Source organism: Streptomyces sp. NPDC057616, from assembly GCF_042800575.1.
Taxonomy (GTDB): domain Bacteria; phylum Actinomycetota; class Actinomycetes; order Streptomycetales; family Streptomycetaceae; genus Streptomyces.
In genome coordinates, this window is the sequence record NZ_JBHVGU010000036.1 from 1 (window position 1) to 57,671 (window position 57,671).

The window sequence follows — 57,671 nt, forward strand, 5'->3', positions numbered from 1 at the left end:
GTGCACCCGGCTCTCTCGGGTCTCCCTCTTGTACGTGTCGGTCCACGGGTGGTCGCTGACGCCGGCCCCGGCCAGCCCGACCACCGCGTCCGCCCCGTCGAGCAGGGCCGGGTCCGCCGTGCCCGCGCGCGGGTCCCACCGCGCCTCGACACTGCCGTCGGCCCGCGCCCGCGGCTCGCGCCGCACCAGCCGGGTCACCCGGTGACCGTCGGCGAGCAGCGAGGCGGCGAGCGCGCCGCCGATCAACCCTGAGGAACCACTGATGACGACGTGCATGGGAACCGGCCTCGATCCGGACGCAGGAAGCGGTCAATGCGTTTGACTGTTCAAACAACAGCCCACTCTAACGCGACGGCGGGGCCAGGACTCCCCGGCGGTCCTGGCCCCGCACGGTCCGCTCCTACTTCCCCGCGTGGAGATCCCAAGGATGCACCGCAGGTCACCTTCGTGTCGTTGGCGTACGGTCCACAGCCGCTTGGCGACGAGTCCACCGCGGAGGAAGGGGGCCACCGGTCGGGAACTACTCGGGAAGGACTCCGCACCGTTCGCGGTACTCGCTCGGCGGGACGCCCTGCGCTGTGCGGAAGGCGCGCGTGAACTCGGCGGCGCGCGGGAAGCCCCACCGGGCGCCGACGGCATGGATCGGCAGCGCGCGCAGGGCCGGGTCGGCGAGGTCGCGGCAGGCGTTCTTCATCCGCTGCTCGCGGATGTAGCAGCCGACGGTGGTGCCCTCGGCCTGGAAGAGGCGGTACAGGTAGCTGCGGGAGATGTGATGCGCGGCGGCGATCCGGGCGGGGGTCAGCTCCGGGTCGCCGAGGTGGCGGCGGATGAACGCCTTGATGCGCAGGGTCAGCGTGCGGGTGCGTGTCTCGGGCGGCAACTGCCGCTCCGCGTCCAGGGCGTGGGCGAAGACGGCGGTCACCAGATCGGCGACGACGGTGCCCAGCCGGGGCCCGTCCGAGGGCCGGTAGGGCGCGGTGTCCGAGACCAGCTGGATCAGGAACTGCGCGAGCAGCGCGCCGACGCCCGCACGGCTGGACAACCGGCTCCCGATCACCCGGTCCGCGCGCTGCGCGGGCAGCGCCACCAGCGAGCGCGGTATCTCGATCCCGATCATGGTGACCGGGTCGGGGCCGGTGGAGATCTCGTACGAGCGTGAGGAGCTGTTGGTGTGGAAGTCGTCGATGCCGTACGCGATGTGCTGCCGGCCCCAGCTGGCCGCCCCCTCCCCCTGGCGCAGCAGGGAGAGGTGGTAGGCCTCGGGGTCGGACTGCCGGACGAGTGCGGGGGTGCGCCGGAAGACCAGGTGGTCGAAGGTCGCCGGCCACACGATCACGTCCCCGAGGCCGAGGATGCGCTGTTCGCCGTGGTAGTCCGCCGCGCGGTCGCTGGCCAGGTGCATGGGCGCGTGGGTGCGGCCCATGCGCTCGGTCCAGGCCTCGAACCGGTCGCCCACCGGCAGGTCCACGGTCCGCAGGAACGATTCGTCCAGCACGGCGGTAGTCAATCACACGGGTGTAGAGGGCTGGTGCGGCCCGTGCTCAGCCGGTGAGGAACTCCGTCAGTCCGGCCAGCAGCCGGTCGACGTCCTCCGCGTTGTTGTAGGGGGCGAGCCCGATGCGCAGCCCGCCGGTGTCGCCGAGGCCGAGGTGGCGGGAGGCCTCCAGGGCGTAGAAGGAGCCCGACGGGGCGTGGACGCCGCGTTCCGCGAGGAAGGCGTACGCGTCCGTCGTGGACCGGTCCTCGAACGTGAGCAGCAGGGTGGGGGTGCGGTCGGCCGCCCTGGAGTGGATCGTGATGCCGTCGAGCGCGGACAGGCCCTTGTCGATCTGGGTGCGCAGGGTGTCCTCGTGCCCTTCGAGCGCCGTGAACGCCGCGGCCAGACGCTCGCGCCGCGTGCCCGCGGCGCTGGGGTCGAGGCCGGCGAGGAAGTCGACCGCCGCCGTGGTGCCCGCGAGGAACTCGTAGGGCAGCGTGCCCAGTTCGAAGCGCTCGGGGACGGCGTCGGTGGACGGCAGGAGCTTGTCCGGCCGCAGGGTCTCCAGCAACTCCGGCCGCGCGGCGAGGACTCCGTGGTGAGGGCCGAGGAACTTGTAGGCGGAGCAGACGAAGAAGTCGGCGCCGAGGCCGTCGAGGTCGACGAGCGTGTGGGCCGCATGGTGGACGCCGTCGACGTGGCAGAGCGCTCCCGCCTCGTGTGCCAGGCGGGCGATCTCCGCCACGGCGGGGCGCGTGCCGATCAGGTTGGAGGCGGCGGTGACGGCGACCAGGCGGGTGCGCTCGGACAGCACGGCGCGGATGTCGTCGGCCGTCAGCTCCCCGGTCGCGGGGTCGAAGTCGGCCCGGCGCACGGTCGCACCGGCCTGTTCGGCGGCCTGCACCCAGGGGCGGATGTTGGCGTCGTGGTCCAGGCGCGTGACGACCACCTCGTCGCCGGGCCGCCATGTCTTGGCGAGGGTGCGGGAGAAGTCGTAGGTGAGCTGGGTGGCGCTGCGCCCGAAGACGATCCCGGCCGGGTCCGCGCCCAGCAGGTCGGCCATGGCCCGGCGGGCGCCGGTGACGATGGCATCAGCGTGGCGCTCCCCCGGCGCGATCTGTCCGCGGTTCGACAGCGGGCGGGACATCGCGTCCGCGACGGCGCGGATGACGGGCTGCGGGGTCTGGGTGCCGCCCGGGCCGTCGAAGTGCGCCGTTCCGGCGGCGAGGGCGGGGAACTGGGAGCGGATGGCGGTGATGTCGTACGTCACGAGAGAGCTCCTGTGGGTGCCGGGCCGGAGCAATGATCGTGCGCGATCGGCGGCGGGCGTGGCAACCATGCGTGCCGGGCGGGTGACCTCGGCCCGGCGCCGGGGAAGGCTTCCGCGCCGGGAATCCGACCTGCGCGAAAACGTGTGGCGGTGCGGGCACGGCGGACGTACGCTCCCCGCGATGACTACTCACTCTGCTGTCAGATTGGGGGTCCCGTCCGCGCAAGGTGAGTGCTGATGCACACGCCCTCCGCGAACGGCGATTCCCGCCTCTCCTTCTGGCTGCGCGTGCGCGAGTTCGCCGTGCCGCCCTCCATGATCGACACCGCGACCGCCCGCCGCAGCGTGGGCGACTGGGCGGGTGCGTGCGCCGCCGCGGGCGTCGACGTCGACCTGAACCTGCGTTCCGTGGCCCGCGACCACGGCCAGGCACTCGTGACTCACCTGCGTTCGGATCTACGGCAGTTGGCGCCCGACCTGCTGCGCTGGCACCTGCCGAGGATCGCCCCCGACGGACTGCTGCGCCCGGGGCTGACCATCGTTCTGGCCCGGTACGGCGCCGAGGGGCATGACGCTCCGGGGCCGGTGCACCTCGTCGTCCGGACGCCGCCGGCCTGGGCGGACGGCGGGCAGCGGATCAGCCTCGCACTGTGGGACGGGACCGGCTTCGAGGACGGTGCCCGCCGTCACCCGCATCCGCGTCCCAGCCCGCGGTTCCGAATGGACCTGCACCGCCATCTGTGGGACGCGAGCAGAGCCGGTGAGCTGCGGGCCCGCTCCGGCGCCGACCGACCGGACGACGCCAACACCCCAGTGCTGGCAGAGGAGTTGCTGGCTCGGGTGCCGCACGGGCACCGCTGCGCGCTCGACCGGTGGGCCGCCGAGGCGGGGATTCTGCTGCACGCCGAAGAGCGGCAGCGCGGCTCTGACGGTTCCGTGCTCGTACGGCTCGGGGGCCGGCATCGGCTGGTTCTGGAGATGCCGGCGGCGGGGCGAGCCTCCGTCGTACGGCTCGCGGGCGGTGCCAGGTCCCCGCACGGGCACGGTTCCGCACTGCCGGTTCTCCCCGATGCGGCGACGTGGGTTGCGCCCGATCTGGAGCTGCTGCGCTCCGGCGCGATCGACGCCGGCCGGCTGCATCCGCTGGTCGCGGCGGCTCTCACAGAAGGAGACGGGGAGCCGTACTCCGAGGCGCCCCGTTCCACGGAACGGCCAGGTCAGCCGTGTCTGGTGGAGTGCCGTGGCGCACGGCACCGGATCGGGCTGGTCGACGGCGTGCTGGCGGCGCTGGACCACGACCCGGCCGAGATCCGGCGGGAAGAGCTGCTGGTCGAACTCACCGGCACCCCCCTGCCCTGCCTTCAGGCGATCGACGAGGCGCACCGCCGGCCGGACTGCCTCACCGGGGTGCGCGAACGCCTGGACCACGGTGACATCGCCGGGGCGCTGGCCGTCGTCGAGGGTCTGCTCGGTCCCGGCGCGCATCTGCGCGACGGCCCGCTGCGCGACGAGCTGGAGGCGGCCGCGCAACGGCGCATCGCCTACGGCCTGTTCCGGGCGGGCCTGATCGGCGCCGCCCGCGGGCCCGCCCGCCTTCGACCCGGCGACCTGCGGCGCAGCCAGGACCATCTGGCACACCCGCGCCACGCTTCGCTGCGCTGACCTGGCGCCATCCCTACGCTGCCCATCCCCTACGTACTCAAGGTGATCATCCATGCCTACACGCACCCATGTCCCCACGACCCAACTCGACGTCGCAGCACAGCTGTTGAGCCTGCTGGGCGACACCGCCACCGAACCCCGCCCCGACAACCAGCTGGAGGCCCTGACGCTGGCCGTGGCCGCCGATCTGCCCGTGCTGTTGTGGGGTGAGCCGGGGATCGGCAAGACCGCGGCCCTCACACAGCTCGCGGAGTCCCTGGATCTTCCGCTGACGACGGTGATCGCCAGCGTGCACGAGCCGTCCGACTTCTCGGGCCTGCCCGTCGTCGGGGACGATCCGGCGGAACAGGGGGTGCCGATGGCTCCGCCGGACTGGGCGGTGCGGCTGGTGCGGGCCGGGCGGGGCCTGCTGTTCCTGGACGAGTTGTCTACCGCGCCGCCCGCGGTGCAGGCCGCGCTGCTGCGTCTCGTGCTGGAACGGCGGATCGGCGCTCTGCGGCTGCCGCCCGAGGTGCGGATCGTGGCCGCCGCCAATCCGCGGTCCTCGGCGGCCGACGGCTGGGAGCTGAGCCCGCCGCTGGCCAACCGGTTCGTCCATCTGCAGTGGACCCATGACCACGAGGTCGTCGTCCGCGGTCTCGGCGGGACCTGGCCCCGGGCCGCGATGCCCCGCCTCTCCCCCGACACGCTTCCGGAGGCGGTGGAGTTCGCCCGCCGCGCGGTGTGCGCGCTGCTGACCGCGCGCCCCAAGCTCGTACACCAGCTGCCCACCAACGAGACCCGCCGGGGCGGGCCTTGGCCGTCCCCGCGCAGCTGGGAGATGACGCTGCGCCTGATCGCGTTCGCGACCGCGGCCGGGGCGTCCCGGGATGTACTGTCGCTGCTCGTACGGGGCACCGTGGGCGACGGCCCCGGCCTCGAACTGCTCACCAGCATCGACCGGTTGGACCTGCCCGACCCCGAGACGCTGCTCGCCGACCCGGCCCAGGCCGAGCTGCCCGAACGCGGTGATCTGCGCCAGGCCGTGCTCGACGGGGTGGTGGCCGCCGTCCGCAACCGCCCGGAGCGGTCCCGCTGGGACGCGGCGTGGGCCCTTCTGGTCCGTGCGCTGGAGACCGGGGCGCCGGACCTGGTGGTCGTCCCCGCGACCACGCTCGCCACGCTGCGCCGCGAGGACTGGGACGTACCGGCGTCGATCGAACGGCTGACCGGTGTGGTCTCGGTGTCCCGCCGCGCGGACCGGGCACGGGCCGCCCTCACCGGGAAGGCGGGCCGCCGATGAGCGGGGAACTGCCGGGAGCATCCCGGGGGCCACAGACACCGGCCGCGAGCAGCCCGCCGTGGCGGGCGCGGGCGTCGACGAAGACCTCGAGGTGCACCGCGCCTGACACGCCGACGGGGCCCAAGACACCAGCCGCGCCTGACACGCCGACCGGAACCAAGACACCAGCCGTGCCTGACACGCCGACCGGAACCAAGACACCAGCCGCGCCTTACACGCCGACGGGGCCCAAGGCACCAGCCGCGCCTGCCACGCCGACCGGAACCAGGACACCGGCCGCACCCAAGACTTCGAGCGGACCGGAGACACCGGCCAAGACTTCGACCACGCCCAAGTCCCCGCCAGGAGAGAAGACTTCGGCCGCGCCCGAGCCCCCGGCCGCACCCGGGGCTTCAACCACGCCCAGGACCCCTGCCGCACCGCAGACTTCAGCCGCACCCAAGCCCCCGGCGGGGCCTGCGACTTCGACCGCGCCCAAGACACCAGCCGGCCCCGAGACACCGGCCGCACCCGGACCCCCTCCACCAGACACACCCGGCACCCTCGACCTCGACAAACTCTTCGCCGCCCGGCTCTACGCCGCCCAGGCCCGCCCCTACCTGGCGACCGCGCTCTTCGCCCTGCACGTCGTCGAGTCGCGGCAGGTGCCGACGATGGCCGTGGACCGGCACTGGCGGTGCTACGTCTCGCCGGGGTTCGTGGACCGGATGCCGGTGGAGGAGCTGGCGGGCGTGTGGGTGCACGAGGTCTCGCACCTGCTGCGGGACCATCACGGGCGCAGCGACCGGGTGGCCCGGGAGCGCGGGCTGACCGGCCACGGCGAGCGGCTGCGGATGAACATCGCCGCGGACTGCGAGATCAACGACGACATCTACGGCGACGGTCTGGTGCGACCCGAAGGCGCGGTCGGGCCGACGGCGTTGGGGCTGCCCGCGGGTGAGCTGATGGAGGACTACCTACGCCAGTTCACGCTCGGCGCGCGGACGCAGGACATGGCCTGGCTGGACTGCGGCAGCGGCGCCGACGGCCGGCAACGGGGCTGGGATCTCGGCCCGGACGGTGCGCACGGTCTGACCCGGCGGGAGCAGGACGCGGTGCGGTTCCGGGTGGCGCAAGGACTCAGGGGCCGCCCGGGGGACGCGCCGCAGGGCTGGCGCCGGTGGGCGGAGGAGGCGTTCCATCCGCCGCAGCCGTGGCGGGAGTTGCTCGGGGCGGCGGTCCGTTCGGCGGCCTCCGCTCCCGGCGCGGGGGAGGACTACAGCTATGGCCGGCCCTCGCGCCGTGCGGCCGGGCTGCCCGGTGTCGTCCTGCCGAGCCTGCGGCGCAGGCCGCCGCGGGTGTCGGTGATCATCGACACGTCCGGGTCGGTCAGCGACGCCGAACTGGGCAGCGCGCTGCTGGAGGTCGCCGCGATCTCCCGTGCCGTGGGCGGCCGCCGCGACCTGGTCACGGTGGTGCCGTGCGACGCGGCGGCCCGCATCGCGCACCCGTTGTGCCGTGCCGAGGGGATCCCGCTGATGGGCGGTGGCGGCACGGATCTGCGGACGGGGTTCGCGAAGGCGTTGCGCACGCGCCCCGACGTCGTCGTGGTGCTCACGGACGGCCAGACCCCGTGGCCGGCCGCGCGGCCGGCGTGCCGGACGGTGGTGGGCCTGTTCCCCCGGCAGCCGAGCTGGAACGAGGACGACCCGGACTACGTCCCGGACACCCCGCCCGCCTGGGCACGGGTGGTCGAGATCGGCTAGACGAGCGAAAGAGGCACGGGCCGCCCGGATTCCGATGTTGGGCAAGTCATTGACCGCCGCCGAAATACTGCCCTACATTCACAGCGATTCCCGGCGCCGCCACACCCCCGTAAAACCGCTCAAAGGGGAACCCACGTGTCCACAGAAGCGCGCACCCAACCGGATTCCACCGCCGTCACCCCGCCGCCCGGCGGCCTGCCCGTCGGCACGCTGGTGGCCGGCTGCTTCGCGGTCTGTCTCGCGCAGATCGCACTGGCCATGCCGGCCACCCTCAACGGGCTCTTCCAGGAGGACCTGCACCCCGTCGGCTCGCAACTGACCTGGATCTCGGACGCGTTCCTGCTGCCGGTGTCCGTGCTGGAGCTGACCTTCGGTGTGCTCGGCGACCTCTTCGGCCGCAAACGCCTGCTGGTCGGCGGCGGCGGGCTGCTCGTGGTCGGCGAGGCGCTCGCGGCCGCCGCGACCGGCATCCACATGCTCTGGGTGGGTCAGGCCATCGCGGGCCTGGGCGCGGCGGCGCTGTTCCCGACCTCGCTCGCGATGATCGCCGCGGGCACGCACTCGGCCAGGGACCGCGCCCGCACCATCACCATCTGGGCCGCGGCTCTGTCCAGCGGCGGCTTCGTGGCCCCGGTGCTGGGCGGTGTCACCGGCACCTACGGCTCCTGGCGCTGGGCCTTCGTCGTGGTGACGGGCCTGGCCCTGCTCAGTACGGTGCTCAGCCAGCTGCTGGCCCACAACTCCAGTGCCCCGCAGGGGCGTTCACTCGACCTGGCGGGCCAGATCACCATCGGCGTCGGCATGTTCGCCCTGCTCTACGCGGTCATCCAGGGCCCGGCGGACGGCTGGACCGCGACACCGGTGGTGATCGCCTATGTCGTCGCCGCCGTCTTCATCGGCCTGTTCGTCGTGGCCGAACACCGGGCCGCCGCACCGCTGCTGCGGCTGGACCTGTTCAGGAACCGGGCGTTCGCGGTGGCGTCGTTCGTGGCGGTGGTCGGCATGTTCAGCTACCTCGGTACCGCGTACGCGACCAGCATCCGGCTGGGTCCGATCCAGCACCAGAGCCCACTGCGCGGATCGTTCGCCTTCGTCCTGCTCAACGCCTGGGCGCTGCTGCTGATGCCGGTGATCTCCCGGCTGCTCGAGAGGGTGAGCCCGCGGTGGGTTCTCGGCACCGGCCTGGGCCTGATGGCGGCGGGCGACTTCCTCGCCGCCACCCTCTCCGTCCACGACCGCGCCCTGACCTCGCTCATCGTCCCGATCGGCCTGGTCGGCCTCGGCTTCGCGCTGACGGTCTCCTCGATCACGGCCACCGCCGTGAACACCGTGGAGGTCCACTACGCGGGCATGGCCAGCGCCTCCACCAGCCTGCTGCGCGACTTCGGCTTCACGCTCGGCCCGGCGGTCATCGGCGCGATCGCGCTGAGCCGCGCGGCGGACGAGTTCACGTCGAAGCTGTCCGCGTCCGGGCTCTCGGCCGAGGCCAAGGCGGCCGCGGGACAGGTGGCGGCGGAGGGCGGTCCCCTCGCCTCCAACTCGGTCCCACCGTCGTCCCCGCCGGGCGGCGCGGTGCCCTTCGCCCTGGAGGCGCTCGGCAACGGCTACGCGATCGGCTACGTCGTCTGCGGCGTCGCCGCCCTGGCCTGCTGCCTGCTGAGCGTGGTCGCATTGCGCGGCAAGGGCGGCGAGGACGCCACCGTGGGCATCGAGGAGGAGGCGTCAGAACGGCCCGCGGCCGTCTGAACAACAGCCGACGAATACGGCTCCGGTATTTGAGCAATTTGCAGAACGAGTGACCATTTCGGGGATGCCCGGGGGAACGTGTAACACGGCGGAGGGGCGCGCGCGCTGACATACAGGCACAGTGACGCGTCAGATTGGAAATCCCGTGAGCAATTACGAACCCGGGCCCGGGTACCAGGCCTACGACCGCCCGCCCGAGCCCGTCCCCCACCCGGAACCGGCCCGCCGCTACGAACACCGCCAGTCCGCCGGACGCAGAACCGGCCTGCTCATCCAGACGGTCGCCGACATCGCGGCCGCCTTCCTGGGCCTGTGGATCGTCCTCTACCTGCTCGACGCGAACCGGGACAACGTTTTCGTCGAATTTGTGCACTCCATGGCGAACGCACTGGCATGGTGGTCACAGGACATTTTCACCATGGACACAGAAGGCTTTCGCATTCTCCTCAATTTCGGCCTGCCGGCAGTGATTTATCTCGCGGTCGGTCACGGCATCTCGGCGCGACTCAGCCGCGTCTGACAGAATTTTCCGGATTGGCCCGCGCAACATGCCCGCGCAACATGATTGAGGACCTGAGACAGTGACACCCGAGACACCCGGAAACGATCACCTGCCGGTGTACGAGAGCCTGCTGCGTGAGCGCGGTGACGTCGTGGCGGAGGCCCGCGTGGCGGCGCTGCAGATGCAGCACCAGGCGCCGCAGCCGCCGCTCCCCCACGACCAGGTTCCGCCGGGGCCTCACCCCGCTCAGCATCAGGCGGGACCCCAGCAGCCTCAGCACCAGTGAGGCTCCCGTAGGGGCAGCCGGCCGTACGCGGACGGTCTGCCCCTACGGGACGAGCCGGGCCGGCGCGCCACGCGCGCGGCCGGATCCTTCGGTTCCCCGAACCCCCTCCCCGTAGGCTCAACCACGTTGGCCTGCAGAGAGATTGACGACCGCCGTCTCGCGGCAGGCGTCATAGGGGGCGGGATGATGACGCACGACGAGCTGATCCGGCCGCTGCCGGAGCTGCTGAAGGCACACGCGCAGACGTCACCGTCCCGTGTCGCGTTCGCGGACGACGTACGTGCCGTCACCTACCAGGAGTTGGAGCGCCGAACCGGGCGGCTGGCCGCGTACCTGGCCCGCACGGGCCTGCGGCGCGGCGACCGGGTCGCGATCTGCCTGGGCAACTGTGTGGAGACGGTGGAGAGCCTGCTGGCCGCCGTCCGGGCAGGCGCGATCGGCGTACCGCTCAACCCGCGCTCCTCCGACGCCGAACTCGCCCACTTCCTCCAGGACAGCGGTGCCGCGGTCCTCGTCACCGATCCCGCGCACCTGGCACGCCTGCAAGGCCTCGGCCCCGACGGCCCACGCGTCCTGCTCACGGGTACGGGCCCGGTCGCCGCGGACGCCCCGGCCGGCACGGTCCTCTTCCACACGGCCGCCACCGGGACAGCCGAGGCCACCGAACCCACTGACACCGCCGAGACCACTCCGACCATCGGGACGCCGCCGGACGACCTCGGGCTCGACGAGCCCGCCTGGATGCTCTACACGTCGGGCACCACGCACCGCCCCAAGGGCGTGCTGTCCACGCAGCGCGCCGCGCTCTGGTCGACGGCCGCGTGCTACGTCCCGCTCTTCGGCCTCTCGCCCCACGACCGTCTGCTGTGGCCCCTCCCCCTGTTCCACAGCTTCGCGCACTCCCTCGCCGTCCTGGGCGTCACCGCCGTCGGCGCGAGCGCCCGGATCACCGCCCAACTCCTGTCGCCGGACGGCCTGTTGCGGGAGCTGCACTCCCCTCACCCGGCCCTGGACGGCCCCTACACGCTGCTGGCCGGCGTCCCCGCCACCTATCACCAGCTGACGGCCTCGGCCCACGGGTCCGCTCCCCCGCCGGGCCTGCGGACCTGCATCGTGGCGGGCGCGCCCGGCGGACCGGCCCTGCGCGCCTCGGTGGAGACGCTGCTGGGGGCTCCGCTCCTCGATGCCTACGGCAGCACCGAGACCTGCGGCCTGATCGCGGCGAACCGTCCTGAGGGACCACGCCTGGACGGCTCTTGCGGGCCGCCCATCCCGGGCATGGAGGTACGCATCGTCGATCCGGCGTCCGCCGGCGACATCACGGACGGCGGGCACGAGGCGCCGGACGGCGGCCACGACGTGCCGGACGGCGGCGAGGGCGAGATCTGGGTCCGCGGCCCGAGCCTCATGACCGGCTACCACAACCGGCCCGCGGACACGGAGGCCGCGCTGCGAGGTGGCTGGTACCGCACCGGCGACCTCGGTCGGCGCGCCGAGCACGGTCATCTCGTCCTGACCGGCCGGGTCAGCGAGTTGATCATCCGCGGTGGGGAGAACATCCACCCCACGGAGATCGAACAGGTCCTGCTGGGCGCTCCCGGGGTGCGGGACGCGGTGGTGGTGGGCGTACCGCACGAAATCCTGGGCGAGGTGCCGGTCGCCTACGTCGTTCCGGGCCCGGCGGGGGTCGATCCGCGCCGGGTCCTGGAAGTGTGCCGCGCCCAACTGGCCGAGTACAAAGTGCCCGTAGCGATCCGTGAGATCGCGGCCGTGCCGCGCACGGGGTCCGGGAAGATCGCCCGGCATGCGGTGGTGACCCGGGCGGACGGGGAGCCACGTCCAGCGGCGGACGGCGGAGACTCCCTGCGGCGGCGGCTGCTGTCCCTGCCCCCGGACAGGCGGGAGCGGGCGCTGCGCGAGGCGGTGCTCGCCGAGGCGGCCGCCGTCTCCGGCGGCGAACCGTACGAACGACTCGACGGCGACAGCCCGTTCACCGATCTGGGGCTCACCTCCGTCGGCGCCGTCACGCTGACCGACCGGCTCGGCGAGACCACCGGCCTGCGGCTGCCCTCGACGCTGATCTTCGACCACCCGACCCCGGCCGCACTCGCACGGCACCTGCACCACACCCTGTTCCTCCCCGGTGCCGAGGCCGTGCAGCACCCCACGACGGAAACGGGTTCTGACGCGGACGCGGGTGCCGACGCGGACGCGGACGATCCAGTGGTGATCGTCTCGATGGCCTGCCGCTACCCCGGCGACGTCAACTCCCCCGACGATCTGTGGCAGTTGGTGTCGGAGGGCCGGGACGCGATCTCGGAGTTCCCTGCCGACCGCGGTTGGGACCTGGCCGCCCTCTACGATCCGGATCCGGACCGCGTCGGTACGTCGTACACCCGCAGCGGCGGATTCCTGCACCAGGCCGGGCAGTTCGACGCGGGCCTGTTCGGGATCTCGCCGCGCGAGGCACTGGCCATGGACCCGCAGCAGCGGCTGCTGCTGGAGACCTCGTGGGAGCTGTGGGAGCGGGCCGGCCTCGCGCCGAGCGCGCTGCGCGACAGCGACACGGGCGTCTTCGTGGGCCTGATGCACGGCGACTACTCCTTCCGCCTCACCGAGCCGCACGACCTGGAGGCCCACCTGGCCCTCGGGGCGACCGGCAGCGTGGCCTCCGGGCGCATCGCCTACGTCTACGGCCTGCGCGGACCCGCCATCACGCTCGATACCGCCTGCTCCTCCTCCCTGGTGGCGCTGCACTGGGCGGCGCGGGCGCTGCGCGCGGGCGAGTGCTCGCTGGCCGTGGCCGGCGGGGTCACCGTGATGGCGACGCCCAAGGCGTTCACGGCGTTCAGCCGCCAGCGCAACCTCGCGCCCGACGGCCGCTGCAAGTCGTTCTCGGCCGCCGCGGACGGCACCGCCTGGGCCGAGGGCGTCGGCCTCGTCCTGCTGGAGCGCCTGTCCGACGCCCGCCGCCACGGCCACCCGGTCCTGGCCGTGCTGCGCGGTTCCGCCGTCAACTCCGACGGCGCCTCCAACGGCCTCACGGCCCCGAACGGCCAGGCCCAACAGCGCTTGATCGAGCAGGCGTTGAGCGACGCGGGCCTCCGGGCGGGCGATGTGGACGTGGTCGAGGCGCACGGCACGGGCACCACGCTCGGCGACCCCATCGAGGCAACCGCCTTGCTGGCCACGTACGGCCAAGGACGCCCGGAGACCGGGCCGCCGCTGTGGCTGGGCTCGGTCAAGTCCAACCTCGGTCACACCCAGGCGGCCGCCGGGGTCGCCGGGGTGATCAAGATGGTGCAGGCCATGCGGCACGGGGAGCTGCCCCGCACCCTGCACGCACCGACGCCCACACCTCATGTCGACTGGTCCTCGGGCAAGGTGGAGCTGCTGACCGAGTCCCGCCCCTGGCCGGCGACCGACGCCGGACCACGCCGGGCCGGGGTGTCCGCCTTCGGCATCGGCGGGACGAACGCACACGTGATCCTGGAGGAGCCACCAGACCCACCGGTGCTGCCGGAACTCCCGGACCTGCCGGAGCAGCCGGAGCCGCGCGCGGTCGCACGACCGTGCTCCGGTTCCCTGGTGCCTCCCTGGCTGCTGCACGGCGCCGACGAGCGCGCCCTACGCGCCCAGGCCCGCCGCCTCGCCGGCCATCTGAGTGCCCATCCCGGCCTCCCGGCGGCCGGCATCGCACTCTCCCTGGCCGTGTCGAGATCACCTCTCCCCCATCGGGCGATGGTGCCGCCCGGGGACCGGACACGGATGACGGCAGCGCTGCACGCCTTGGCGGAGGCGGCCGACGGGACCGGCGTGGTGCGGGCCGTCGCGGACCCCGGCCTGCGCACGGCCTTCCTGTTCACTGGCCAGGGCGCTCAACGCCTGCGCATGGGAACGGAGTTGCGTGCGGCGTTCCCCGCCTTCGCCGCCGCCTTCGACGAGGTGTGCCGGGAGCTCGACGCACACCTCGACCGTCCGCTGGAGGAGGTGCTGTGCGCGGAGCCGGGTTCGCCCGAGGCGGCTCTGCTCGACCGTACGGACTTCACCCAGGCGGGCCTGTTCGCCTTCGAGGTGGCACTGTTCCGGCTGCTGGAGTCCTGGGGCGTACACCCCGCCTTCCTGGCCGGCCACTCGGTCGGAGAACTGACCGCGGCCCACGCCGCCGGCGTACTGGACCTGCCCGACGCCGCTCAACTCGTCGCCGGTCGCGGCCGGTTGATGCAGGCACTGCCCGTCGGCGGCGCGATGGTGGCCCTGCACGCGACGGAGGACGCGGTACGCGCGGTGCTCGAGAACGCCGGCGAGCGAGTGGCGATCGCCTCCGTCAACGGGCCGCGCTCGGTGGTGATCTCCGGCGTACGGGAGACGGTGCTCGCCATCGCGGCCGGGTTCGAGGCGCGCGGCCGCAGGACCGTACGACTACGCGTCGGCCACGCGTTCCACTCGCCGCTGGTGGAGCCGATGCTGGACGACTTCCGACGGGTCGCGCAGGGGGTGACCTTCCGGGCGCCGCGCATCCCGGTGGTCTCCACCGTGACGGGCCGTCCGGCACAGGAGCACGAGCTCTGCTCCCCCGAGTACTGGGTACGCCACGCCCGCCGCCCGGTGCGCTTCGCCGACGCGGTGCGCTCCCTCGCGGAGCAGGGAGTGTCGGCGTTCCTGGAGGTGGGCCCGGGCGCCGGTCTCACGGCCGCCGCCGGAGAGTGCCTGAACGGCGACGCCGTCGTCGTCGCCTCCTCCCGCGGCGGCGAACCCGAGCCGGAGGCGCTCCTGTCCGCGGTCGCCCGGCTCCATGTGCACGGGGCGCACGTCGACTGGCCCGCCGTGTTCGGGGGCATCGGCGCGCGACGGGTGGACCTGCCGACGTACGCCTTCCAGCGGCAGCGCTACTGGCTCAAGGCTCCGCGCCCGACGGACCGGACGGCGTCCACCCACGGCCATCCGCTGCTGGGCCCGGCGTTCGCGGTGCCGGAGACCGACCGCACCGTGTTCGCCGGGCGGCTCGCCACCGCGGCGCACCCCTGGCTGGCCGATCACGTGGTCGCCGGGAGGGTCGTCGTACCCTCGACGGTCTTCGCCGAACTGGCCGTTCGGGCGGGCCGGGACGTCGGCTGCGACGGGCTGGAAGAGTTGGTGGTCCTGGCCCCGCTGGCCCTGCCCCCGGCAGCGGACGTACGCCTCCAGGTCGTCATCGGCGCGCCGGACGACTCGGGTAGGCGCCCGGTGGACATCCACGCCCGCCCGGACGGGGAGGACGACAGCGCATGGACCCGTCACGCCACAGGTCTGCTCGACCCGGCCCCCGCGCCGCCTCCACCCCCACCTCCGTCGCCCGACACGGCCTGGCCGCCGCACGACGCGACCGTGATCGACCTCGCCCACGCCTACGACGATCTCGCGGACACGGGACTCGCCTACGGGCCGGCCTTCCGCTGCGTACGGGCACTGTGGCGGCGCGGTGACGATCTGTTCGCGGAAGTCCGCCTGCCGGAGGCGGAGTTGACGAACGCCGATCGTTTCGGCATCCATCCGGCCTTGCTCGACGCGGCCCTGCACGCCGCCCTCCTGGCGGCCCCCGCGCCCGAGCCCGGAACGGTCCGGGTGCCGTTCACGTGGAACGGATTCCGCCTCTACGGAGACCGAGACGGAGACGTGCACCGAGCGGGGCTCACGGAGGCGCGGGTGCGGATCACCGTGGGCGGACCGGACAAGTCGACGGTGACGCTCGTAGACGCGTCGGGCTCCACGGTGGCCAGGGTGGATTCCCTGATCACCCGCGAACTCCCGCCCGAAAAGGATGACTTGGCGTCACGGGCCTTGTTCCGCCCCGAGTGGATCGCCGTGGCGGACGAGCCCGCCGCGGACGCCGCGCGCTGGATCCTCCTGGACGACGATCTGAACCTGCGCGACGCGCTCGCCGGCCTGCTCGAGACCGCCGTGCCAGAGCCGGACACGGTCGTCATCACGGCCGCCGGTAGCGCCGACTCGACGGACTCCGACCCGTTCACCACCCTGCACCGGCTGACCGACAGAGTGCTCCGCGCGCTGCAGGACTGGCAGGACGATCCGGAGATGGCGGGCTCGCGCCTGGTGGTCGTGACACGGAACGCAACCGCCTCGGAGCCGGACCTGGCCGGGGCGGCGGTGGGGGGCCTGGTGCGTGCCGCCCAGTCGGAGCTGCCGGGACGTATCGTCCTGGTCGACGTGGACGGACATCCCGAGTCCCTGCGACGAATCCCCGCGGCGGCGGCCACCCACGAGCCCCACATCGCCATCGTGCGCGGCAGGTTGAAGGTACCCCGGCTGACGGCTTTGGCGAGCGCAGATCATCAGGGCGACACGTTCCGCCCCGACGGCACCGTCCTGATCACCGGCGGTACCGGTGCCCTGGGTGCGGAGCTCGCCCGCCACCTGGTCACGTCGCACGGCGTACGGCACCTGCTGCTGACCGGACGCCGCGGCATCCAGGCGCCGGGAGCGGAGGAGCTGCGGCATGCGCTGCAGGAGTTGGGCGCCGAGGTGCACATCGTGGCCTGCGACGCGGCCAACCGGGCCGCGCTGGCCGAGGTCATCGATGGATGTGACCCCGCACTGACGGCGGTCGTGCATGCCGCCGGGGTGCTGGACGACGGCGTGCTCCCGGCACTGTCTCCCGAGCGGATGGCGAAGGTGTTGCGGCCGAAGGCGGACGCGGCCTGGCATCTGCACGAGCTGACAAAGGAGTTGGATCTGTCGGCGTTCGTGCTGTTCTCCTCGGTGTCCGGACTGCTGGGCCGCGCGGGCCAGGGCAACTACGCGGCTGCGAACTCCTTCCTGGACGCCCTCGCCCACCACCGCACCCAACTGGGTCTGCCCGCACTTTCGTTGGCGTGGGGACCGTGGGAGTCCGAACGGGGTATGGCCGGCACGCTGCAGGCCAAGGGGGATGGATTTCGGTCGCTCACCGCGCGCCAGGGCCTGACCCTGTTCGACGCGGCGCTCCACGCGGGCGATCCCGTGGTGGCACCGGTCCTGCTTGACCGGGCTGCCCTGCGTGCCGCCGGAGCACATCTGCCGCCTCTCCTGCACGACTTGGTACGTCCCACGACGCCCTCGGTTGAGAGCGGCACACGCCCCAGCCCGGAGCAGCCTGGGCAACCGGGAGCATGGCGCACGCTGCTGGCCGAGGCCCCACCCACTCGACGCGCGGACATCCTGGCCGAGTTGACGAAGACCGACGTGGCGGCCGTACTCGGCTTCCAGGACGCCGCCGCTCTCCCTGCCGGTCGGTCCTTCGTCGAGCTGGGCTTCGACTCCCTGATGGCGGTGCAGATCCGCAACCGCCTGAGCACGGCCCTGCGCCTCAGACTCCCCGCGGGCGTGGTGTTCGAGCATCCGACGGCCAAGGCCCTGGCCGACCACGTGCTGGATCTGCTCCACGACGAACTACCCGCGAACGCACCGGAGTTCGGCCCGTCCCCGACGCACCGCCCCGCCCAGACCCTCGCCTCCCTCTACCGACGCGTGTGCGAGGCGGGCCGGGTGGTGGAGGCGATGCACATGCTGGTCACCGCGTCCTGGGCGACTCCGACCTTCGACGCGGCCGAGAGCAGACGGCACGCGCTTCCTCCGCTGCGGCGGGCAACGGGTCCCGGTGACGGCCCGGTCCTCGTCTTCTTCCCCGGCACCAATCCGCCGTTCGCGGCCCCTGGCGGGGAGTTCGCCCGCTTCCACGCCTGTTTCGAGGGCGAGTTGGACGTCCTGGAGTTCCCGCACCCCGGCATCGGCGCGGGCATCGCCGTACCGGCCGACCTGGAAACCCTCGCCCTCACGCACGCCGAGACGGTGCTGGAGCAGGTGGGCGGCCGCCCCTTCGTGCTCATCGGAGCGAGCACCGGGGGTGCCGTGGCGCACGCCGTGACCGAACGGCTGGAGACCATGGGTGCCGCGCCCGCCGGGCAGGTCCTGCTGGACACGTACGTCATCGACGACGGCAACAGCGACAAGGAGTGGCTGCTGTCCCTCCCGGCCGCCATCGCCCCGCACCTGGGCGGCCACGACTTCACCGGCGACGAGGACGCGGGCGTCGCGGCCCTGGGCGCGTACACCCGCATGCTCCTCGGCTGGACCCCGCGGCCGGTCGCCACGCCCACCCTCCTGATCCGCGCCACCGACCCGACTCCCGGCATGGCCGCGATCGCCGCCCCGGACGAATGGCGCACCACGTGGCCCCTGCCCCACACCCCGCTCGACGTCCCGGGCGACCACTTCTCCCTCGCCCAGGACCACGCCCGGACCACGGCGGAGGCCATCCGCACATGGCTCGACCGGACCGCCTGGAACAGCCCTGGACCGGCCGACCTCCACCGATGAGTTCCGCCGGCTGGGCCGGTCCACCAGGACGCACGCATCGCGCACGAGGCGTATGCCATCGCGCCATCGACGGGAGACCCACCGTGACCAGTCCCGCACACCCCGGCCGCATGCTGTTCGTGAACATGCCCGTGACAGACCTCGAGCGCAGCAAGGCGTTCTTCGCCAAGCTCGGGTTCGGGTTCAACCCGCTGTTCACCGACGAGACCGCCGCCTGCATGCCGGTCGGCGAGCACGCCTTCGTCATGCTGCTCACCCGTGAGAAGTTCGCGGAGTTCTCGAAGCTGCCGCTGGCCGACCCCACCACACACGCGCCCACGCTGTACTCCTTCAGCGTGGGCTCCCGCGACGAGGTGGACGCGGTCGGCGCCGCCGCGCTGGCGGCGGGCGGCACCGAGGCGGACGGCGCCGAGGACTACGGCTTCATGTACTCACGCAGCTTCTTCGACCTCGACGGCCACGGCTGGCAGGTCATGTGGATGGACCCGGCGGCGGAGCAGGGCCCCGAGGCGTTCGCGGCCTCCGCGCAGGACGCCGAGGACCCGGCCTGACCCACCGCCGGCGCTCCATCGACGGCGCTCCACCGCCGGGACGTCCGAGCCGCACGTGCCGGATGCCCCGGCGCTGGGTGCCGCGACCGTCTGGAACGCCAGCCTGATCTTGGCCGCTCGGCTCTGCGGGCTTGCGTGATCCTCATCGGCGGCCAGCCGCATGGTCCGGGGACCTGGCTCAGCCGCCACCGCACGGCGACCGTGAACTACGTACCCATGGCCACGTACGTCTGACTGACCCGACGCACCACGAAACTCTCCGTCGACTTCGAGTGTCTCGTCAGAATGCACGAGTTCGCGTCGTCGGGATCCCCCACGGTCAGTCCTACGACCAAATGCCCCTTGTCTCGGTAGAGTTCAAACGGGGTTTCCTCGTCCCTCAGGGTCACATCGAGGTGCTGCTCAGCGCCGGACTCGCTGATCTCCCACGTGCCGTCCGCACTCACCCTCTTCGTGACCTTGCCGTTGAGGTCCATCTCCGTGGGGATGCCGGTGGCGGACGCCGATCCGTTCGGCTGCAGGGTCAACGTGGCACCGCAGCCCCTGGTGTGCCACGTGCCTATGAGCTGCGAGTCGTGGACGTTCTTGGCAGGCGAGTAGCCGCCCCATCCCATGCAGGCGGAGACCGACAGCACCACCGGGGCGGAAACCAGCGCCCACTTCCACGCTCGGCTGTTCATCGCCCGCTCTCTTCCTCATGTGCTCGTTGGCGACCTGATCCTAGGTCTCAGGCGAACCGCCGCTCCCACCGCTCCCGCTGCTCCCACCGCTTTCGCCTCCACCGGCACGCCCCGCGCTCTCAGAACGCCCCGGCCACTCCCGCCAGTCCACCAATGAGCGCGCTGAGCAGCATCACAGCGCCCAGCGAACCGAGCAGTACCCGCGGCGCACGGGGTACCCGACGGACACCGGCCCTGCCGTAGAGGGCGAGAATTCCGGTGAGCAGGCCCATCAGGCCGAGCAGGGACAGTGCCAGCCACCCGCACGAGGCCGCGACGCCTGTCCCCACGTAGCCGCCGGAGGCCGTGCGCTGCAGCGCGACCGTGCTGCCGATCGACCGGCGGCTGTCGAGCGTGACGCCGGGATCGACGACGGTCCCGTCGGAGGAACGGAAGATGCCACTGCACTGCGGATACCGGTGACCCCCGCTGTGTTCCCATGCGCATGCATCGACCCGGAGATGACCGGGCGTACCCGCCAGCCCCGTGGCGTAGCCGACATGCACTCCGGCGAACCAGGTCAGCAGCGCGCCGGCAATCAGGAGGCCGACGGCCACCAGCATCGCACGGCCTGTCCGGGCTCCTGTCCGGGGCCGACCCCAGCGATGCATCCGTTCCCCTCCGAAGTCAGTCCGACTGGGAGGCCAGTTCGGGTGGGCGGCAACATCACTCATGGTGCGGCAAAGGGGATGCCGGAGGGGATGCGTTCACGGCGCGGCGGAACTTACGGTTTGTGGGTTACCCAGAGGAGTTCCGCCGGCCAGCGGTGTGCCCAGTCGGGTGGGTCCGTTTCGTTGTAACCGTTGGGTGTTCCGAGTTCGGGCCGCGGCTCGATGAGGTCGTCGATGATGAGACCCGCGCCGCGCAGGACCTTGACCCAGTCGCCGTACGTGAGCTGATAGCTGGTCGCGCCCTCGCCTTCGGCGATGGTGTTCAGCCCGAAGTAGTCCTGCTGCAGCGTCGTAGTAACACGGCTTGCGGCTTCGTCGTAGCAGGCTTCGAACCATGGGCTGGCGACGTTGAACACCAGGCGCCCACCGCGGCGCAGGATGCGTGCGGCCTGCGGGACGGCCAGGTGCGGGGGCGCCCAGCTGAGCCCGCCGTAGTCGCAGAACACCAGGTCGAAGCTGTCGGCGGCGAAGGGGAGTTGTTCGGCGGCGCCTTGCACGAGCGGGTATCGCACCTCCCCCATCGCGCAGGCCGCTGCGGCGAGTTGGGCTTCGGACAGGTCGAAGCCGACCACGCTGGCTCCTTCGGCGGCGAGCGCCCTGGACCACTGGCCCGCGCCGCAGCCGAGTTCGAGGACGCGCTTGCCGGTGACGTCACCCAGGGCGCGCAGGTGCGCGTCGGGGATGGAGTACATGCCCCAAAGCCGGGGTGCGGCGCCGATGTGCGGGTCGCGCTCGTGCTGGTAGGCGCTGCTGATCCGGTTCCAGAGCCGCCGGTTGGCGGGGATGCTGTCCATATGCCGACCCCAGCACTGCCTGCCGCGAGCGGTCAACACGATGAGGGCACTGGCCGGCTCTCGGCCCGGCCCTGGCTCGGCCAATGATCCGCCGAACGCCCCCATGGCGCCGCCCCGACCGGTCACCGCAATCGAACCGAACAAGACCTTTCTAGCGCAGGTATCGGGCGAAGTACCCGGCCGCGTCCTCTCCTGCGAACTGAGGACGCCCGTGTGCCCGCCCGTATGGGCGTGCGGGGACATCTCGTTGGAGCCGAAGGCGTCAAGCGTGTCAAAGGCGCTTGCCGGTGGTTCCCTTCGTCGTCCCACTGCAGCAGGACGTGCAGCGGAAGGGCGACCGGGCGGGCCAGAAGTGCGCGGTCTGGGAGCGGGGCTCGGGCCGCAGGTTATTGGTCTTTGGTGGCCTGATCTTAGGTCTCCGGCGAACCACCGCTCCCGCCACTCCCACCGCAAACCGGGTAGAACGCCTTCAGATCCGCCTGCGGCATCGACTTGGGGTACCGCACATCCGTCTCAGCGGCCTCCTCCTCGTACCGCCGGTTCGCCTCGTCGGACTTCCGGTCGAGGCCCTTCCCGCCTCCGAGTCGGGCCGTGGTGGAGTAGACGCCGTCGCCCGCGTGGCCGTAGGCCGCGAGGTCCGGGTGGTCGTCGTGGTTGTAGTCGGCGACGGCGACGGCGCGGGTCTCCGTCAGGTCGACATGATGATCGCTCTGCCCGCGTCCGGCCGCCGAGAAGGGCCCGAGCCGCAGTTCGGAGACGTCCGGTTGCACGGGATCGTCCCCCTCGAAAGGAGGCGTGGCGACGATGAAGAGGTCGTTCCAGCCGTCCCGGTCGAAATCGGCGACGACTGCCATCACGTCCTTCGCGTCCTCGCCGCGATCCCCGACCAGGCCCCGGGGCCCGACCTTCCTCCCCCGTCCACCCTTCTCGCCGAAGGTGATGGTCAGTCCTGCGCCCGTGAGCGAGGGAGGAGCGACCCGGTCGGCCGTGCCGTCGCCGTCCAGGTCGGCCACGAGACCTCCGGAGGAGGTCACGCAGCTCTTGATCGCGGGCCCGGCGGCCGGACGCGAGGGCGGATCGCCCCGGCCGTCGCCGCACCCGGTCACGAGCACGGCCAAGGGCCCGAGTGTCAGAACGCACCACGTCCGCACGGCTGTTCGTCCCCTACCGCGCACGACGTGACCGCCCTTCCCCTGTTGCCCACGTTGCCCATGCTTCCCAGGAGGCTAGACGAAGAGGTCCCGGGCCCGCCGGGCCAGCTCAGCCGGTGTGAGGTCTTCGAGGTGGGTGAGGAAGACCCAGACGTGGCCGAAGGGGTCTTTGAGGATGGCCGTACGGTCGCCGTGGAACTGGTCCGCCGGCTGTTGCAGGAGCTCCGCACCGGCCGCGGTGGCCCGCCGCGCGAGCGTGTCGACGTCGTCGACGAAGACGTGCAGGCCCACGGTGGTGCCGCCGAGCGCCGTCGGCGCCCTGAAGTCCGGCCCCTCGGGGTCGCCCAGCATGAGGGTGGAGCCCTGGATCCTGACCTCGGCGTGCAGGACGCGCCCGTCCGGACCGTCGAGGCGGAACAGCTCCTGGGCGCCGAAGGCGCGGACGTAGAAGTCGATCGCCCGCGCGGCACCGTCGATCATGATGTGCGCGACGACGGCGTTGCGGTACGTCTCGGGAATGGTGCTCACGGTCATGGGAACTGCCCCCCTGTGGTGGCCTTCTTGGGCGGCTGCCGATGACCATGAACGTAGAAACTGAACCGCACTTGAGGTCAAGCGCGCCCGTCCCGGGAGCCAGCACACCAGCCCCGGCCGCCCACCGCGAGCTCACTCCCAGACGACGACATTCCGCCGCACCGGCACGCTCGAGGAGCCGGTGGCGAACAGTTCCGGCGAGTGCGCCCGGATCCGCTCGATGTCGCTGAAGACGGCCCGCAGATGCGTGCGCATGGCCGTGCGCGCGAGCGCGATGTCGCCGCCGACGATCGCGTCGAAGATCTCGTGGTGCTGGTCGGCGAAGACGGCCGGCGAGACGTTCTCGTGGAGGCCGAGGCGCCGGGCGCGGTCCAGGTGGCCCTTGGCCGCGGCGACCGTGGTCCAGACGTTGGCATGCCCGCTGAGCTTCATCAGGCCCTGGTGGAAGGCCTCGTCCAGGGCGAAGAAGTCCTCCAGGTCCAGGCCCTCGCGGCGCTGGGCCGCCAGATTGCCGCGCAGTTCCGCGACCACCTCGGGGTCGAGGTCGGCCGGCAGTGCGTCGAGCGAGGCCAGCTCGACCGCCTCCCGCAGGAACTGCGCGTCGGCGACCTGGGCCGGGTCCACACGGGACACGAACGAGCCGATCTTGGGGAAGACCTGCACGAGGCCCTCCTGGGCCAGCATGATCAGGCTCTCCCGCACCGGGGTACGGCTGACGCCCAGGGCCGCTGCGAGTTCGTTCTCCGACAGGGCGGCGCCCGGGGCGAGTTCGAGGGTCAGCACCATCTGACGCAGCTTCAGGTAGATGTCGCGCCGGTTCGTCTGCCGACCCGTCCGCCGCCCGTTCGATTCACCCATGCCCACATCCTACGTAGCGCCGTCTTCCCCCGTAGCAGCGGAAAGGGTATTGCCCGGCTGCCCGACAGATGCTTGTATACAAGTACTGCACGACAGTGATGGGAGCCGCAAGTGAGCACAATCGAGCGGGCCGAGGTGCTCGTCTCCTCGCCGGGGCGCACGTTCGTCACGCTGCGCGTCACGACGACCGACGGGGTCACCGGCCTGGGCGACGCCACGCTCAACGGCCGGGAGCTGGCCGTGGCGAGCTATCTGCGCGACCACGTGGTGCCGCTGCTGATCGGGCGCGACCCCGCCCGTATCGAGGACATGTGGCAGTACCTCTACAAGGGCGCCTACTGGCGGCGCGGCCCCGTCACCATGACCGCGATCGCCGCCGTCGACACCGCCCTGTGGGACATCAAGGGCAAGACGGCCGGCCTGCCGGTCTACCAGCTCCTCGGCGGCCGCTCCCGGGACGGCGTGCTGGTCTACTCGCACGCCAGCGGCACCGACGTGCCCTCCCTGCTGGACGACGTCGAGCGCTATCTCGAGCTGGGCTACAAGGCCGTGCGCGCGCAGGCCGCCGTCCCCGACGTCGGCGGCACCTACGGCGTGCGCAAGGGCAAGGTCTACGAGCCCGCCGCCACCGAGCTGCCCGACGAGCAGCCCTGGGACACCGAGGCCTACCTCGGCTTCGCGCCCGGCTATCTGGAGGCCGTCCGCGAGCGCTTCGGCTTCGGCTTCCACCTCCTGCACGACGTGCACCACCGGCTGACGCCGATCGAGGCGGCCCGGTTCGGCAAGAGCGTCGAGAGCTGCCGCCTGTTCTGGATGGAGGACCCGACCCCGGCCGAGAACCAGGAGTCGTTCCGCCTGATCCGGCAGCACACCACGACACCGATCGCGGTCGGCGAGGTGATGAACTCGATCTGGGACGTCAAGGACCTGATCACCGAGCAGCTCATCGACTACGTCCGCACCACCGTCGTGCACGCCGGCGGCATCACCCACCTCCGCCGCATCTTCGACCTCGCCGCGCTCCACCAGGTGCGCACCGGCTCCCACGGCGCGACCGATCTCTCCCCCGTCAGCATGGCCGCCGCCGTGCACCTCGACCTCGCGGTGCCGAACTTCGGCATCCAGGAGTACATGGGGCACCCCGACGAGACCGCCGAGGTCTTCCGCTCCGGCGTCACCTTCGCCGACGGCATGCTCAACCCCTCCGACGAGCCCGGCCTCGGCGTCGAGTACGACGACAAGGCGGCCGAGCGCTTCCCGTACCAGCGGCGCTACCTCCCGGTCGCCCGCCGTCTCGACGGCTCGGTGCACGACTGGTGAGCGCTCCCCTGCTGAACCGCGCGGCCCTCGCCCGCCTGGCCCCCGCGCTGCGGCCCGCGGTCGACCCGGCCGAACTGCGCGCCCGTATCGTCCACTTCGGCCTCGGCGCCTTCCACCGGGCGCACCAGGCGGTCTACACCGAGCAGGCCGCGGCCCGCTCCGGCGAGCCCTGGGGCATCGCGGCAGTCGCCCCGCGCTCGGTGGAGACCGTACGGCTCCTGCGGGAACAGGACTGTCTGTACTCGCTCACCGAGCGCCGCCCGGACGGCAACCGCACCCGGGTCGTGGGATCGATCGTCGGCGCGCTGGCCATGGGGCCGGACGCGAAGGCCGCCGACGCGCTGCTCACCGATCACGAGGTGACGGTGGTGACCCTGACCGTGACGGAGAAGGGCTACCACCGCTCCGCGCTGACGGGCGGGCTGGACATCGCCGCCGCGCCCGTCGCCGCCGACCTGGCGGCGGACCCGCACGGCCCCCTCAACACGGTGATCGGCCGGCTCGCCGCCGGTCTCGCCGCCCGGATGCGCGCGGGGGCGCCGCCGGTCAGCGTCGTGTCCTGCGACAACACGGCAGGAAACGGAGCCGTGTTGAGGCGGGTCGTGCAGGACTTCGTCCGGGCGTCCGCCTGGCCGGACCGTGCGGAGGTCCTGGACCGCATGAGCGAGGCGGTCGCCTTCCCCGCGACGGTCGTCGACCGCATCGTGCCCGCCGTCGGTGCCGGTGACCGCCCGGCAGCCGCGGCGGCCCTCGGAGTGCGCGACCAGCTCCCCGTGACGGGCGAGCCGTACCGCCAGTGGGTCCTGGAGGACTCCTTCGGCGCCGCCCGGCCGCCCTGGGAGCTCGACGGCGCCCTGTTCGTGCCGGACGTGGCGCCGTACCAGCTGACCAAGCTGCGGCTCCTGAACGGCTCCCACTCGGCGCTCGCCCACCTGGGCCTGGCCGCCGGTCTCACCACCATCGCCGAGACCATGGCGGCCGACTGGGGCGAGCGCCTGGTGCGGACGCTGTGCGCGGAGGTCGCCCCCACCCTCCCCGCCGGCGGCCCGGATGCAGCGGCCTACGCCGACGATCTGGTCGTACGGTTCACCAATCCCGGCATGCGCCATCTGCTGCAACAGATCGCCACCGACGGGCCGTTGAAGATCCAGGAACGCTGGCTGCCCGCCCTGCGCGAGCTACGGGCTCGCGGCGCCGACACGCCCGTCCTCGAACTCGCCCTCGCCGCATGGGCGTTGCCGTACGAGCAGCCCGTGCCCGCGCTGCTGCGCGAGGCGGGCGCCGCCGATCTGGCGGACGACGGCGCGCTCACGACCACCGTCACGGCTCGGCTCCCCGCCCTGCGCGCCGGGCGCATCGAGATCTGACGCCCCGCCCCGAGGCCGGCCGTACCCACCGCCTTCACTTCAGTCCCCGAACAACGGAGTTCACGATGAAGGACAGCGTCATACCCGCTCGGCGGACGCCGCCCACCGAGCGCACCACGAGGGACCTGGCCCGGGCCGCGGTCTCCGGCTGGCTCGGCACGGCCATGGAGTTCATGGACTTCCAGCTGTACTCGCTGGCCGCCGCCATCGTCTTCAACAAGATCTTCTTCCCGGACGTCAGCCCGGCCATCGGGCTGATCGCCGCGATGGCCACCTACGGCGTCGGCTACGTCGCCCGGCTCGCCGGAGCCGTCTACTTCGGCCGGATGGGCGACCGGATCGGCCGCAAGAAGGTGCTGTACCTGACCATTCTGCTGATGGGCGCCTCCACCACACTCATCGGAGTACTCCCGACCTACGCCGCCATCGGCATCGCGGCGCCGAGCCTGCTCGTCGCGCTGCGGCTGATCCAGGGCTTCGGGGCCGGCGCCGAGATCGCCGGCGCCACCGTCCTGCTCACCGAGTACGCCCCCTCCGAGCGACGCGGCCTGGTCTCCTCGCTGGTCTCGCTCGGCACCAACTCCGGGACGCTGGCGGCCTCCGGGCTGTGGGCCGTACTGCTCGCCACGCTCAGCGAGGACCAACTGCTGTCCTGGGGCTGGCGGTTGCCGTTCCTGCTGAGCTTCGTGCTGATGCTGTTCGCGGTCTGGCTGCGCCGCGGACTCAAGGAGAGCCCGGTCTTCGAGGAGCGCCCGGACGTGGTGGACGGGGTCGCACTCGGCAAGACCGAGGTCGAGTCCGCCATCGCCACGGCCGACCGGCACGATGGGGACGTCCTGGCCGCCGGTATCCGGCAGCGCAAGGGCAAGGCCTTCTTCCTCGCGCTGGGCCTGCGCTTCGGGCAGGCGGGCAACTCCGGCCTGGTGCAGACGTTCCTGGTCGGCTACATCGCCACCAGCCTGGCCGTCGGCCGGTCGGTGCCCACGGACGCGATCGTCTGGGGCTCGGTGGTGGGCTTCGCCACCGTCCCGCTGGTCGGTCTGCTCGGCGACCGCTTCGGACGCCGCGTCTGCTACCTCACGCTCACCGCGCTGACCGTCGTCCTCGCCTTCCCGCTGATGCTGCTGATCACCTCCGGCTCCACGCCGGCCGTGCTGCTGGGCATGGTGCTCGCCCTGAACGTCTCCGTCCTCGGCCTGTTCTCGCTGGAGAGCGTCACGATGGCCGAACTCTTCGGCTCCCGCACCCGGTTCACCCAGCTCGCGGTGGCCAAGGAGATCGGGGGCATCCTCGCCACCGCCATCGGGCCGGTCCTCGCGGCCACGCTCACCGCCGTCACCGGCAGTTGGTGGCCCATCGCGGCGATGTTCGTCGCCTACTCGCTCATCACCTTCGTCAGCGCGCTGCTCGCGCCCGAGACCCGCGGACGCGACCTCGTCCGCCTGGAGGACGCCGTATGAATCCGGCCGGAGAACACACCACGCAGTCGGCCGGAGAACGCCGTACCGACGCGGAGACGCTGACGCGCACCATGAAGGCCGTCGTCGTGCACGGCGCGGGCGATCTGCGCATCGACGAACGGCCCGTGCCCGAGCCGGGTTCGGGCGAGGTGCTGCTGGCACTGGAGTGGGGTGGGATCTGTGGTTCCGACCTCGCGTACTGGAGGAAGGGCGCCTCGGGCACCGCCGCGCTGACCCACCCGCTGGTGCTCGGTCACGAGGTCGCGGGCCGGATCGCCGCCCTCGGCGACGGAGTCACCGGTCTGGCGGAAGGGCAGCCGGTCACCGTCCATCCGGCCCAACTGGTCGGCGACGGCGTCCTTCCCGACCGCATCGCCGGACGCACCAACCTCTACCCGCGCGTCCGCTACTTCGGCTCGGCGGCCTTCGACCCGCACACCGACGGCGGGTTCAGCGAGTACCGGACGGTTCCCGCCGCGCAGATCCGGCCGCTGCCGGACGGTGTCGGCACCGAACAGGGCGCACTGGCCGAGCCGTTGGCGGTCGCCCTGCACGCGGTGGGCCGGGTGCCGGAGCTGCGCGGCCGTACGGTCCTGGTCAACGGCTGCGGTCCGATCGGCTCCCTGGTCGTCGCCGCGGCCCGGCTGCGGGGCGCGGGCACGGTCGTGGCAGCGGACCTGGCGGCCTCCTCGCTGCGCGTCGCCCGCGCCATGGGCGCCGACGAGACCCGCGACCTCTCCCGCGGTGAGGGTCTGCCCGAGGACGTCGACGTGGTCTTCGAGGCGTCCGGCGCCCCTGCCGCGCTCGGGCCGGTGCTGCGGTCCACGGCCCGCGGCGGCACGCTGGTCCAGGTCGGCAACCTGCCCGGCACGGCCGTGCCCGCCGTCCTCGGTGACCTGGTGACCCGGGAGATCACCTGGGTGGGCTCGTTCCGGTTCGCCGAGGAGATCGACGACGCGCTGCGCGCGCTCGGCGACGGCCTCGACGTCGGTCCGCTGATCACCCACCGTTTCCCGCTGGAGCGCGCCGAGGAGGCGCTCTCCGTGGCCGCCGACCCGGCCGCCGGAAGCAGCAAGGTCATGCTGCGCCTCGGCGCGGGCGCGTGAAGCCGCCCCGTCAGCCGCGCCAAACGCCCCCCTCAGCCGCGTGAAGCCGCCCCCCGTCAGGAGATCCCCGTGAGCGTCCCCTCCCCCGTGGCCGACGTCGTGTGCGTCGGCGAGACGATGGTCGTGCTCGGGCCGCAGGACGACCGTCCGCTCGCCGAGCAGTCCGCGCTGCGGGTGGCGGTCGGCGGCGCCGAGTCCAACGTCGCCTGCGGGCTGGCCGGCCTCGGGCACCGGGCCGCCTGGCTCAGCCGCGTGGGCGACGACCCGTTCGCCGAGCGCATCCTGGCCGAACTCACCGCGCGGGACGTGGACGTGAGCGCCGTGCAGACCGATCCGGAGCGACCCACCGGGGTGTACTTCAAGGACCCGGGCCCGAACCGCACCCGCACGCATTACTACCGCGGCGGATCGGCCGCGACCGGGATGGGCCCGGAGCTGGCCCGGCACCCAGCCCTGCGGCAGACCCGGATCGTGCATCTGTCGGGCGTTGCGGCGGCGCTCTCCGACAGCTGCGCCCGCCTGCTGGAGACCCTGCTCGGCTGCCGTCCCGGCAACGGGCCGCTCGTCTCCTTCGACGTCAACCACCGCCCCGCGCTGTGGCGCGGCGGCCGTGCGGAGGCCGCCCGGAGACTGCTGGCGCTCGCCCGCAACGCCGACATCGTGTTCGTCGGACGCGACGAGGCCGAGGAGTTGTGGGGCACGGCCCGCCCGGACGACATCGAGGGCCTGCTCGGCTCCGCGCCCGTCGTGGTGGTCAAGGACGCCGAGCACGGAGCGACGTCGTACGCGGACGGGGTGCGCACGTTCGTGCCGTCGCTGCCCACCAAGGTGGTCGAACCGGTGGGCGCGGGCGACGCGTTCGCGGCCGGCTATCTGGCCGGCGTCCTAGAGAACCTCCCCGAACGCTCCCGCCTGCGCCTGGGCCATCTGGCGGCCGCCACCGCACTGCGCACCCGCGACGACGTGCCGGTCATGCCGGGGCGCGCGGAGATCGACGAGTGCCTCGCCCTGGACGACGGCGCCTGGGCGGCCGTGGCGCCCCGCTGAGCCGCGGCCGAGGGATCGGCCGGGGCGACATCACTTCCCCCGCTCCACCGCGTGGTGGCCGTCGCAGCAGCCGTCCCTGCGCATCGACTTCCCCACCGCGAGCCAGTGTTCGTCTGTCGTGGCCGTACGCCGGGAGGTCGGTTCGAAGGCGGCGGTCAGCTCCTCGGTGGTGTACGGCACCCCGCCCCTGAGGACCGCGACGGTGCGTACGAGGGTGTCGAAGTCGGTGAAGGGGTCGCCGTCCACGACGGTCAGGTCGGCGAGTCTGCCCTCCTGGACCGTGCCGAGGTCGCGGTCGAGGCCGAAGAGGCGGGCGGGCAGGACGGTCGCGGTACGCAGGGCAGCGGCGGCGGTCAGCCCGCCCCGGTGCAGGGCGCGCAGGCCGAGGTGGAGGGAGAGGCCCACGGGGACGAGCGGCTGGTCCGTGCCGAGGGCGACCAGACCGCCGGCGGCCAGGACACGGCGGTAGATGTCGGTTTCCGTACGCAGGGTGGCGAGTTGGGCTGCGGTGGGCGGCACACCGGCCGCCTGCCGGACGGCGGCCGTGTCCCACGGGGGCATCACGACCGTGACTCGGGGGTCGTCGGCGAGGGCGGGATCCGCGCCGAGCAGGGGTGCGGACGTGAAGGGGGTGGCGATGAGGGAGAAGTTCACGCCGTCCGCCGTGTAGATCTCCAGCACGTCCTGGTATGCGCGGCCCGTGGCGGTGACCGCGTGCCCGAACTCGGCTCGCTGAGTGGCCTGCAGATGGGTCGTCAGGTCCTGGCCGAGCTGGACGCCGGGCGAGAGGAGGTGGCTTCCGGCGCGCACGCCGAGGTGGTCGTGGGCGAAGCGTGCGGCCTCCTCCATCACCCAACCGGGCGCTCGCACATAGGTTTTGACGAAGTCCCAGTCCAGTGCCGCGCCTCGGGCCAGCGAGCGGCGCAGTCCGGCGCGGGACGCGTGGGCGCGGCCCATGCTGTAGGCGACGCGGCGACCGTCCAGGAGCTCGCCGGTGGTCAGCAGCCGCGGCCCCGCCAGCTGTCCGGCGGCCACCGCCTCGCGGATACGGGCCTGTTCGTACGCGAAGCCGCCGAGCGAGACGGCGGTGGTGATGCCGTAGGTGAGCTGCCCAACGGTCTGGCGGCCTCCGTAGGTGCTCTGCCAGGGATGGGTGTGGGTGTCCCAGAGGCCGGGGATCACGGTGCGTGCGGAGGCGTCGATCCGCCGCAGGGCGGGCTTGCGCGCCGAGCTGTGCGGCTCGACCGCCGTGATGCGCCCGCCCTTGACGACGATGTCGGCGTCCTCGCGGATCGTCTCTCCGGTGCCGTCCCACAGCAGCCCGGCGTGGACCACCAGGTCGGCGGGCGCGGGTCGGTGGACGTCCATCGGAACCCGGACGGTGCGGGCCGGGCCGCCGTCGACGCCGATGAGCCGCAGGCGGCCGGCGGAGAGGTACAGCAGCGTGGTGGAGTCGCCCGACCAGGAGGGGTGGTCGGCCGGCTCGGTGGTGAGGGTGCGCAGCTCGCCGCGCGGGGTGCCGTCGGCCTCGACGGGCAGCAGGCACAGCGCCGACTCGACGATCACGGCCATCCAGCGTCCGTCGGGCGACCAGACGGGGCCGGAGTCGTAGCGGTCCGAGATCGACGCGTGGGGTGCGACCTGGTGGAGGCGGGCGGATTTGGTGGCGGTGTCGACGATCCGGACGAGGTTGTAGCCCTCCCGGAAGCGGGAGTTGAGCCGGTTGCGGTCGCACAGGGCGAGGTGGCGGCCGTCGGATGACCAGCTCGGGCGCCCGGGAAGGCCGCCGCCGCCCAGGGCCTCCGCCAGGACCTGTTCGGTGCCGGAGGCCAGGTCGCGGACGAGGAGCCGGCCGGTCATGTCGAGGCAGGCGAGCCGCCGCCCGTCGGGCGACAGTGCAGGGTGCACCCGGCCGCCGGTCGCGAGCGCGCTCTCCTCACCGGTGGCGAGATCGTGCCGGTACACGCCGAGCAGACCGTCGCGGTCGTCGGCGTGGACGAGGGATTGTCCGTCGGGGGCCCAGGCGGCGCCGAGGAGATACCGGGTGGGTGCCGCCTGGTGCAGCCGCCGGGGCGGGCGTCCGCCCGAAGTCCCGGCCAGCCAGAGCGAGTTCAGGGCGGCGAAGGCGATGTGCCGGCCGTCGGGCGAGAGGGCGGGCAGGTGGATGCCGCGCACCGGGCGGGTGCGCGCCTCGCCGAGGTCGTACGACTTGGTCGCGTATCGCGGCCGTTGTACGGGGAGCAGGCCTTCGAAGGGGATCGCCTGGGGCCGTGCGGGGTGGTCCGGGTCCACGAGGGTGAAGGCGCCGTCGAGCGTCACGAGCAGCTGCCCGTCCGGGGTCCAGCGCGGTGGGACGGGGGCAATGTCCCCGGTGACCGCGACGGGCCGGCCGTCGACGACGAGGGTGCACGAGGCGTTGGGAGCGGCGGCGGTGCGCAGATGGGCCAGGCGGCCGTCGGGTGCCACGGCGGGCGTCATGACCTGCGCGGCCTCCGTCTCGGTGTGGCGGACGGCGACCGGGCCGGTGCCGTCGGCGGGCACGTCCGCGATCGTACGGGCCTCCACGCTCACGCCCAGCGGGGTGGTGACCGTCTTCGCGCGGACGAACAGGACGCGGGTGCCGTCCGGTGACCAGGTGGGGTCGAAGTCCTCCCAACCGCCGTCCTGCAACGGTCCGTCCTGGCCGGGGAGACCGGTGAGGCGGGTGATGCGGCCGGTGCGCAGGTCGAGGACGTGGATGCGGTACGGGCTGCCGGCGACGGGGTCGCCGCCGCGCTCGGAGGAGAAGGCGAGCCGGGTGCCGTCGGGCGACCAGGCCGGGCCGCGGTCGTCCCACGGGCCGCCGGTGCGCTGCCGCAGGCCGGTGCCGTCGGGGCGCAGGGTCCACAGGTGGAAGCCGCCGTCGCGGTAGGCGCAGAAGGCGACGAGCCGGCCGTCCGGGGAGTGCGTGGGCCGGTTGGGTTCGAGGTCCACCGGGCTGAGGCGCCGGGCCGTGCCGCCGGCGCGGGGCAGGGACCACAGGGTGCCCTGCACCTCGGCGATCAGCCGGTCGCCGGCCGGAGCGAGGGTGGCGGAGCCGTTGGTGGCGCGGGTGAACGTCAGATGCGCGGCATCGGTGCGCGGGCGCGCGACAGCCGCCGGGGCGGCACTTGCGAGCGGCACGGCGCCCACGGCGGCGAGGAGTTGACGGCGGGTCGGACGGAAGAAGGTGCTCCTGTCACGGTCCATGACACTCAACACTGCTGCACCAGCCGCGCCGACTCAACGACCTCCACGGCCAACCAGGGGGGTGATCCACGCCAACGGTGTCGCGGCGTGGATCACGCGCCGTCGGCGCGCGCCGCGCGTCAGGCCGGCCGGTCCCAGAGCAGGTGCAGGGAGGGTGGCTTGCGGAAGACCAGGCCCTCCGGGCTCGCGGGGTGGTCCGGGTCCAGGCGCAGACCGGGCAGGCGGCGCAGCAGCTGCTCGAGGGCGATACGGGTCTCCAGACGGGCCAGGTGGGCGGCGACGCAGTGGTGCGGGCCGTGGGCGAAGGCCAGTTGGAGGCGGGCGTTGGCGCGGCGGACGTCGAAGCGGTCGGGGTCGGGGAAGACGGCCGGGTCGCGGTTGGCGCCGGCGAGGGAGACGGTGACCGGGTCGCCCGCGCGGATGGTGGCCGGGCCCAGTGCGATGTCGCGGGTGGCGTAGCGGTCGACCACCACGGCTCCCGGCTCCAGGCGCAGGGACTCCTCGACTGCGCCGTCCAGGAGGTCGAAGTCAGCCTGGACGAGGGCGAGTTGGTCGGGGTGGCGGAGGAGCTGCAGCAGCGCGTTGGTGATCATCGCCTCGGTGGTCTCGATGCCCCCGAACATCATGACCGCGGCGTTGGAGGCCACCTCGGGCAGCTCCAGCCGCTCGGCGGCGGCGACGAGCAGCGAGGAGCTGTGCCGGTCGGCGACGGTGCCCTCCACGGCGGCCCGCAGCTGCGCGTACGCGGCGGGTCCGGCGGTCCCCGCCGCGCGCCCGGCGGTGATCTCCGAGACGGAGCGCACGATGGCGTCGTACCAGGAGAGGACCGTGTCCGCGCCCACGCCCGCCAGGCCGAGCGCGTCGGTGACGACGGCGACGGCGAGCGGTCCGGCGAAGGCGCGCCGCAGGTCCGCGGCGCCGGACGGGCGCAGTGCGTCGATGAGCCGGCCGGTCTCCTGCTCGATGGAGGCGGCGAAGTTGTCGTGGACCCGGCGGGGCCGGAAGGGCGGGTTGAAGGGCTCGCGGTGGCGGGCGTGTTCGTCCCCGTCCAGGGACAGCATGCTGGGCCCGACGACCTGCGCGGTGGAGAAGCGGGGGTCGTCGACGGTGAAGGTGGCGGTGTCCCGCATCACGTCCAGCGCCAGGTCGCGCCGGGTGACCAGCCAGGCGCCCAGCGCGGGCAGCCAGGACACCGGTTCCCGCGCCCGCAACCGGGCGAGGCGCGCGTGCGGATCGGCGGTGAGCTCGGCGAGCGTGGTCCCGGCACCCAGCGGGAAGGACGACGCGACGACGCTCATCGTGGGCCCAGGTGGAGTACGGAGTCAGCCATCGTCCGAAACACTACAGCGGGGGTGTGACACGCCGCCGGATGGCCCATCCTCCCGGTAAGCGACCCATCGGGTCATAGCGTTTGGAATATGAAGAAATACCGCATCGCTTACCTGATGTGCACTGCCGTGGTCGTCGGGACGGGACTCGGCGCGGCTCCGCCGGCCTCCCACCATGAGGTCCACGTGGTCTGGCCGGGCCAGTCGATCCAGAAGGCGGTGGACGCGGCCGCGAGCGGCGACACCGTCCTGGTGGGCCCCGGCACCTTCCACGAGAGCGTCAAGGTGACCACGCCGGGGCTGACCCTGCGCGGCATGGGGCGCAGCACGGTGATCGAGCCGAGCACGAAGAAGGCCGCCGAGAGCTGCTCGGAGGGCGGCAACGGCATCTGCGTCGTCGGGACGAAGGACCGCGATCTCCAGGGCGTGACCGTCGCCAATCTGACCGTCACCGGCTTCGCCCGCAGCGGCGTGTTCTCCATGGCGACCGACGGGCTGACCGTCCAGGACGTGACCTCGGTGAAGAACGGGGTGTGGGGCATCGCCCAGGAGCGCTCGGTGCGCGGGGTGTTCCGCGACAACACCGCGCAGGACAACGGCGACGCGGGCATCTTCCTGGCCAACACGATCAAGGAGGAGGCGGGCGCCTCGGACACCGGCGGCACGGTGATCGACCGCAACCGCCTGGAGGGCAACCGCATCGGCGTCACCGTGCGCCGGCTGCGCAACCTCGTGGTGATGCACAACCAGCTCACCGGCAACTGCGCCGGCGTCTTCGTCGTGGGTGACGAGAACAAGCCGAAGGCCGGCGACCTGGCGGTGCGCGACAACTACGTGGCCCGCAACAACAAGTCGTGCCCGAAGACGGACCGGCTGGACGCGCTGCAGGGCTCCGGCATCGTCGTGACCGGCGCCGACGACAGCACGGTGACGGGCAACGTCGTCAAGGACAACGCGGGCAAGTCCCCGCTCTCCGGCGGCATCGTCCTGTTCAAGAGCTTCGTGGGCGTCACCAGCGACCGCAACCGCATCACCGGCAACGTCCTCAAGGGCAACTCCCCCGCGGACCTGGTCAACACGGACCTGGGCAAGGACAACACCTTCCAGGACAACTCCTGCCGCGCGTCCAAGCCCGCGGGTCTTTGCTGACGATCCGTCACCACCCTGTGTGAACACGAGAGAAGGGAGCGGCACATGACGACCGCACCGACCGCGCCGGCCCCGTCCATGCGGCTGAGGGAGCTCGCGTTCGCGGCGGCATGTGCCGCCGCCGTCCGCGCGGCCGCCCGGCTGGGTGTCCCCGACGCCCTCGGCGACAGCCCGATGACCGTGGAGGACCTGGCGGCCGCGGTGAAGGCCGAACCCCGGCCGCTGCGGCGGCTGTTGCGCACGCTGTCCTGCCACGACGTCTTCACCGAGCTGCCGGACGGCACCTTCGCGCACACCGACGTCTCCCGGCTGCTGCGCGAGGACGACCCCGACAGCCTGCGCGCCATCTCGCTGTGGTGCACCGAGCCGTGGACGTGGGACGCATGGCCGAGGCTGGACGAGGCGGTGCGCACCGGGCGCAACGTCGTGGAGGACCTGTACGGCAAGGAGTTCTTCCCCTACCTGAACGAGGACGCCCCGGAGTCGGCGGACGTCTTCAACCGCGCCATGACGACCTCCAGCGTGCAGTCGGCGCGCGATGTCGCCGAGTTCCTGGATCTGTCGGGGAGTTCGTCGGTCGCCGACCTCGGCGGCGGCCAGGGGCACGTGATCGCGAGCCTGCTCGACAAGTACCCCTCGATGCACGGCACGTTGCAGGATCTGCCGCGGGTGGTGGAGAACGCGGTGCCGCGACTGCGGGAGGGCGGCGACCTCGCCGACCGGGTGCGGATCGTGCCCGGTGACGTCCGGGTGTCGGTGCCGGTGAAGGCCGACGTCTACGTCATCAAGAACATCCTGGAGTGGGACGACGAGAGCACCGCGCGCACGCTGCGCAACGTGCGGGAGGCGGGCGGTCCGGGCACCCGGGTCGTGGTCATCGAGAACCTCGTCGACGACTCGCCGTCGATGCGGTTCAGCACCGCGATGGACCTGCTGCTGCTCCTCAACGTCGGCGGGGCGAAGCACACCACGCAGAGCATGATCGACCGGCTGACCGAGGCGGGCCTGGTCATCGACGACATGCGGCCGGTCAACCCTTATCTGCACGCGTTCGACTGTCACGTGCCCGCCTGATCAGGGCGGTTCGCGTACGGACCACCGGTGGCCGGATCCCGCAGCGTCGCGGGTCCGGCCACCGGTGCTGTCCGGCCGGGTCAGCCGGCCGGGTCGCGCTCCCACAGGTAGAAGCGCTGCGCCATGGCGTCCTTGGGGGACCGCCAGGTGTCGGGGTCGTAGGCGCGGACGTAGGAGGACAGCCGTTCGCTGACGTCACGGAAGTCGGGGTGCTCCGTGACCTTGGCGATGGCGGGGCCGGGCTCGCGCTCGGACTCGATCAGGTGCATGTAGACGTCGCCGAACTGGAAGAGACTGCGCCGGACCACCCCGACGAGGTGGGGCAGCTCTCCGCGGTCGGACTCCGCGAACACCTTGGCGATGTCGGGCGCCGATCCCGGTGCCATGCGGGCGACGATCAGGGCTTGGTGCATGGGGGTGTTCTCCGTCCGGCTCAGCCGGTAAGGCCCGGCGTGGCACCGCGCTCGGCGGCCGCCTTCTCGATGCGGTCCCGGATCAGGGCCATCTGGACCTTGGAGTTGCGGTTGATGTTGTCGGTCATCCAGGCGTCGTCGACCGGCGCCTCCGGCTTCATCGCGAAGTCCTGCGTCCAGACCATCCGGGTGCCGCCGGGCACCTCTTCGTAGCGCCAGTGGATGTTCATGTGGTCGAACGGGCCGGTCTCGACCCGGCGGGCCCGCACGGTGAGGGTGTCGCGGTCGGGCTCGCGCTCGGAGACCCAGCTCCACACGGTGCCGTTCTCGTCCGGGTGCATGGTGAGGCGGAAGGTGGTCTTCCTGCCCTCCCGGGAGAGCACCTCGACGGAGGCGTACTCGCTGAACAACTGCGGCCAGTTCTCCAGGTCGTTGGTCATCTCCCAGACCAGGTCCAGGGGGGCCGCGACGGTGATCTCGTTCTGGGTGTGTCCGGTCATCTCACGCTCCTGTCATGAGGGCAGTGTTGACGAGGTCGAGGAACTGGCGGGGCGTCCTGGAGCGTTCGGCGTCCGGCGGCATCGGCGTGCCGTAGCGGTTCTCCAGTTCGCCGACGATGCCCAGCAGGCCGAGCGAGTCGACGCCGAGGGTGTCGAAGCCCGGGTCGCCGGCGCGGAGGTCCTCCGGGGCGACGGTGACTCCGGCGGACTTCTTCATGAGTTCGGCCAGCTCTTCGACGGTGATGCGATCGGTCATGTCCTGTTCTCCTTCTCTGCTCGTCGGCGGCTCGTCACGAGGCGCCGGTGGCGCCGCGCCGCAGCACGAGCGCCGAGTTCGACCCCATGAGTCCCCGGCTCAGGACCAGCGCCGTGCGAAGTTCCGCGGTGCGGGCCCTGCCAGTGACGAGGTCGAGGTCATGGCAGATGTCGAAGACGTTGGGGGTGGGCGGGATCACGCCGAGTTCCATGGCGAGCACGGCGGCGACGGAGTCGAGCACGGGGGCTGCTCCGTAGCCGCGGCCGATCCCGGTCTTGGGTGCCGTGACCGGCACGCGGTCGCCGAGCACGTCGGCGATGGCGAGGGCCTCGGCGCGGTCGGCCTCCGGCACGCCGAGGGCGTCGGCGAAGACCACGTCGATCTCCTCGGGGGCGCAGCCGGCCTCGTCCAGGGCTCCCCGCACGGCGTGGACCAGGCCGTGGCGGGACTCCTGCCAGCAGGAGGCGCCGGTGTAGGTGGCGGCGTGCCCGGCGATGACCGCCTGCACGCGCGCCCCGCGTTGGAGGGCGCCATGCTCGTCCTCCACGACGAGCATGGCGCCGCCCTCGGCGGGCACGAACCCGCAGGCCGCGGAGGTGAACGGCCGGTAGGCGCGGGTGGGGTCGTCCGCGGTGCTCAGCTCGTCGTAGCCGAGCTGGCAGACCATGGAGTAGGGGGCGAGCGGTGCCTCGGTGGAGCCGGCCACGATGACGTCGGTGCCGCGCCGCACCGCCCGGGCGGCGTGCGCGAGGGCGTCCAGGCCGCCGGCCTCGTCGCTGGCGACGACGGAGCAGGGTCCCTTGAAGCCACGCCGGATGGATACCTGGCCGGTGCTGGCGGCGTAGAACCAGGCGATGGACTGGTACGGGCCGACGAACCGGCTTCCCTTGCCCCACAGTTGCTGGAGTTCGCGCTGTCCGAACTCACCGCCGCCGGAGCCGGCCGCGGTGACCACGCCCACCGAGAACGGGGAGTCGTCGGTGAGGGTCCGGCCCAGGTGGGCGTCCTCCAGCGCGAGGTCGGCGGCGGCCATGGCGAAGTGCGTGAACCGGTCGGTCTGGACGAGGAAGCGCTCCTCCACCGCGGCCGAGGGGTCGAAGTCGCGGACCTCGCCCGCCACCCTCAGCGGCAGGTCCTCGCAGCCCTCCCGGGTGACCCGGTCCAGGACGGCGATGCCTTCCCGGGTGGCCTTCCAGAAGGTCTCCGTGCCCACGCCGTTGGGGGCGATCACGCCCATGCCGGTGACGGCCGCACGCCGTGGATAGGGTCCGCTCATCGTGTCTTCTCCCTCGGCCGGGTCAGGACCACCGCGGACTGGAAGCCGCCGAACCCGCTGCCCACCGAGAGCACGCTGTTCAGTTTCCGGGCGCGTGCGACACGTGGGACGTAGTCCAGGTCGCACTCGGGGTCGGGGGTCTCGTAGTTGGCGGTCGGCGGGACGGTCTGGTGGGCCAGCGCCAGGACGCACGCGACGAGTTCGATCGCGCCGATCGCGCCGAGGGAGTGGCCCACCATGGACTTGATGGAGCTCATCGGCGTGTCGTAGGCGTGCGGGCCCAGGGCCCGTTTGACCGCCGCCGTCTCGTGCCGGTCGTTCTGCTGGGTGCCGGAGCCGTGCGCGTTGACGTAGTCGATCGCCGTGCCGTCCAGGCGCGCGTGGTCGAGGGAGGACTCGATGGCCTTGGCCATCTCCAGGCCCTCCCGGGTCAGTCCGGTCATGTGGTAGGCGTTGCCGAAGGTGGCGTAGCCGCCCAGCTCGCAGTACACGTGGGCGCCGCGGGCCCAGGCGTGTTCGAGCTCCTCGAGGATGAGCACGGCGCCGCCCTCCCCCATCACGAAGCCATTGCGGTCGGCGTCGAAGGGGCGCGAGGCGTGGGCCGGGTCGTCGTTGTTGGGTGAGGTGGCCTTGATGGCGTCGAAGCAGGCCATGGTGATCGGGGAGATCGGCGAGTCCGAGGCGCCGGCGATGCAGATGTCGGCCCGGCCCTCCTCGACGGTGTGGAAGGCGTAGCCGACCGCGTCGAGCCCGGAGGTGCAGCCGGTGGAGACGGTCTGCACGGGGCCGCGGGCCCCGAACTCCTCCGCCACCGTCGCCGCCAGCGTGCTGGGCGCGAACGCGCGGTGCAGATGCGGTTCCGCCTCGCGGGGATCCACGTCCCAGCGCTGCCCGCGATGGCTGACCAGCACGTAGTCGTGTTCCAGCCGGGTGGTGCCGCCGACCGCGGTGCCCAGGGACACCCCCACCCGCCAGGGGTTCTCCCGTTCGAAGTCGAGCCCGGCGTCGCGGACCGCCTCCGCGCCCGCGGCCAGCGCGAACTGTATGTAGCGGTCGCAGCGGGCGGTCTGCTCGGCGTCCAGTCCGGACGCGGCCGGGTCGAAGTCGCATTCGGCGGCGATCCGCGAGCGCAGACCCGCCGGGTCGAAGAACGTGATGCCCCGCGTCGCGGTGCGCCCGGCCGCCAGCAGATCCCAGAACGCCGGTACGCCGATGCCGCCCGGGGCGACGATGCCTATGCCGGTGACGGCCACCCGTCGTGTCATGAACGGACCTCTGCGACGGTATCAGTCTCCTCGGTGTCGACGTGGCCCAGCTGCGGGCGCGGGGCCAGCGGGCCGAGGTGGAAGACGATGCGGGCCTCCACGTTGCCGACGTTGCGGAAGCGGTGGCGCATGTGGGCGGGGATCATCAGCCCCTGCTCGGGCCGCAGCGGATGGGGGACGCCGTCCAGGTCCACCTCCAGCTCGCCGCACAGCACGTACACGAACTCCTCGGAGTACGGGTGGTAGTGCTCACCGATGCGGTCGCCGGGCTCCACGATGGCGACGCCCATGAAGCCGCTGGTGGAGCCGACGGTGGCGGGGGTGAGCATGGCGCGCAGGTCGCCGCCGCGCCGGCGGTTGGGCTCGACCTCGCTGAGATCCACGATTCTGGGACGGGATGTGATCACGGCGTTCCTCCGATCAGGTCCTGCTTCGACGTGGGGGTACGGCGGCCACGGCCGGTTGGCGGCCGGGGCCGGGTGAGGCCGCATCAGGCCTCGGGCGAGCGGCGGTCGGTGACGAGGTCCATCCGGGCCAGCCCGACGAGCCGGGCGAGCTCGGCGTCCTTGGGCGCCGAAGCGTCGGCGGAGAGCGTCGTCAGCTCGGCCACCTGCGCCGGGTCCGCGAGGCCGAGGATCAGCGCGGGGTCGGCGCCCTCGAGTCCGCCGCGCACGTCGATCAGCCGTACGACGGTGTCGTCGCGCTGGAAGATCGTGCTGCGTACGACCGGGCTGAGCGGGTCGTCCGCCGCCGCCACGTCGTGGCGGGCCAGCAGCTCGGCCAGGCGCATGCCGCGGTCGGCCCTGACCGGGTAGGACAGGGCATACCGCTCGGCCGGGCCCTCCTGGCGTTCGCCGGTGACGTGGTGGACGGCGGGCAGCGCGGCCCGGGTGAAGAAGACCCGGGCGGACTCGGGGTCGTCGAGGTCGCGGTCCTGTTCCAGGTAGGGGTTGACGGCCTCCTCGACGGCGCGGACCTCGGGCTGCCGGGCGACGTGGCGCAGGGCGGCGAGCAGGTCGCCGCGCACCTCGATGGCCCTCACGACCCGGTTGCCGTGCATGAACAGGGAGGTGCGGCACAGCCGGGTGGCGTCGTCGACCTTCGGCTCGGGCGAGGCGTACTCGGAGAGGATCTTGGCGACCTTCTCCTCGCTGCCCGGCTTGACGGTGAAGGTGAGCGCGTGCCGGATCAGGCCGTCGCCGATCCGGGGCGCGGCCTGCAGCCGGCGCTCGGCCGCCTCGCTGACCATCGCCGGGTCGCCGGTCTCGCGCACGACGTGGAAGCGCAGCGACCGGGTGTCGCGGACACAGCTGTGCAGCGGCTCCACCATCCGCACGTGCTCCTCGCTGTTGACCCAGGCGAGGAAGGGCGGGGCGCTCTCCCACTCGCTGGTGATCAGCCACTGCGAGGGGTTCTCGATCGACTGGCACAACTGGTCGCTGACGTGTCCGGGGACGGACGCGACCTGGTTGCACAGGAGCTCGTACGCCTCCAGGAACTGCTGCTGGGCGCCGTCGTAGACGTCCACCAGCAGGACGACCCGGAGTCTGGAGCCGTCGAACACGGACTGCGAGACACGGGGCGAGACCTGGCTGGTCGGGGAACCGGAAACACGTTCGGACGTGGTGGTCATCCTGCGCACATCTCCTTCGGGGGCAGAAGTGGTCTCTTCGGCCGCGGTGATGCGGCGTCAGCGTTTCTCGATCGTGTGCCTGAGCCCGCGAGCCCGCGACTCGGATGCACTACGCGGGTGATCTCTCAGATGAGATGGGCGAAGACCACGAGGTTGTCGGTGTAGTCGTGCGCCGAGCGGTCGTAGTCGCCCGCACAGGTGATCAGGCGGGCCTCGGCGCGTGGGGTGTCGTCGTAGACGCGGTCGCTGGGGAAGTCGGACTTCTCGAAGGTCTCCGTGTCGTAGACCTGGAAGGTCGCGGTGGTGCCGTCGGCCCGGTCGACGTAGAAGACGTCGTTCTTCTTCAGCTCGCCGAGGTTGGCGAAGACGGCCGCGGACGTCTTGGTGTCGACGTGCCCGGCGATGACCGCGGTGCCCGTCTCGCCGGGAGCGGCGCCCTTGGCGTGCCAGCCGACGAGGTTGGTGTCGGCGGCGGGCGGGGGTTCCAGCTGCCCGGTGGAGCCGATGTAGAGGTCCGTGAAGGGGGCGTCGACCCAGATCTTCGGGATGCGCAGGCGCACGGGCTCCGATCGGGGCATGTGCTTGCCGACCGGCTGCCCGGAGCTGGACGTGGTGGGCCGCGGGGAGGAGGTCGCGGCGGACTGCGGGGCCGCCGCGGCCGGGCGCGGGGCGCCGGCCGGGCTGGACCCGGTGGAGTCGCCGTGACCGTTGATGAGACTGGCGATCAGGACCAGGCCGGCCGCCGCGCACATCATCAGCGCCCCGGAGCGGGACGATCCCTGGGCGGCGGGTTCGTCGTCGGTGGAGGAAGGGGGTTGTGCCATCGGAGACCACCTCACTGGCACGGCAGCGGCTTACGGGGTGCGGGGACAGCGCGCCGGGCCGCCACTCGGGGCACGGGTGGCGGCCGCGGCTGCGCTATCGCATCCGGCATGGATCAGGCCGGGCTTCCGACCGGCTTCTTGCGGCGCATCGCGTACAGGCCGGTGGCCGCCACCGCCAGCACGGCCAGGCCGCCGGCGGTCGCCGTCGGAGTGGCCAGTGCCCCGCCGCCGGTGTGCATGCCGCCACTGGGCTTCTCGTGCCCGCCGCCGCCCCAGGAGTCGTTGCCGCGGCCGCCGCTGTCGCGGTCTCCGCCGCCCCAGTCGCTCTTGCCGCCGCCGTCGTCCTTGTAGGTGTCGGGGTCCGTCTTCGGATCCCGCGAGCTGCCCCAGTCGTCATGGTCGTTCACCGCGGTCAGCGCACCTCCACCGGTGTGCATGCCGCCGCGCGGTTCTTCCTTGCCCTTGTCGTGCTCCTTGCCGTAGGAGGATCCGTCGCTGTACGAGGAGTCGTCGTGATCCCAGTCGCCCCCGGCGGCGTACGCGCCGGGTGCACCGATGGCCAGGGCGGCGGAGGCCGCCGCTGTGGCCAGGATCATGCGAGCAGAGCGCATCTGATGGTCCTTCCGTCACGGCCCGGCAGCTGGGACTTGGTCAGCTGTCTTGACCGGGCCCCGACGTGATCCACCGTCAGTCAGGGTCTCCCGGGCCACCAGTCGGGACGATCATGCGGGTGAAGCGGCCGCGCTTGCCCCGCGACTCCGCTCATCGGGTGATCAAGACAGGGCCAGCGCCTCCCGCAGGACCTCGCGCAGCACGGATTCGGCGTCCGGGACGGGGCCGGCCGACCTCCACGCGACGAACCCGTCCGGCCGAACGAGGACGGCACCCCCGCGGGTGACGCCGTGGGCCTCGGCCCAGTCGGCGTCGCCGTCCGTGACCAGGTCGGCCCGGGGTCCGGTGCCCACGCGGTAGGAGGTGAGCGGGATGGGGAGGTCCTGGGCCAGCCGGGTGGCGCCGCGGTGCCAGCCGCTCGGATCGCCGGCGTCGCTGAGCAGCACCGGGGTGCGCTCGTACAGGTCGAGGGTGGAGACCTTCTCCTCCCCGCGCCGCACCCACAAGTGGGGCGCCCGGCTGCCGGGCTCGCCGGTCAGGTCGAGATTCTCCGGTACGACCACTGCCGTGGGGTCGGCGCCGACGACCGCACCCTGCGGGTAGCGGTAGCCGAGCGCGACGTTGAGGATGCCGCGCCGGGGGCCGCCGCCGGTGCCGGGCGGCGGGGTGAATCCGGGGTGGCTGTGCTCGGCCGAACGGTGGGCGGCGCGGGCGCTGGTGGCCTCCGCGACGGGGCGGCGCTCGGCGTCGTAGGTGTCGAGGAGTCCTTCGCCGGCCCAGCCGCCGAGCACCGCGGCCAGTTTCCAGGCGAGGTTGTGGGCGTCCTGGATACCGGTGTTGGAGCCGAAGGCCCCGGTGGGCGACATCTCGTGGGCGGAGTCGCCGGCCAGGAAGACGCGGCCGGCGCGGTAGCTGCGGGCGACGCGCTGGGCGGCGTGCCAGGGGGCCCGGCCGGTGATCTCCACGTCGAGGTCGGCGACGCCGACGGCGCGGCGGATGTGCTCGGCGCACCGCTCGTCGGTGAACTCCTCAAGGGTTTCGCCGAGTTCGGGGTGCCAGGGGGCGTGGAAGACCCAGTTCTCGCGGTTGTCGACCGGCAGCAGTGCGCCGTCGGCGTCCGGGCTGGTGAGGTAGCAGACGATGAAGCGGCGCTCGCCCACGACGCCGGCGAGCGCGCGGGAGCGGAAGGTGACGCTGACGTTGTGGAACAGGTCGCCGGGTCCGCTCTGGCCGATGCCGAGCTGCTCACGGACGGGGCTGCGCGGGCCGTCGGCGGCGACGAGGTAGTCCGCGTGGACGGTGGTGTGCTCGCCGGTCTCGCGGCTCTTGACCACGGCGGTGACGCCGGTGGCGTCGCTCTCGAACGACATCAGCTCGGTGGAGAAGCGCAGATCGCCGCAGAGCCGGCCGGCGTGGTCCAGCAGGACGGGCTCCAGGTCGTTCTGGCTGCACAGGCACCAGCCGCTGGGGCTGAAGCGGGCCAGTCCGCCGCCGGGGTCGATCTCCTTGAACAGCCATTCACCGGCGTCGCCGACCAGGGTGGGCGTCTGCAGGATGCCGTGGTTGTCGGCCAGGGTGGCGGCGGCCCGGTGGATGCCCGGCTCGGCGCCGGCCACCCGGAACAGCTCCATGGTGCGGACGTTGTTGCCGCGGCCGCGCGGGTGGATGGAGGTGCCGGAGTGCCGCTCCACCAGCAGGTGCCGCACCCCGAGTCGGCCCAGGAACAGCGAGGTCGACAGGCCGACCAGGGAACCGCCGACGACGAGCACCGGAACCCTGAGGGTGTCGTGGTCGGCCTGATCGGCTCGTTCGTTCATCGCTCTCGCCTCCAGCACATCGTCATGGCAGCCGCCCGGCGCGGGCCGGGGTCCTCATGCATGCCCCGGGAAGCTGACGACGCCTCAGGCTTCACCCGGTGGGCGGTGCGAAGTGGATAGCTGACGGTGTGTGAGTACGAGGAGGGGCGCCAAGGCAAGCAACGACACACCGGTCTGACGGTGTGTTCGGCGAGTTCGGCGAGTTCGGCCGGTTCGGCCGGTTCGGCGGGTTCGGTTCTACGGTTCCGCCGTGCCGGCGCCCTTCCGCACCCCTCGTGCGGGAGTACGGTGCGAAGTGCCGTGCATGGGTGGCGTGTTGGCCCCGGCGGCGACCGAAACGGGGTCCGCGGAGCCACAGCCTGTCGGACTCGTTGACATGACCCTGCCGAGTGGCTAGCTTCGCGAAGAGTTCACGTTCGCATCCCGGGTGTCACCCGTCCCGGGGCTCCACCGCAACGCTCCCTCGTCAGGCACCTCACCTCCGGGGCCCGACAACGTTGTCACACCCGGCCTGCCGGTCACCGCCCGAACGCCCGCGCCTCCGCACGGAGACAACGTTGTCACCCCCCTCGCTCCGAGCAGAGGAGAACTCCGTGATGACACGACTGCTGAGACCCCCCAGATCCACGGTGATCGGCCTCTTCGCGGCGACGGCGCTGGCCTCGGCCGGGTTGTGCGCGCCCGCCTCGGCGGCCGCGAAGCCCGCGTTCGTCGACTCCCCGGCCACCGTGGTCAACCCGTTCATCGGGACCTCGAACCAGGCCGACGACTTCCCCGGCGCCGACGTGCCGTTCGGCATGGTGCAGTGGAGCCCGGACACGCCGTCGCGTCCCTCCGGCGGGGGCTACGAGTACAACGACTCGTCGATCACCGGTTTCAGCCTGACCCACATCGCCGGGCCCGGCTGCGGCGCGGCCGGTGACGTGCCGGTCCTGCCCACGGTGGGGGCCGTGAACACCGGCGCCACGGACGCGTTCTCGCACGCCAACGAGTCGGCGTCGGCCGGGTCGTACAAGGTCGCGCTCAACAACCAGGTGACGACCGAGCTGACCACCACCACACGCAGCGGCATGGCGCGTTTCACCTTCCCGTCGACCAGCCAGGCCAACCTGATCTTCAAGTTGACGGGCAGTCAGAACGGGTCGAGCAACACGCAGTTCACCAAGGTCTCCAACACCGAGGTGAGCGGACAGGTGACCAGTGGGCGCTTCTGCGGCGCGGGCAACACCTACACCGTGTACTTCGACATGGTCTTCGACCAGCCCTTCACCTCGCAGGGCGGCTCCCTCGCGAAGGCGTCGACCCTCAAGCCCGTGCGACAGGGCAAGGCGTCCAAGAACGCCGCCGAGAAGCCCAACGAGCCGGTGCTGCACGGCAAGGTCCCGGCCGCGACGGCGCCGAAGTCCGCCAAGGGCGGCGCCTCCCCGGACGCCGCCGCCTCGAACGGCTACGTCACCTTCAACACCACGTCCAACCCGGTCGTCCAGGCCAAGGTCGGCGTCTCCTACGTGTCGGTCGCGGGCGCGGTCGCCAACCGGACGGCGGAGAACTCCGGCTGGGACTTCGACGCGACCCGCACCGCCGCGCAGAACGCCTGGAACGGCGCGCTCGGCAAGGTGCAGATCGCCGGCGGGACGGCCGCGCAGCAGCAGACCTTCTACACCGCGCTCTACCACTCGCTGCTGCACCCGAACGTCATCAGCGACACCAACGGCCAGTACTACGGCTTCGACGGCAAGACGCACACGGTGGACTCCGGGCACAAGGCGGTCTACGCCAACTACTCCGGCTGGGACATCTACCGTTCGCAGGCCCAGCTCGAGGCGCTGCTCGCTCCCCAGGTGGCCTCGGACACCGCGCAGTCGATGGTCGACGACTACGCCCAGACCGGGATCTTCCCCAAGTGGTCGGAGAACAACGGGGAGTCGTACGTCATGGTCGGCGACCCGGCGGACGCGATCCTCGCCGACTACTACGCCTTCGGCGCCCGGGACTTCGACACCAAGACCGCCCTGGCCGACATGGTCAAGCAGGCGAGCACCGCCAACAACGACCGCCCGGGCCTCAACTACCTGAACTCACCGGGGTACATGCCGCACGACGGCAGCTACGGCTGCTGCAACTTCTACGGTCCGGTCGCCACCACGCTGGAGTACAACACCGCCGACTTCGCGCTCTCGGCGATGGCCGGGGGGCTCGGCGACACGGCCAACCAGAAGACGTACGCGAACCGGGCGCAGGGCTGGCGCAACGTGCTCAACCCGGCGTCCGGGTTCGTCGAGCCACGTAATGCCAGTGGCGCGTGGACGGGCGGGTTCGACCCCACCAGCGGCACCGACATGGTCGAGGCCGACTCGTGGATCTACACCGGCATGGTCCCCTTCAACATCGGCGGCCTGGCCCGTGCCAAGGGCGGCAACACGGCGATGAACCACTACCTGGACACCGTGCTGCGCAGCTTCACCGGCGCCAACGGCTACGCCTGGGTGGGCAACGAGCCCAGCATCGAGCTGCCCTGGGAGTACGACTACACGGGTCAGCCCTACAAGACGCAGGGCACCGTGCGGGCGATCCAGGACCAGATCTGGGCGAACACCCCCGGCGGGCTGGCGGACGGCAACGACGACCTGGGCGCGATGAGCGCCTGGTACGTGTGGTCGGCGCTCGGCATGTTCCCGGAGACCCCGGGCACGGCCGATCTCGCCCTGGGCTCGCCGGTGTTCACGCAGGCCGTCGTCACGCTCCCGTCGGGCAAGACGCTGACGATCAACGGCAACGGTGCGGCGGACAACGCGCCCTACGTGCAGTCCGCGACGTGGAACGGCGCCGCCTGGAACAACGCCTACGCCCCGACGGCGGCGATCACGGCCGGCGGCACGCTCGGCTACACCCTCGGCACCAGCGCCAACACCTCCTGGGCGACCGGGGCGTCGGCGGCGCCGCCCTCGTACGCCGGTGACACCACGGCCCCGGCCTCGCCCCGCATCGGCCCGCTGGCCTCCTCGGTCGCGGCGAACCTCTGCGCGGACGACGCCTCCTCGGCCACGGCCGACGGGACCCACGTCCAGATCTACACCTGCAACAACACCTACGCGCAGGACTGGATCATCGCCGGTGACGGCACGATCCGCGCGCTGGGCAAGTGCCTGGACGCCGATCACAGCGGAACCACCAACGGCACCCTGATCCAGCTGTGGACGTGCAACGGCAGCGGTGCTCAGCAGTGGACCCAGGGCGCCGGCGGGTCGCTGGTCAACCCGCAGTCCAAGCTGTGCCTGGACGACCCCAACTCCTCGACCTCCAACGGCACCCAGCTCCAGCTGTACACCTGCAACGGCTCGGCCGCGCAGAACTGGAAACTGCCGAGCTGATTCGTCGGCCCGTCGGCCGGACCGGATCCGGTCCGGCCGGCTAGGCGGTGTCGGCCGCCGCCTGGGTGGGGGCCTGGGTGGCCACGGTGCCGAAGCGGACGCCCTTGGCCTCCCTGCCGACGGCGCTCAGCACGATCACCGCGAGGAGGGCGGGCACCACGGTCCAGGTCATCGCCGCCGGATAGCCGTGGTGGTCGGCGATGGCCTCCTGGATGGGCAGGTTGAGGGCGGCGATGAGGTTGCCGAGCTGGTAGGTGACGCCGGGGTAGAAGCCGCGAATGGCGTCGGGGCTCATCTCCGTCAGGTGGGCGGGGATCACGCCCCAGGCGCCCTGGACGCACACCTGCATCAGGAAGGAGGAGAGCATCAGCCAGCCCACGGTCGTGGACAGCACGAAGAAGGGCACGATCACCAGGCCGCCGGCCGCGGCGATCATGATCGTACGGCGGCGTCCGAGCCTCTCCGAGGCGGCGCCGAGCAGCGCACCGCCGATCATGGCACCGACGTTGTAGACCACGGCGATGGCGATGGAGGTGTCCGGGGACAGGCCCAGGCCCTTCTTGACAAAGGTCGGGTAGACGTCCTGGGTGCCGTGGGACATCCAGTTGAAGGCGGTCATCAGGGCCACGAGGTAGACGAAGCGCCTGAGCACCGCCGGGTTCTTGAAGACCTGGTAGGCGGGGGTGCGGTTGGCCTTGACGCTCTTCTCCCACACCTCGCTCTCCTCCACCCGGCTGCGCACCCACAGGGCGACGAGGGCGGGGATCAGGCTGAAGGCGAACAGGCCGCGCCAGCCGAAGGTGGGCTCGATGCCGAAGAACGCCACGGCGGCGAGCAGGTAGCCCAGCGAGTAGCCGCTCTGCAGCAGGCCGGACCAGAAGCCGCGCCGCTCGGCGGGGATCTTCTCCATGGCCAGCGCGGCGCCCAGGCCCCACTCGCCGCCCATGCCGATGCCGTAGAGCAGGCGCAGGACCAGCAGGACGGCGTAGTTGGGAGCGAAGGCGCAGGCGAAGCCGACGATCGAGTAGAACATGACGTCGACCATGAGCGGGACGCGGCGGCCCTTGCGGTCCGCCCACATGCCGAAGATCAGGGCGCCGACCGGGCGCATCATGAGCGTCGCGGTGGTCAGGAACGCCATGTCGGTCAGCGAGACGTCGAAGTCGTCGGCGATCTCGCTGTAGACGAGGACCACGAGGAAGTAGTCGAAGGCGTCCATCGCCCAGCCCAGATAGGCGGCGACGAAGGCGTTGCGCTGATCCTTGGTGAGACCTGTTGCCTGTTCCCGGACGGTCTTCAGCATGCATGTCCTCCCGCGGCTCGAAGATCACGCTAGGTTCGGGCGGGGCGGTCGACAATGCAAAGACCGGCAAAGTGCACACCACAATTATCTAAAAGCGGCACTCAGTTTGCGTGTGTTGTGAGCTTGTTTCGCAGCATGTCGGCCTCCGGGAGGCCGAGTTCGTCGAAGAGGTCCAGGGCCCGCTTCCAGGCGTCGAGCGCGGAACCCGGCTCGCCCGCCTCGGCGTAGGTGTCGCCGAGGTAACTCAGCCCGATGGCCTCGCTGCGGCGGTCGCCCGTCTTGCGGAACAGCGCCAGGGCCCGGTCGTAGCACTCCACGGCGGTGGCGTGGCGGCCCAGATGGCGGTGGATGTAGCCGAGGCTGTCCCAGGTGTGCGCCTGGCCGCTGAGGTCGCCGGTCGCCTGGACCAGCGGCAGGGCACGGCGGCAGTACGCCAACGCCTGGCGCAGTTCGCCGAGTTCGGCGAGGTACCAGCCTAGGTCGTTGAGGGCGACGGCCTGTCCGCCGCGGTCGTGGGCGAGCAGGAAGTGCTCCAGTGCGCGGCGCGAGTGGTGCAGCGCCTCGCGGGTCGCGCCGTGCGCCCAGGCCATCTTGGCCAGGTTCTGGCAGGTGCGGGCCTGGCCCGCGTGGTTGTCCAGCTGCCCGAACAGGTCGAGGGCGCGGGTGAAGTGATGGCGGGCGCCCTGCGGGTCGCGCAGCTGGAAGCGGGCCAGCCCCAGGCCGCGGTGGCCGGCCGCCTGCCCGGCCAGGTCCCCCTGGTGCGTGGCGGTGCGCAGGGCGGCGGTGTGCACGTCGGTGAGGGCCTGCCAGTTGCCCTGGCGTTCCAGGAACGTGGTCAGCAGCGCGGCGAACTGCCAGGTGTAGGTCTCGCATCCGGCCGGTGGGCGCTCCACGGCGGAGAGCAGAACGGGCTGTTCGGCGATCAGCCAGGCCAACGCCTCCTCGTAGTCGCCCAGTTGGCGGGGCAGCGCGCCGGGTTCGGCCGGGGTCAGCCGCATCGGGTGGCGGCGCCGGGTCAGCAGGGCGTCGGCCGCGTACGCGGTGTGCAGATAGTGGTCCAGGACGCGGCGGGTCGCGGCCCGCACGGCGGCCGTGGTGTCGTGCTCGGCGGCCAGTTCGACGGCGTGGGCGCGCAGCAGGTCGTGGCAGGTGTAGCGGCCGGGTACGTGCTCGATCAGCAGATGGGCGGCGGTCAGTTCCCGCACCGGTGCCTGCACCTGGCCCACGCACACGCCGGCGAGCGCGGCGAGCGAGGTCAGGTCGGCGTCCGGGCCGGGGTGCAGGCCCATGAACCGGAACAGCCGGGCCGCCTCGCGGCCGAGCGTGCGGTACGACCAGTGGAAGACCGTACGGACGGCCGTGGCCGGGTCGCCGGTGTCCAGCGGGTCCAGGATGCGTTCGGCGGTGCGCAGTTCGTCGGCGAAGACGGCCAGGGGCTCGGCGGGCCGGGCGGCCGCGCGGGCGGCGACCACCCCGAGGGCGAGCGGCAGCCCGGCGCAGCGCACCACGATCTCGTCGACCGCGGCGGCCTCGGCCGCCACCCGCGCGGCGCCCAGGCGGGCGGCGAGCATGTCGCGGCACTCCTCGGCGCTGAGCAGGTCGAGGGCGAGCAGCTGCGCGCCCTCCGCGACGGCGAGCCCGGTCAGCGGGCTGCGGCTGGTCACCAGGGCCAGGCAGCCCGGCGCCGCGGGCAGCAGCGGCCGTACCTGATCGGCGTCGCGGGCGTTGTCCAGCACCACGAGGACCCGGCTGCCGCACAACAGGCTGCGGTACAGGCCCACTTGGGCGTCGAGCGACTCCGGTACACGGCTGGCGGGCACCCCCAGCGCGTCGAGGAAGCCGCGTACGGCGCGGTCCGGCGGAAGGGGCGCGCCGCTCGGGTCGAAGCCGCGCAGGTTGACGTAGAGCTGCCCGTCGGGGAAGGCCGTGCGGGCCTGCCGCGCCCAGTGCACCGCGAGCGCGGTCTTGCCCACGCCGCCCATGCCCGACAGCGCCGAGACGACGACCGCGGCGGGGCGCTCCGCGACGTCCGCCAGCAGGGTGTCCAGACGGGCGAGTTCGTCTATCCGCCCGGTGAAGCCCGGCGTTCCCGCAGGGAGTTGGGCGGGTGTGGTGTGCGGGGTGGCGGCCGCGGTGCGGGACGGTGGTGGTGTCGCTGGGTCCGCAGGGGGAGCAGCGGGGGGAGCAGCGGACAGCGGTGGCGGAAGAGCCGTCGGGGTGGCGCGAGGTGCGGGGGCCGCCTCGTGTTCGGGTGCGTGGGTGTGTTCCGCGGGGCGTTCGCGCAGGATCTCCTGGTGCAGCTCCCACAGCCGGCGTCCGGGTTCCGTGCCGAGCTCCTCCACCAGACGGCGCCTGGTCTGGGCGTAGCAGCGCAGGGCCTCACCGCTGTCGCCGGTCGCGTGCAGGGCCCGCATGAGGGCTTCCGCCAGGGGTTCCGTCAGCGGGTACTCCCCCAGCAGGTCGGTCAACTCGCCGACCACGGCGGCCGGATCACCGCCCTGGATCTCCATGCCCGCCAGCCGCAGGACGGCGTCGACGCGCTGGCGGCGCCATGTCTCGCGCATCCGGGCGGGCCAGGTCCCGGTCAGGCCGGCGAAGGGCTCGCCGCGCCACAGGCCCAGCGCCTCGCGCAGCAGCGCGACGCGCGTGCGATCGGGCCGGGCGCTGTCGCGGGCCTGCGCGGCCAGCCGCTGGAAGCGGTGCAGGTCGACCCGGTCCGGGTCGAGGTCGAGCTGGTAGCCGCCGGAGCGGCGCAGCACCGGTAATCGCGCGTCACCACCGTCGTCCAGGGCTTCGGCGAGGCGCCGGATGCGCGCGATGTGCGCGTACAGGGCGCGGCGCGCGCCCTCCGGCGGAGCGGCGCCCCAGATCCGGTCGATGAGCACCTCGACCGGCACGGGCCGGCCGGTGTCCACGGCCAACGCGGCCAGTACGGCTCTGCGTTGGGGCGGACCCAGATCGATCGGTGCTTCCCGTACCAGGACTTCCACAGGTCCCGACAGACACAGCCGTAGCATCGCACCCATCCCCCGTTCACATCTCCTCCACAGTCGTCGCATATGCGCGAGCAGGGCGACAAGCTTTCGGCAAAATCTCGACCCACCCCCGGCCTCCACCCTGAGGCGAGCAGCGCTCGCGCCGTCGTACGGCGCCGCGCCCGCCATCCGCGCACCTGACCACACGCGGCTCACACGTGAACACGGGGGTAGACACGTGCATCGATCGAACACGGCGACTGCGACGGCCTCGGCGCCCCAGGAGAGGGGACCGCTGAGCACGTCACCGTCGACGGGACCGGACGCGGCGCTGTCCGCGACCGCCGGACGCAGCGTCCTGGAGGGCGCCTTCGCCCTGCTGAACGCCTTGCACCAGGAGGAACACGCGGGCGTGACCTCGCTGGCCTCGGCGTGCGGTCTGCCCAAGACGACCGCCTACCGCCTGCTCGACCAACTGGTGGATCTCGGAGCCGTCGAACGCAGTGCCGGCCACTACCGCATCGGGCCGGGCATGTTCCGCCTCGGCCACGGCTGGCAGCCGCACCCGGGCCTGCGCTCGGCCGTACAGCGGCCGCTGAGGCGGCTGGCGGCGGCCACCGGCGCGACGGTCGCGCTGTCCGTGCTGCACGAGGGACAGACGCTGATCATCGACTGGACGACGCCCGCGGACCAGCCGTTCCCGCTGCCCGACGGCCGGCAGATCTGGCCGTGGTACACGGCCTCCGGCAAGCTCCTGGCCGCCTGGGCCGACCCGCGTCTGCCGCTCGGCCCGCTGCCTCGGACCTGGCCGGCCGACGCCGTACGCATCCGGGAACAGGGAGCCGCCTACGACCGGGAGGAGGTGCTGGAGGGGGTGTGCTGCGCCGCCGTGCCCGTCCACGCGGCGGACGGCATCCCGGTCGCGGCCCTGAGCATCCTGACCGACCCGGACCACCACCTGGAACGCCTCGCCGACACGGCACGGCGCGCGGCGTCCGCCATCACGGCGGGGCTGGGGCGCCGGCGGTGACGTACCGGCACGTTCCGCTCAGCGGCACAGCGTGCGACAGACCGCGGCCGGCCGAGCAGGCTGTGTCCGTCGGCCCGGGCTCCGCGCGCACCGCACGGGACGCCGGCTCCCGGCGATCCGACCAGGACCGCGCTGTGCACGACCATCACCGGAGGGCCTCATGCAGTCGTCGCGGACACACCCTGGCAACGGCCCGCTGGCCCTGCTGCGCGCGGAGTTCGACGGCACGCACGACGTGTGGCGCTCGGCCCTGGGCGGGGTGTGCGTGGCCGGTCCCGAGGCGGCCCGGGCGGTGATGGGCAACCGGCACGAGGCGGTCGCGGACACGTCCGACTTCTACCAGAACCGGCACGGCGTCTTCGGTCCGCGTTCCGCGCAGATCGCCATCGGCCGTGCGGCCCGCGAGCTGATACGACGTCACCTCGATCAGCACCGGGGGGACTTGCCCCGGCTGATCGTCGAGCAGCTCACCCCGCACAGCCAGTGGCCGGACGCCGCGAACCTGCTCGTGCTGCGGCACCTGCGTGACGTGCTGCTGCACCCGGACGCGCCCGTCCCCCTGCACCGGACCGTGGAGGCGATCGTCGTCCGCGCGGTCCTTGCGGGTGCGCGGCGGCGCCACTCGCTTCCCTCCCGGCTGCTCTTCCGCCGTCGTGCGCTGCCGGCCCTGCGCACGGAGATGAGCGCCCGGCGGGAGCGTCGGAGGTCGCGCGGTGGCCCCTCCGAGCCGCGCGACCTCGTCGACGTCGTCGTGGGCGAGAGCGACCCGGCGGCGGACGTCGGGGATCTCGTCGAGGTCTACCTGTCCTTCCTGTTCGCCACGGTCGGCTCGATCGGCTTCGCCCTGGGCTGGTCGGTCTACCTGCTGGGCACGCACCCCAACTCCGGCGCTGTCGACCCGAGTTGGACAGTCCGTGAGGCGCTGCGGCTGTGGCCGGTGGCGTGGCTGTTCGCGCGCACGCCGAGCCGGGAGCAGGAGCTGGGCGGGACGCGGGTGACGCCGCACGACCGGCTCATGGTGTGCAGCTATCTGGTGCACCGGCACCCCGCCCACTGGGAGCGGCCGGACGAGTTCGTGCCGCAGCGCTGGGCGGAGGGCGTGCCCGACGGGGCCTACCTGCCGTTCGGGCTCGGTCCGCACACCTGCGCCGGCGCGACCGTCACCGTACGGCTGCTGGAGGACCTCGTAGGACTCCTGACCCGTGACTGGCGGGTGTCGGTCACCCAGGACGGCGGCGGGCCCCAGGTGGGTCCGGCGCTTGCTCCACCGCGGTTCACCGCGGTGCTGAGCCCGAACGACGGCTGCCCCGGAAGGAGGTGAACGAGCATGCGCGCCCTGTATCTCAAGGCGAAGTCGGTCCTCAACATCCGAGGCCAGTACGAGTACTTCTGGTACCTCTACCACCACATCTGACCGGCCCTGCGCGGGGAGGCGCCGCACGGTCGGCTCCCCGCGCCCCAGGAGGGGAACGCGAACGATGACCACCCCGCAACACCCCGAGGACTTCCTGCGGTTCATGCGGATGCGCAGCGCGCGGGAGGACGGGATCTTCTGGGTCGACGACCAGCGGCTCGGCGTGTTCGAGCCGGAGGCCGCGCGCCGGGTCAGCGCCACCAACTGGCAGCGGTTCGTCATGCACGACCGCCTCGTCGACATGATGCTCAGGCGGCACAGCCCGGAGATGCGGTGGAGCAGGATCCGGTCCGCCTGGATGACCCAGATGCACGCCCTCGCCACACCCGAGCACCACGGCGCGCTGGCCGACCGCATGGAGCGGATCATGGACGCGCGGGTCGGGGAGGACGTCGACCTGACGATGCTCATGCAGGACGTCACGCTACGGTCGCTGCTGCCCGTCGCGCTGACCGGCCTCACCTCCGCGGAGGCCGAACTGGTGCGCCGGGACCTGGAGATGAAGCTGCTGCGGCTGGTCTCGCCCGACCCCGGCAGCACCTGGCACCACCTGAAGTTCATCTCCGTACAGATGCGTTCGGGTCTCGTGGTGCGCCGGGTGCTGCGGCAGCGCGCCGACGGCCGCCGGCGGCGGGAGGCGGACCTGGCCGACCCCTTCGTGGACCTCCTGCCCGAACTCGGCATGGACCGCGCCCTCGACGTGGTCACCGCGGTCCTGACCGCCATCGGGGGCCCGCCAGGGACGGCCGCCGCGAGCCTGCTCTACGAGTTCGTCCGCAACCCCGACTGGCAGCGGCGCCTGACCGACGAACTACGCGAGGTGGACCCGGTCGCCTTCCGCACCTCCCCCACCACCGCGGCCCCCGCCACGCACCGCTTCGTCAAAGAGGTGCTGCGCATGTGGAGCCCGCCGCTGCTGCTGGTGCGGCGCTCGAAATTCGGCTTCGACCTGGGCTCGACCCGCCTGGACCCGGGCCAGTGGTACCTGCTCAGTCCCCACCTCATCCACCGCGACGAACGCGTCTGGAAGCAGCCCGACGTCTTCGATCCGGACCGCTTCCTGCCGGGCGCCCCGCACGGCCCGAAGGACCGCACCTGCTACGTGCCCTTCGGCTGGGCCCCGAAGAAGTGCATCGGCGCGAACCTCGGCACATTCCAACTCATGGCCCTGTGCCACCTGTTGTGCACCCGGTACCGGCTGAGCGTGGAGCACACGGACCGGATCACCATGGCCCTGCGGTTCGCACCGGTGCCGGAGAACTTCCGGGGGCGGCTGACGCTCCGCTGATCAGGTGAGCGGAAGAACGGTCAGGGAGGGGGACCGGACCGGCGCTCACCTCCGCCTCGTCCGGGTGATGTCGACGCGCCCCCGGACGCGGAACGGACTCATCACGATACGAGCCGACCAGCGCCGCCACGGCATCAGGCGGGGCGCTGCTGACACCGTGGCTGTAACACCGCACTCACCCGAGGCGGCCCATCGAGGCCGCCTTTTCCCTTCAGTCGATCGGCCCTCCAGGAGCGACGCCTCAGGCGTCACACGCGTCCCACCAGACCTTGGAGCGCTGTCGTCCGGTTGCGCAAGGTGAAGCACATCACGTTGGCCCGCACCCTCCTCGCGGGTAGGTTCCAGCGATCAAGGGAGAAGGACGTCGTATCACTTTCGCGAGCGCGAGTCCTCCCTAGGACCTTCCTCTGACGAGAGATACAGGACATGTCGGCTGAAGCACCCTCGCACCACCCTCCGCAGCTCATCGGCGTGGTCGCCGAGTCCGCCTCCGGGGAGACGCGCGTGGCGGCGACCCCCGCGACGGTGCGCCTGCTGCTGAAACTCGGCTACGAGATCGTCGTCGAGCCCGGCGCCGGCGAGGCCTCCGGCTTCGACGACCAGGCGTACGTCGAGGCCGGCGCGGAGATCGGCGAAGCCTGGAACGCGGACGTCGTTCTGAAGGTGAACGCCCCCTCGACCTCGGAGATCACCCGGCTGCGGGAGGGCGCGACCGTGGCGAGCCTCCTCGCGCCCGCGCAGAATCCCGAACTGCTCGAGGCGTTGTCCCGTGCCGGGGTGACCGCCCTGGCACTCGACGCGGTGCCGCGCATCTCGCGGGCCCAGTCGATGGACGTGCTGTCCTCGATGGCGAACATCGCCGGGTACCGCGCGGTCATCGAGGCCGCGCACGTCTTCGGCAGGTTCTTCACCGGCCAGGTCACCGCGGCGGGCAAGGTCCCGCCGGCGAAGGTGCTGGTGGCCGGCGCGGGCGTGGCCGGCTTGGCGGCGATCGGCGCCGCGTCCAGCCTCG

42 protein-coding genes and 1 pseudogene (1 of these 43 running past the window's edge) are annotated in these 57,671 nt (G+C 72.3%); 19 read left to right on the forward strand and 24 right to left on the reverse strand.

The window, feature by feature from the left end; genetic code table 11:
• The 3 genes from ACFU97_RS35075 to ACFU97_RS35085 all read right to left on the reverse strand — a co-directional run.
• Positions 1 to 276, reverse strand: a 276-nt coding sequence (locus ACFU97_RS35075) for an NAD-dependent epimerase/dehydratase family protein (RefSeq protein ID WP_384264660.1), incomplete at its 3' end; no start/stop codon positions are given.
• Positions 277 to 520: 244 nt separating this feature from the next.
• Positions 521 to 1,495 carry a helix-turn-helix domain-containing protein gene (locus tag ACFU97_RS35080; protein WP_384264662.1) on the reverse strand — a complete coding sequence of 325 codons (975 nt, stop codon included), beginning with the start codon at positions 1,493 to 1,495 and terminating at the stop codon, positions 521 to 523.
• Positions 1,496 to 1,541: 46 nt separating this feature from the next.
• Entirely contained in the window at positions 1,542 to 2,747 is a 1,206-nt protein-coding gene (locus ACFU97_RS35085) for a cysteine desulfurase-like protein (protein WP_384264664.1), read from the reverse strand.
• Positions 2,748 to 2,984: 237 nt separating this feature from the next.
• On the opposite strand from ACFU97_RS35085, the gene ACFU97_RS35090 reads away from it, so the two are divergent.
• The 7 genes from ACFU97_RS35090 to ACFU97_RS35120 all read left to right on the forward strand — a co-directional run bounded on the left by ACFU97_RS35090 (position 2,985) and on the right by ACFU97_RS35120 (position 18,876).
• Entirely contained in the window at positions 2,985 to 4,409 is a 1,425-nt protein-coding gene (locus ACFU97_RS35090; protein ID WP_384264666.1) for a hypothetical protein, read from the forward strand.
• A 52-nt stretch (positions 4,410 to 4,461) separates the two neighbouring features.
• Entirely contained in the window at positions 4,462 to 5,691 is a 1,230-nt protein-coding gene (locus tag ACFU97_RS35095; protein WP_384264668.1) for an AAA family ATPase, read from the forward strand.
• A gap of 170 nt (positions 5,692 to 5,861) precedes the next feature.
• On the forward strand, positions 5,862 to 7,436 hold the full coding sequence (locus ACFU97_RS35100) for a VWA-like domain-containing protein (protein ID WP_384264670.1): 1,575 nt from the start codon (positions 5,862 to 5,864) through the stop codon (positions 7,434 to 7,436).
• Positions 7,437 to 7,571: 135 nt separating this feature from the next.
• On the forward strand, positions 7,572 to 9,182 hold the full coding sequence (locus tag ACFU97_RS35105; RefSeq protein ID WP_384264672.1) for an MFS transporter: 1,611 nt from the start codon (positions 7,572 to 7,574) through the stop codon (positions 9,180 to 9,182).
• A 145-nt stretch (positions 9,183 to 9,327) separates the two neighbouring features.
• Positions 9,328 to 9,702, forward strand: coding sequence for a hypothetical protein (locus tag ACFU97_RS35110; RefSeq protein ID WP_384264674.1), 375 nt, complete (start codon positions 9,328 to 9,330; stop codon positions 9,700 to 9,702).
• Positions 9,703 to 10,156: 454 nt separating this feature from the next.
• Positions 10,157 to 18,325 (forward strand): type I polyketide synthase, encoded by an 8,169-nt coding sequence (locus ACFU97_RS35115; RefSeq protein WP_384264786.1) that lies wholly within the window; start codon positions 10,157 to 10,159, stop codon positions 18,323 to 18,325.
• An 83-nt stretch (positions 18,326 to 18,408) separates the two neighbouring features.
• On the forward strand, positions 18,409 to 18,876 hold the full coding sequence (locus ACFU97_RS35120; protein WP_384264676.1) for a VOC family protein: 468 nt from the start codon (positions 18,409 to 18,411) through the stop codon (positions 18,874 to 18,876).
• Positions 18,877 to 19,082: 206 nt separating this feature from the next.
• Here ACFU97_RS35120 and ACFU97_RS35125 read toward each other — a convergent pair whose 3' ends face one another.
• From ACFU97_RS35125 to ACFU97_RS35155, 7 genes and pseudogenes are all read right to left on the reverse strand, one after another.
• Positions 19,083 to 19,556: a hypothetical protein gene (locus ACFU97_RS35125; protein ID WP_384264678.1), complete on the reverse strand. Its 474-nt coding sequence runs from the start codon at positions 19,554 to 19,556 to the stop codon at positions 19,083 to 19,085.
• Between the two features lie 119 nt (positions 19,557 to 19,675).
• Positions 19,676 to 20,158 carry a hypothetical protein gene (locus tag ACFU97_RS35130; RefSeq protein ID WP_384264680.1) on the reverse strand — a complete coding sequence of 161 codons (483 nt, stop codon included), beginning with the start codon at positions 20,156 to 20,158 and terminating at the stop codon, positions 19,676 to 19,678.
• Between the two features lie 161 nt (positions 20,159 to 20,319).
• Positions 20,320 to 21,060, reverse strand: coding sequence for a class I SAM-dependent methyltransferase (locus tag ACFU97_RS35135; RefSeq protein WP_384264682.1), 741 nt, complete (start codon positions 21,058 to 21,060; stop codon positions 20,320 to 20,322).
• Positions 21,061 to 21,211: 151 nt separating this feature from the next.
• Positions 21,212 to 21,407, reverse strand: a pseudogene (locus tag ACFU97_RS35140) (alpha/beta hydrolase); the annotation flags it as partial.
• 63 nt (positions 21,408 to 21,470) lie between these two features.
• The gene (locus ACFU97_RS35145) at positions 21,471 to 22,178 is read right to left on the reverse strand and encodes an FG-GAP repeat domain-containing protein (RefSeq protein WP_384264684.1); all 708 of its coding nucleotides are present in this window, start codon (positions 22,176 to 22,178) and stop codon (positions 21,471 to 21,473) included.
• A 108-nt stretch (positions 22,179 to 22,286) separates the two neighbouring features.
• Entirely contained in the window at positions 22,287 to 22,745 is a 459-nt protein-coding gene (locus ACFU97_RS35150; RefSeq protein WP_384264686.1) for a VOC family protein, read from the reverse strand.
• A 132-nt stretch (positions 22,746 to 22,877) separates the two neighbouring features.
• The gene (locus ACFU97_RS35155; RefSeq protein WP_384264688.1) at positions 22,878 to 23,603 is read right to left on the reverse strand and encodes a GntR family transcriptional regulator; all 726 of its coding nucleotides are present in this window, start codon (positions 23,601 to 23,603) and stop codon (positions 22,878 to 22,880) included.
• Positions 23,604 to 23,714: 111 nt separating this feature from the next.
• Between ACFU97_RS35155 and manD the strand changes: the two genes are divergently transcribed.
• The 5 genes from manD (at position 23,715) to ACFU97_RS35180 (ending at position 29,903) form a co-directional block, all read left to right on the forward strand.
• Positions 23,715 to 24,923, forward strand: coding sequence for a D-mannonate dehydratase ManD (manD, locus tag ACFU97_RS35160; protein ID WP_384264689.1), 1,209 nt, complete (start codon positions 23,715 to 23,717; stop codon positions 24,921 to 24,923).
• Complete coding sequence (locus ACFU97_RS35165) at positions 24,920 to 26,290, forward strand: mannitol dehydrogenase family protein (RefSeq protein WP_384264691.1); 1,371 nt, start codon at positions 24,920 to 24,922, stop codon at positions 26,288 to 26,290. Before manD ends, ACFU97_RS35165 begins: the two co-directional genes overlap by 4 nt.
• 65 nt (positions 26,291 to 26,355) lie before the next feature.
• Complete coding sequence (locus ACFU97_RS35170) at positions 26,356 to 27,750, forward strand: MFS transporter (RefSeq protein WP_384264692.1); 1,395 nt, start codon at positions 26,356 to 26,358, stop codon at positions 27,748 to 27,750.
• Positions 27,747 to 28,856, forward strand: coding sequence for an L-idonate 5-dehydrogenase (locus tag ACFU97_RS35175; RefSeq protein ID WP_384264693.1), 1,110 nt, complete (start codon positions 27,747 to 27,749; stop codon positions 28,854 to 28,856). The genes ACFU97_RS35170 and ACFU97_RS35175 overlap by 4 nt, the downstream gene beginning before the upstream one ends.
• Positions 28,857 to 28,925: 69 nt before the next feature.
• A complete protein-coding gene (locus ACFU97_RS35180) occupies positions 28,926 to 29,903 on the forward strand; it encodes a sugar kinase (RefSeq protein ID WP_384264694.1) in 978 nt (325 codons plus the stop codon).
• Positions 29,904 to 29,933: 30 nt separating this feature from the next.
• Here ACFU97_RS35180 and ACFU97_RS35185 read toward each other — a convergent pair whose 3' ends face one another.
• Together ACFU97_RS35185 and ACFU97_RS35190 are read right to left on the reverse strand one after the other, a co-directional pair.
• Complete coding sequence (locus ACFU97_RS35185; RefSeq protein WP_384264695.1) at positions 29,934 to 33,131, reverse strand: amidohydrolase family protein; 3,198 nt, start codon at positions 33,129 to 33,131, stop codon at positions 29,934 to 29,936.
• A 119-nt stretch (positions 33,132 to 33,250) separates the two neighbouring features.
• Entirely contained in the window at positions 33,251 to 34,429 is a 1,179-nt protein-coding gene (locus ACFU97_RS35190) for a cytochrome P450 (protein WP_384264697.1), read from the reverse strand.
• Positions 34,430 to 34,549: 120 nt separating this feature from the next.
• Here ACFU97_RS35190 and ACFU97_RS35195 point away from each other — a divergent pair, with 120 nt between their 5' ends.
• Together ACFU97_RS35195 and ACFU97_RS35200 are read left to right on the forward strand one after the other, a co-directional pair.
• Positions 34,550 to 35,608, forward strand: a complete 1,059-nt coding sequence (locus ACFU97_RS35195; protein WP_384264698.1) for a nitrous oxide reductase family maturation protein NosD — start codon at positions 34,550 to 34,552, stop codon at positions 35,606 to 35,608.
• 45 nt (positions 35,609 to 35,653) lie between these two features.
• A complete protein-coding gene (locus ACFU97_RS35200) occupies positions 35,654 to 36,682 on the forward strand; it encodes a methyltransferase (protein WP_384264700.1) in 1,029 nt (342 codons plus the stop codon).
• Positions 36,683 to 36,762: 80 nt separating this feature from the next.
• Here ACFU97_RS35200 and ACFU97_RS35205 read toward each other — a convergent pair whose 3' ends face one another.
• From ACFU97_RS35205 to ACFU97_RS35250, 10 genes are all read right to left on the reverse strand, one after another.
• The gene (locus ACFU97_RS35205; RefSeq protein ID WP_384264701.1) at positions 36,763 to 37,095 is read right to left on the reverse strand and encodes a TcmI family type II polyketide cyclase; all 333 of its coding nucleotides are present in this window, start codon (positions 37,093 to 37,095) and stop codon (positions 36,763 to 36,765) included.
• A gap of 20 nt (positions 37,096 to 37,115) precedes the next feature.
• Positions 37,116 to 37,595, reverse strand: a complete 480-nt coding sequence (locus ACFU97_RS35210) for an SRPBCC family protein (protein WP_384264703.1) — start codon at positions 37,593 to 37,595, stop codon at positions 37,116 to 37,118.
• Between the two features lies 1 nt (position 37,596).
• Entirely contained in the window at positions 37,597 to 37,851 is a 255-nt protein-coding gene (locus ACFU97_RS35215; RefSeq protein WP_384264705.1) for an acyl carrier protein, read from the reverse strand.
• A gap of 34 nt (positions 37,852 to 37,885) precedes the next feature.
• Positions 37,886 to 39,127 (reverse strand): ketosynthase chain-length factor, encoded by a 1,242-nt coding sequence (locus ACFU97_RS35220; RefSeq protein WP_384264706.1) that lies wholly within the window; start codon positions 39,125 to 39,127, stop codon positions 37,886 to 37,888.
• Entirely contained in the window at positions 39,124 to 40,392 is a 1,269-nt protein-coding gene (locus ACFU97_RS35225; protein WP_384264707.1) for a beta-ketoacyl-[acyl-carrier-protein] synthase family protein, read from the reverse strand. The genes ACFU97_RS35220 and ACFU97_RS35225 overlap by 4 nt, the downstream gene beginning before the upstream one ends.
• Positions 40,389 to 40,799 carry a cupin domain-containing protein gene (locus ACFU97_RS35230; RefSeq protein WP_384264708.1) on the reverse strand — a complete coding sequence of 137 codons (411 nt, stop codon included), beginning with the start codon at positions 40,797 to 40,799 and terminating at the stop codon, positions 40,389 to 40,391. Before ACFU97_RS35230 ends, ACFU97_RS35225 begins: the two co-directional genes overlap by 4 nt.
• Before the next feature lie 83 nt (positions 40,800 to 40,882).
• Positions 40,883 to 42,025, reverse strand: a complete 1,143-nt coding sequence (locus ACFU97_RS35235; protein WP_384264709.1) for a SchA/CurD-like domain-containing protein — start codon at positions 42,023 to 42,025, stop codon at positions 40,883 to 40,885.
• Between the two features lie 125 nt (positions 42,026 to 42,150).
• Positions 42,151 to 42,849, reverse strand: a complete 699-nt coding sequence (locus ACFU97_RS35240) for a class F sortase (protein WP_384264711.1) — start codon at positions 42,847 to 42,849, stop codon at positions 42,151 to 42,153.
• Between the two features lie 113 nt (positions 42,850 to 42,962).
• Positions 42,963 to 43,460 (reverse strand): hypothetical protein, encoded by a 498-nt coding sequence (locus ACFU97_RS35245; protein ID WP_384264713.1) that lies wholly within the window; start codon positions 43,458 to 43,460, stop codon positions 42,963 to 42,965.
• Positions 43,461 to 43,622: 162 nt separating this feature from the next.
• Positions 43,623 to 45,278: an FAD-dependent oxidoreductase gene (locus ACFU97_RS35250; protein ID WP_384264714.1), complete on the reverse strand. Its 1,656-nt coding sequence runs from the start codon at positions 45,276 to 45,278 to the stop codon at positions 43,623 to 43,625.
• 596 nt (positions 45,279 to 45,874) lie between these two features.
• Here ACFU97_RS35250 and ACFU97_RS35255 point away from each other — a divergent pair.
• The gene (locus tag ACFU97_RS35255) at positions 45,875 to 48,649 is read left to right on the forward strand and encodes a lectin (protein ID WP_384264715.1); all 2,775 of its coding nucleotides are present in this window, start codon (positions 45,875 to 45,877) and stop codon (positions 48,647 to 48,649) included.
• A 40-nt stretch (positions 48,650 to 48,689) separates the two neighbouring features.
• Here the strand turns inward: ACFU97_RS35255 and ACFU97_RS35260 are convergent, their stop codons facing one another.
• Positions 48,690 to 49,952 (reverse strand): MFS transporter, encoded by a 1,263-nt coding sequence (locus ACFU97_RS35260; protein WP_384264716.1) that lies wholly within the window; start codon positions 49,950 to 49,952, stop codon positions 48,690 to 48,692.
• Between the two features lie 101 nt (positions 49,953 to 50,053).
• Positions 50,054 to 52,867 (reverse strand): BTAD domain-containing putative transcriptional regulator, encoded by a 2,814-nt coding sequence (locus ACFU97_RS35265; protein WP_384264787.1) that lies wholly within the window; start codon positions 52,865 to 52,867, stop codon positions 50,054 to 50,056.
• 298 nt (positions 52,868 to 53,165) lie between these two features.
• Here ACFU97_RS35265 and ACFU97_RS35270 point away from each other — a divergent pair, with 298 nt between their 5' ends.
• The 4 genes from ACFU97_RS35270 to ACFU97_RS35285 all read left to right on the forward strand — a co-directional run.
• The gene (locus ACFU97_RS35270; RefSeq protein ID WP_384264717.1) at positions 53,166 to 53,957 is read left to right on the forward strand and encodes an IclR family transcriptional regulator; all 792 of its coding nucleotides are present in this window, start codon (positions 53,166 to 53,168) and stop codon (positions 53,955 to 53,957) included.
• A 160-nt stretch (positions 53,958 to 54,117) separates the two neighbouring features.
• On the forward strand, positions 54,118 to 55,278 hold the full coding sequence (locus ACFU97_RS35275; protein ID WP_384264719.1) for a cytochrome P450: 1,161 nt from the start codon (positions 54,118 to 54,120) through the stop codon (positions 55,276 to 55,278).
• A gap of 157 nt (positions 55,279 to 55,435) precedes the next feature.
• Positions 55,436 to 56,659 carry a cytochrome P450 gene (locus tag ACFU97_RS35280; RefSeq protein WP_384264720.1) on the forward strand — a complete coding sequence of 408 codons (1,224 nt, stop codon included), beginning with the start codon at positions 55,436 to 55,438 and terminating at the stop codon, positions 56,657 to 56,659.
• Positions 56,660 to 57,085: 426 nt separating this feature from the next.
• A protein-coding gene (locus tag ACFU97_RS35285) for a Re/Si-specific NAD(P)(+) transhydrogenase subunit alpha (protein WP_384264722.1) crosses the window boundary here: on the forward strand, positions 57,086 to 57,671 show its start. It continues 977 nt past the right edge of the window; 586 of the gene's 1,563 nt are visible here — the first part of the coding sequence; its start codon is at positions 57,086 to 57,088; its stop codon lies beyond the right edge, outside the window.

Bases quoted from the DNA above. Each gene is read 5' to 3' on its own strand.
- ACFU97_RS35090 (WP_384264666.1), top strand. From the start codon at position 2,985: ATGCACACGCCCTCCGCGAACGGCGATTCCCGCCTCTCCTTCTGGCTG.
- ACFU97_RS35095 (WP_384264668.1), top strand. From the start codon at position 4,462: ATGCCTACACGCACCCATGTCCCCACGACCCAACTCGACGTCGCAGCA.
- ACFU97_RS35115 (WP_384264786.1), top strand. From the start codon at position 10,157: ATGACGCACGACGAGCTGATCCGGCCGCTGCCGGAGCTGCTGAAGGCA.
- ACFU97_RS35125 (WP_384264678.1), bottom strand. From the start codon at position 19,556: ATGAACAGCCGAGCGTGGAAGTGGGCGCTGGTTTCCGCCCCGGTGGTG.
- ACFU97_RS35130 (WP_384264680.1), bottom strand. From the start codon at position 20,158: ATGCTGGTGGCCGTCGGCCTCCTGATTGCCGGCGCGCTGCTGACCTGG.
- ACFU97_RS35135 (WP_384264682.1), bottom strand. From the start codon at position 21,060: ATGGACAGCATCCCCGCCAACCGGCGGCTCTGGAACCGGATCAGCAGC.
- ACFU97_RS35150 (WP_384264686.1), bottom strand. From the start codon at position 22,745: ATGACCGTGAGCACCATTCCCGAGACGTACCGCAACGCCGTCGTCGCG.
- ACFU97_RS35155 (WP_384264688.1), bottom strand. From the start codon at position 23,603: ATGGGTGAATCGAACGGGCGGCGGACGGGTCGGCAGACGAACCGGCGC.
- ACFU97_RS35170 (WP_384264692.1), top strand. From the start codon at position 26,356: ATGAAGGACAGCGTCATACCCGCTCGGCGGACGCCGCCCACCGAGCGC.
- ACFU97_RS35175 (WP_384264693.1), top strand. From the start codon at position 27,747: ATGAATCCGGCCGGAGAACACACCACGCAGTCGGCCGGAGAACGCCGT.
- ACFU97_RS35185 (WP_384264695.1), bottom strand. From the start codon at position 33,131: ATGGACCGTGACAGGAGCACCTTCTTCCGTCCGACCCGCCGTCAACTC.
- ACFU97_RS35190 (WP_384264697.1), bottom strand. From the start codon at position 34,429: ATGAGCGTCGTCGCGTCGTCCTTCCCGCTGGGTGCCGGGACCACGCTC.
- ACFU97_RS35195 (WP_384264698.1), top strand. From the start codon at position 34,550: ATGAAGAAATACCGCATCGCTTACCTGATGTGCACTGCCGTGGTCGTC.
- ACFU97_RS35200 (WP_384264700.1), top strand. From the start codon at position 35,654: ATGACGACCGCACCGACCGCGCCGGCCCCGTCCATGCGGCTGAGGGAG.
- ACFU97_RS35205 (WP_384264701.1), bottom strand. From the start codon at position 37,095: ATGCACCAAGCCCTGATCGTCGCCCGCATGGCACCGGGATCGGCGCCC.
- ACFU97_RS35210 (WP_384264703.1), bottom strand. From the start codon at position 37,595: ATGACCGGACACACCCAGAACGAGATCACCGTCGCGGCCCCCCTGGAC.
- ACFU97_RS35215 (WP_384264705.1), bottom strand. From the start codon at position 37,851: ATGACCGATCGCATCACCGTCGAAGAGCTGGCCGAACTCATGAAGAAG.
- ACFU97_RS35220 (WP_384264706.1), bottom strand. From the start codon at position 39,127: ATGAGCGGACCCTATCCACGGCGTGCGGCCGTCACCGGCATGGGCGTG.
- ACFU97_RS35225 (WP_384264707.1), bottom strand. From the start codon at position 40,392: ATGACACGACGGGTGGCCGTCACCGGCATAGGCATCGTCGCCCCGGGC.
- ACFU97_RS35235 (WP_384264709.1), bottom strand. From the start codon at position 42,025: ATGACCACCACGTCCGAACGTGTTTCCGGTTCCCCGACCAGCCAGGTC.
- ACFU97_RS35240 (WP_384264711.1), bottom strand. From the start codon at position 42,849: ATGGCACAACCCCCTTCCTCCACCGACGACGAACCCGCCGCCCAGGGA.
- ACFU97_RS35245 (WP_384264713.1), bottom strand. From the start codon at position 43,460: ATGCGCTCTGCTCGCATGATCCTGGCCACAGCGGCGGCCTCCGCCGCC.
- ACFU97_RS35250 (WP_384264714.1), bottom strand. From the start codon at position 45,278: ATGAACGAACGAGCCGATCAGGCCGACCACGACACCCTCAGGGTTCCG.
- ACFU97_RS35255 (WP_384264715.1), top strand. From the start codon at position 45,875: ATGACACGACTGCTGAGACCCCCCAGATCCACGGTGATCGGCCTCTTC.
- ACFU97_RS35260 (WP_384264716.1), bottom strand. From the start codon at position 49,952: ATGCTGAAGACCGTCCGGGAACAGGCAACAGGTCTCACCAAGGATCAG.
- ACFU97_RS35275 (WP_384264719.1), top strand. From the start codon at position 54,118: ATGCAGTCGTCGCGGACACACCCTGGCAACGGCCCGCTGGCCCTGCTG.
- ACFU97_RS35280 (WP_384264720.1), top strand. From the start codon at position 55,436: ATGACCACCCCGCAACACCCCGAGGACTTCCTGCGGTTCATGCGGATG.